This window comes from Amorphus sp. 3PC139-8, assembly GCF_040750475.1.
GTDB lineage: Bacteria > Pseudomonadota > Alphaproteobacteria > Rhizobiales > Amorphaceae > Amorphus.
In genome coordinates this window covers 1-56,317 of the sequence record NZ_JABJVY010000014.1, presented here as the reverse complement: position 1 = coordinate 56,317, position 56,317 = coordinate 1, and the positions used below count along the sequence as shown (strand labels likewise).

52 protein-coding genes, 1 tRNA gene and 2 riboswitches (1 of these 55 cut by a window edge) are annotated in these 56,317 nt (G+C 64.2%); of the genes, 27 read left to right on the top strand and 26 right to left on the bottom strand.

Translation table 11 applies throughout. From position 1 onward, the window contains the following. Together ileS and HNS03_RS14320 are read right to left on the bottom strand one after the other, a co-directional pair. On the bottom strand, positions 1-2,542 hold the 5' portion of the coding sequence (gene ileS, locus HNS03_RS14325) for an isoleucine--tRNA ligase (RefSeq protein WP_367196184.1). The gene continues 443 nt to the left of window position 1, outside the view; 2,542 of the gene's 2,985 nt are visible here — the first part of the coding sequence; the start codon lies at positions 2,540-2,542; its stop codon lies off the left edge, out of view. Between the two features lie 514 nt (positions 2,543-3,056). Further along, entirely contained in the window at positions 3,057-3,542 is a 486-nt protein-coding gene (locus tag HNS03_RS14320) for a peroxiredoxin (RefSeq protein ID WP_367196183.1), read from the bottom strand. A 224-nt stretch (positions 3,543-3,766) separates the two neighbouring features. Between HNS03_RS14320 and HNS03_RS14315 the strand changes: the two genes are divergently transcribed. The 5 genes from HNS03_RS14315 (at position 3,767) to HNS03_RS14295 (ending at position 11,120) form a co-directional block, all read left to right on the top strand. After that, positions 3,767-4,363, top strand: a complete 597-nt coding sequence (locus tag HNS03_RS14315) for a YqgE/AlgH family protein (RefSeq protein ID WP_367196182.1) — start codon at positions 3,767-3,769, stop codon at positions 4,361-4,363. A 465-nt stretch (positions 4,364-4,828) separates the two neighbouring features. Next, the gene (gene thrC, locus HNS03_RS14310) at positions 4,829-6,241 is read left to right on the top strand and encodes a threonine synthase (protein WP_367196181.1); all 1,413 of its coding nucleotides are present in this window, start codon (positions 4,829-4,831) and stop codon (positions 6,239-6,241) included. Then, positions 6,238-7,536 carry a M16 family metallopeptidase gene (locus HNS03_RS14305; protein WP_367196180.1) on the top strand — a complete coding sequence of 433 codons (1,299 nt, stop codon included), beginning with the start codon at positions 6,238-6,240 and terminating at the stop codon, positions 7,534-7,536. Before thrC ends, HNS03_RS14305 begins: the two co-directional genes overlap by 4 nt. Positions 7,537-7,539: 3 nt before the next feature. Further along, positions 7,540-8,166 (top strand): GNAT family N-acetyltransferase, encoded by a 627-nt coding sequence (locus HNS03_RS14300; protein ID WP_367196179.1) that lies wholly within the window; start codon positions 7,540-7,542, stop codon positions 8,164-8,166. 47 nt (positions 8,167-8,213) lie between these two features. Next, on the top strand, positions 8,214-11,120 hold the full coding sequence (locus HNS03_RS14295) for an EAL domain-containing protein (protein WP_367196178.1): 2,907 nt from the start codon (positions 8,214-8,216) through the stop codon (positions 11,118-11,120). A 113-nt stretch (positions 11,121-11,233) separates the two neighbouring features. On the opposite strand, the gene HNS03_RS14290 is transcribed toward HNS03_RS14295, so the two are convergent. From HNS03_RS14290 to ispH, 4 genes are all read right to left on the bottom strand, one after another. Continuing rightward, complete coding sequence (locus tag HNS03_RS14290; RefSeq protein ID WP_367196177.1) at positions 11,234-12,190, bottom strand: diacylglycerol kinase family protein; 957 nt, start codon at positions 12,188-12,190, stop codon at positions 11,234-11,236. Positions 12,191-12,308: 118 nt separating this feature from the next. Beyond that, complete coding sequence (gene rnhA / locus HNS03_RS14285; RefSeq protein WP_367196176.1) at positions 12,309-12,785, bottom strand: ribonuclease HI; 477 nt, start codon at positions 12,783-12,785, stop codon at positions 12,309-12,311. Further along, entirely contained in the window at positions 12,782-13,747 is a 966-nt protein-coding gene (locus HNS03_RS14280; protein WP_367196175.1) for a homoserine kinase, read from the bottom strand. The genes rnhA and HNS03_RS14280 overlap by 4 nt, the downstream gene beginning before the upstream one ends. A 10-nt stretch (positions 13,748-13,757) precedes the next feature. Continuing rightward, positions 13,758-14,720, bottom strand: a complete 963-nt coding sequence (gene ispH, locus HNS03_RS14275) for a 4-hydroxy-3-methylbut-2-enyl diphosphate reductase (RefSeq protein WP_367196174.1) — start codon at positions 14,718-14,720, stop codon at positions 13,758-13,760. Positions 14,721-14,863: 143 nt separating this feature from the next. Between ispH and HNS03_RS14270 the strand changes: the two genes are divergently transcribed. The 6 genes from HNS03_RS14270 to gcvPB all read left to right on the top strand — a co-directional run bounded on the left by HNS03_RS14270 (position 14,864) and on the right by gcvPB (position 21,029). Continuing rightward, entirely contained in the window at positions 14,864-15,379 is a 516-nt protein-coding gene (locus HNS03_RS14270; RefSeq protein ID WP_367196173.1) for a GNAT family N-acetyltransferase, read from the top strand. A 116-nt stretch (positions 15,380-15,495) separates the two neighbouring features. Then, positions 15,496-16,086, top strand: a complete 591-nt coding sequence (locus HNS03_RS14265) for a hypothetical protein (RefSeq protein ID WP_367196172.1) — start codon at positions 15,496-15,498, stop codon at positions 16,084-16,086. 121 nt (positions 16,087-16,207) lie between these two features. After that, positions 16,208-16,297, top strand: a riboswitch (glycine riboswitch). 168 nt (positions 16,298-16,465) lie between these two features. Continuing rightward, positions 16,466-17,605, top strand: a complete 1,140-nt coding sequence (gcvT, locus tag HNS03_RS14260; protein ID WP_367196171.1) for a glycine cleavage system aminomethyltransferase GcvT — start codon at positions 16,466-16,468, stop codon at positions 17,603-17,605. Positions 17,606-17,679: 74 nt separating this feature from the next. Further along, a complete protein-coding gene (gene gcvH, locus HNS03_RS14255) occupies positions 17,680-18,051 on the top strand; it encodes a glycine cleavage system protein GcvH (RefSeq protein WP_367196170.1) in 372 nt (123 codons plus the stop codon). Between the two features lie 47 nt (positions 18,052-18,098). Beyond that, complete coding sequence (gcvPA, locus tag HNS03_RS14250; RefSeq protein WP_367196169.1) at positions 18,099-19,439, top strand: aminomethyl-transferring glycine dehydrogenase subunit GcvPA; 1,341 nt, start codon at positions 18,099-18,101, stop codon at positions 19,437-19,439. Beyond that, positions 19,440-21,029 carry an aminomethyl-transferring glycine dehydrogenase subunit GcvPB gene (gene gcvPB / locus HNS03_RS14245; RefSeq protein WP_367196168.1) on the top strand — a complete coding sequence of 530 codons (1,590 nt, stop codon included), beginning with the start codon at positions 19,440-19,442 and terminating at the stop codon, positions 21,027-21,029. Positions 21,030-21,113: 84 nt separating this feature from the next. Here the strand turns inward: gcvPB and HNS03_RS14240 are convergent, their stop codons facing one another. The 5 genes from HNS03_RS14240 to HNS03_RS14220 form a co-directional block, all read right to left on the bottom strand. Beyond that, the gene (locus HNS03_RS14240; protein ID WP_367196167.1) at positions 21,114-22,733 is read right to left on the bottom strand and encodes a BCCT family transporter; all 1,620 of its coding nucleotides are present in this window, start codon (positions 22,731-22,733) and stop codon (positions 21,114-21,116) included. A 225-nt stretch (positions 22,734-22,958) separates the two neighbouring features. Then, on the bottom strand, positions 22,959-23,996 hold the full coding sequence (gene ruvB / locus HNS03_RS14235; RefSeq protein ID WP_367196166.1) for a Holliday junction branch migration DNA helicase RuvB: 1,038 nt from the start codon (positions 23,994-23,996) through the stop codon (positions 22,959-22,961). Between the two features lie 117 nt (positions 23,997-24,113). Beyond that, the gene (ruvA, locus tag HNS03_RS14230; RefSeq protein WP_367196165.1) at positions 24,114-24,725 is read right to left on the bottom strand and encodes a Holliday junction branch migration protein RuvA; all 612 of its coding nucleotides are present in this window, start codon (positions 24,723-24,725) and stop codon (positions 24,114-24,116) included. Then, positions 24,722-25,243 (bottom strand): crossover junction endodeoxyribonuclease RuvC, encoded by a 522-nt coding sequence (gene ruvC, locus HNS03_RS14225; RefSeq protein ID WP_367196164.1) that lies wholly within the window; start codon positions 25,241-25,243, stop codon positions 24,722-24,724. Before ruvC ends, ruvA begins: the two co-directional genes overlap by 4 nt. 72 nt (positions 25,244-25,315) lie before the next feature. Continuing rightward, on the bottom strand, positions 25,316-26,167 hold the full coding sequence (locus HNS03_RS14220) for an alpha/beta fold hydrolase (RefSeq protein WP_367196163.1): 852 nt from the start codon (positions 26,165-26,167) through the stop codon (positions 25,316-25,318). A gap of 334 nt (positions 26,168-26,501) precedes the next feature. Between HNS03_RS14220 and HNS03_RS14215 the strand changes: the two genes are divergently transcribed. Further along, the gene (locus HNS03_RS14215; protein ID WP_367196162.1) at positions 26,502-27,251 is read left to right on the top strand and encodes a YebC/PmpR family DNA-binding transcriptional regulator; all 750 of its coding nucleotides are present in this window, start codon (positions 26,502-26,504) and stop codon (positions 27,249-27,251) included. Between the two features lie 307 nt (positions 27,252-27,558). Here the strand turns inward: HNS03_RS14215 and HNS03_RS14210 are convergent, their stop codons facing one another. Further along, positions 27,559-28,041 (bottom strand): Lrp/AsnC family transcriptional regulator, encoded by a 483-nt coding sequence (locus tag HNS03_RS14210; protein ID WP_367196161.1) that lies wholly within the window; start codon positions 28,039-28,041, stop codon positions 27,559-27,561. A gap of 126 nt (positions 28,042-28,167) precedes the next feature. Continuing rightward, positions 28,168-28,413, bottom strand: coding sequence for a hypothetical protein (locus HNS03_RS14205; RefSeq protein WP_367196160.1), 246 nt, complete (start codon positions 28,411-28,413; stop codon positions 28,168-28,170). Between HNS03_RS14205 and HNS03_RS14200 the strand changes: the two genes are divergently transcribed. Continuing rightward, positions 28,412-28,834 carry a c-type cytochrome gene (locus HNS03_RS14200; RefSeq protein ID WP_367196159.1) on the top strand — a complete coding sequence of 141 codons (423 nt, stop codon included), beginning with the start codon at positions 28,412-28,414 and terminating at the stop codon, positions 28,832-28,834. The two genes, HNS03_RS14205 and HNS03_RS14200, sit on opposite strands and share 2 nt — an antisense overlap. A 44-nt stretch (positions 28,835-28,878) precedes the next feature. On the opposite strand, the gene HNS03_RS14195 is transcribed toward HNS03_RS14200, so the two are convergent. Both HNS03_RS14195 and HNS03_RS14190 read right to left on the bottom strand, forming a co-directional pair. Beyond that, the gene (locus HNS03_RS14195; RefSeq protein ID WP_367196158.1) at positions 28,879-29,316 is read right to left on the bottom strand and encodes a hypothetical protein; all 438 of its coding nucleotides are present in this window, start codon (positions 29,314-29,316) and stop codon (positions 28,879-28,881) included. A gap of 51 nt (positions 29,317-29,367) precedes the next feature. Then, positions 29,368-30,537, bottom strand: a complete 1,170-nt coding sequence (locus HNS03_RS14190; RefSeq protein ID WP_367196157.1) for an isovaleryl-CoA dehydrogenase — start codon at positions 30,535-30,537, stop codon at positions 29,368-29,370. Positions 30,538-30,718: 181 nt separating this feature from the next. Between HNS03_RS14190 and HNS03_RS14185 the strand changes: the two genes are divergently transcribed. Continuing rightward, on the top strand, positions 30,719-31,339 hold the full coding sequence (locus HNS03_RS14185; protein ID WP_367196156.1) for a class I SAM-dependent methyltransferase: 621 nt from the start codon (positions 30,719-30,721) through the stop codon (positions 31,337-31,339). A 14-nt stretch (positions 31,340-31,353) separates the two neighbouring features. Here HNS03_RS14185 and HNS03_RS14180 read toward each other — a convergent pair whose 3' ends face one another. The 5 genes from HNS03_RS14180 to gatB all read right to left on the bottom strand — a co-directional run bounded on the left by HNS03_RS14180 (position 31,354) and on the right by gatB (position 35,240). Next, entirely contained in the window at positions 31,354-31,728 is a 375-nt protein-coding gene (locus tag HNS03_RS14180; protein ID WP_367196155.1) for a PaaI family thioesterase, read from the bottom strand. Positions 31,729-31,948: 220 nt separating this feature from the next. Next, positions 31,949-32,671 (bottom strand): GNAT family N-acetyltransferase, encoded by a 723-nt coding sequence (locus tag HNS03_RS14175; RefSeq protein ID WP_367196154.1) that lies wholly within the window; start codon positions 32,669-32,671, stop codon positions 31,949-31,951. Continuing rightward, positions 32,668-33,147: a YaiI/YqxD family protein gene (locus HNS03_RS14170; RefSeq protein ID WP_367196249.1), complete on the bottom strand. Its 480-nt coding sequence runs from the start codon at positions 33,145-33,147 to the stop codon at positions 32,668-32,670. The genes HNS03_RS14175 and HNS03_RS14170 overlap by 4 nt, the downstream gene beginning before the upstream one ends. Positions 33,148-33,258: 111 nt before the next feature. Continuing rightward, a complete protein-coding gene (locus HNS03_RS14165; RefSeq protein WP_367196153.1) occupies positions 33,259-33,609 on the bottom strand; it encodes a hypothetical protein in 351 nt (116 codons plus the stop codon). Positions 33,610-33,758: 149 nt separating this feature from the next. Further along, on the bottom strand, positions 33,759-35,240 hold the full coding sequence (gene gatB, locus HNS03_RS14160; protein WP_367196152.1) for an Asp-tRNA(Asn)/Glu-tRNA(Gln) amidotransferase subunit GatB: 1,482 nt from the start codon (positions 35,238-35,240) through the stop codon (positions 33,759-33,761). 237 nt (positions 35,241-35,477) lie between these two features. Here gatB and HNS03_RS14155 point away from each other — a divergent pair, with 237 nt between their 5' ends. Further along, entirely contained in the window at positions 35,478-35,714 is a 237-nt protein-coding gene (locus HNS03_RS14155) for an Lrp/AsnC ligand binding domain-containing protein (protein WP_367196151.1), read from the top strand. A gap of 102 nt (positions 35,715-35,816) precedes the next feature. On the opposite strand, the gene thiE is transcribed toward HNS03_RS14155, so the two are convergent. The 4 genes from thiE to HNS03_RS14135 form a co-directional block, all read right to left on the bottom strand. Then, complete coding sequence (gene thiE / locus HNS03_RS14150) at positions 35,817-36,452, bottom strand: thiamine phosphate synthase (protein WP_367196150.1); 636 nt, start codon at positions 36,450-36,452, stop codon at positions 35,817-35,819. A 5-nt stretch (positions 36,453-36,457) separates the two neighbouring features. Beyond that, positions 36,458-37,258, bottom strand: coding sequence for a hydroxyethylthiazole kinase (thiM, locus tag HNS03_RS14145; RefSeq protein ID WP_367196149.1), 801 nt, complete (start codon positions 37,256-37,258; stop codon positions 36,458-36,460). A gap of 107 nt (positions 37,259-37,365) precedes the next feature. Then, positions 37,366-37,470, bottom strand: a riboswitch (TPP riboswitch). A gap of 79 nt (positions 37,471-37,549) precedes the next feature. Continuing rightward, positions 37,550-38,956 (bottom strand): magnesium transporter, encoded by a 1,407-nt coding sequence (mgtE, locus tag HNS03_RS14140; protein WP_367196148.1) that lies wholly within the window; start codon positions 38,954-38,956, stop codon positions 37,550-37,552. Between the two features lie 290 nt (positions 38,957-39,246). Beyond that, positions 39,247-39,474, bottom strand: coding sequence for a hypothetical protein (locus HNS03_RS14135; protein ID WP_367196147.1), 228 nt, complete (start codon positions 39,472-39,474; stop codon positions 39,247-39,249). Between the two features lie 191 nt (positions 39,475-39,665). Here HNS03_RS14135 and HNS03_RS14130 point away from each other — a divergent pair, with 191 nt between their 5' ends. After that, a complete protein-coding gene (locus HNS03_RS14130) occupies positions 39,666-40,421 on the top strand; it encodes a SapC family protein (protein ID WP_367196146.1) in 756 nt (251 codons plus the stop codon). 308 nt (positions 40,422-40,729) lie between these two features. Here the strand turns inward: HNS03_RS14130 and HNS03_RS14125 are convergent. Continuing rightward, positions 40,730-40,814 (bottom strand) — tRNA-Leu (locus HNS03_RS14125). A 137-nt stretch (positions 40,815-40,951) separates the two neighbouring features. Between HNS03_RS14125 and lipB the strand changes: the two genes are divergently transcribed. The 7 genes from lipB to glnT all read left to right on the top strand — a co-directional run bounded on the left by lipB (position 40,952) and on the right by glnT (position 50,842). After that, positions 40,952-41,695, top strand: coding sequence for a lipoyl(octanoyl) transferase LipB (gene lipB, locus HNS03_RS14120; RefSeq protein WP_367196145.1), 744 nt, complete (start codon positions 40,952-40,954; stop codon positions 41,693-41,695). Between the two features lie 108 nt (positions 41,696-41,803). Beyond that, on the top strand, positions 41,804-45,247 hold the full coding sequence (pyc, locus tag HNS03_RS14115) for a pyruvate carboxylase (protein ID WP_367196144.1): 3,444 nt from the start codon (positions 41,804-41,806) through the stop codon (positions 45,245-45,247). 154 nt (positions 45,248-45,401) lie between these two features. Beyond that, positions 45,402-46,196 (top strand): MipA/OmpV family protein, encoded by a 795-nt coding sequence (locus HNS03_RS14110; protein WP_367196143.1) that lies wholly within the window; start codon positions 45,402-45,404, stop codon positions 46,194-46,196. 210 nt (positions 46,197-46,406) lie between these two features. Continuing rightward, the gene (locus HNS03_RS14105; RefSeq protein WP_367196142.1) at positions 46,407-47,306 is read left to right on the top strand and encodes an amidophosphoribosyltransferase; all 900 of its coding nucleotides are present in this window, start codon (positions 46,407-46,409) and stop codon (positions 47,304-47,306) included. A gap of 5 nt (positions 47,307-47,311) precedes the next feature. After that, positions 47,312-47,992, top strand: a complete 681-nt coding sequence (locus HNS03_RS14100) for a protein glxC (RefSeq protein WP_367196141.1) — start codon at positions 47,312-47,314, stop codon at positions 47,990-47,992. Positions 47,993-48,075: 83 nt separating this feature from the next. After that, the gene (locus HNS03_RS14095) at positions 48,076-49,398 is read left to right on the top strand and encodes an FMN-binding glutamate synthase family protein (protein ID WP_367196140.1); all 1,323 of its coding nucleotides are present in this window, start codon (positions 48,076-48,078) and stop codon (positions 49,396-49,398) included. Positions 49,399-49,537: 139 nt separating this feature from the next. After that, positions 49,538-50,842 carry a type III glutamate--ammonia ligase gene (gene glnT, locus HNS03_RS14090; protein WP_367196139.1) on the top strand — a complete coding sequence of 435 codons (1,305 nt, stop codon included), beginning with the start codon at positions 49,538-49,540 and terminating at the stop codon, positions 50,840-50,842. Positions 50,843-50,854: 12 nt separating this feature from the next. On the opposite strand, the gene HNS03_RS14085 is transcribed toward glnT, so the two are convergent. Then, positions 50,855-51,304 (bottom strand): hypothetical protein, encoded by a 450-nt coding sequence (locus tag HNS03_RS14085; RefSeq protein WP_367196138.1) that lies wholly within the window; start codon positions 51,302-51,304, stop codon positions 50,855-50,857. 221 nt (positions 51,305-51,525) lie between these two features. Between HNS03_RS14085 and HNS03_RS14080 the strand changes: the two genes are divergently transcribed. From HNS03_RS14080 to HNS03_RS14065, 4 genes are read left to right on the top strand one after another with little or no spacing between them, the layout of a single operon-like run. Next, on the top strand, positions 51,526-52,731 hold the full coding sequence (locus HNS03_RS14080; protein WP_367196137.1) for an ABC transporter substrate-binding protein: 1,206 nt from the start codon (positions 51,526-51,528) through the stop codon (positions 52,729-52,731). Between the two features lie 46 nt (positions 52,732-52,777). Then, positions 52,778-54,667: an ABC transporter permease gene (locus tag HNS03_RS14075; RefSeq protein ID WP_367196136.1), complete on the top strand. Its 1,890-nt coding sequence runs from the start codon at positions 52,778-52,780 to the stop codon at positions 54,665-54,667. Further along, positions 54,664-55,422 (top strand): ABC transporter ATP-binding protein, encoded by a 759-nt coding sequence (locus tag HNS03_RS14070; RefSeq protein ID WP_367196135.1) that lies wholly within the window; start codon positions 54,664-54,666, stop codon positions 55,420-55,422. Before HNS03_RS14075 ends, HNS03_RS14070 begins: the two co-directional genes overlap by 4 nt. A 2-nt stretch (positions 55,423-55,424) precedes the next feature. Continuing rightward, positions 55,425-56,198, top strand: coding sequence for an ABC transporter ATP-binding protein (locus tag HNS03_RS14065; protein WP_367196248.1), 774 nt, complete (start codon positions 55,425-55,427; stop codon positions 56,196-56,198). The last annotated feature ends 119 nt before the right edge of the window (positions 56,199-56,317 follow it).

The following is a 56,317-nucleotide window of genomic DNA, read 5'->3' as shown; positions in this document are numbered from 1 at the left end:
TCGACCCGTCCGCGGCGTCGCCATGGCGCGAGAGATGGGCCTCTTCCATGGTGAAGGGCAGCATCGGCGCGAGCCAGCGTGTCAGCGCCTCGAAGATGACGTCGATTACTTGCAGGGCGGCCTTGCGGCGCGTCGAGGAGGCGGGATCGCAGTAGAGCGCGTCCTTGCGGATGTCGAAATAGAACGCCGACAGGTCGATGGTGGTGAAGTTGATCAGGGCGTGGGCGATCTTCTTGTAGTCGAAGTCGCGGTATCCCTGGCGCACCAATCGGTCGATCTCCACCAACCGGTGCAGCATCAGTCGCTCCAGCTCGGGCATGTCGGTAAGCGCCACCTTGGCGCCGTCGGCATGGGCGAGCGTGCCGAGCATCCAGCGCACGGTGTTGCGCACCTTGCGGTAGGTCTCCGCCGTGCCTTTCAGGATTTCCGCACCGATGCGCTGATCGTCGGCATAGTCGGTGGTCATCACCCAGAGCCGCAGGATGTCGGCGCCGGACTGGTTGATGACGTCCTGTGGCGCGATGACGTTGCCGAGCGACTTCGACATCTTGCGGCCGTCCTCGGCCATGGTGAAGCCGTGGGTGATGACGGTGTCGTAGGGCGCACGGCCGCGGGTCGCGCAGGACTCCAACAGCGAGGAGTGGAACCAGCCGCGGTGCTGGTCGGAGCCTTCCAGATAGACGTCCGCCGGCCACTTCAGGTCGGGCCGCTTTTCCAACACGAACGTATGGGTCGACCCGGAATCGAACCAGACGTCGAGGATGTCGGTGACCTGCTCCCAGCGCTCCGGATCGTCGACCAGATCGCCCAGGAAGCGCGCCTTGGCCTCGTCGGCGAACCAGGCATCGGCGCCTTCCGCCTCGAAGGCGTCGGCAATGCGGGTGACCAACGTCTCGGAGCTTGCGAAATCCGGACCCGGCGCAAGCCGCCCGTCCTCGTGGCGGAAGATACAGATCGGCACGCCCCAGGCGCGCTGGCGTGATAGCACCCAATCCGGCCTGTTCTGGATCATGCCGCGCAGCCGGTTCTTGCCGACGCTTGGCACGAAGCCGGTGTCCTCGATCGCCTTGAGCGCGCGGGTGCGCAGCGTGTCCTGCCCGCCGGGCGCCGTGCCGGCGGGCAAGCCATAACCGTTCAGCGGCTTGTCCATATGGACGAACCACTGGTGCGTGTTGCGGAAGATCACCGGCTTCTTGGAGCGCCAGGAGTGCGGATACTGATGCTTCAGCCGGCTGCGGGCGAACAGCATATTCTTCGCGATGAGGGCATCGATAACCGCTTTGTTGGCGTCGCCGGTCTTGCCTTCCGAGGTCAGCACGCGCTTGCCCTCGAAGCCCGGCGCTTCGCTGGTATAGGTGCCGTCGCCATCGACCGTGTAGGGGATTGCGGCATCGATGCCGCGCGCTTCAAGCTCGCGGCGGTGCGCCATCCAGACTTCGAAGTCGTCGGTGCCGTGGCCGGGCGCGGTGTGCACGAAGCCGGTACCGGCCTCGTCGGTCACATGGACGCCGGGAAGCAGCGGCACGTCAAACTGATAGCCGCCGAGGCCAGCTTCGCGCAGCGGATGCGCCACCACGAGGCCCTCGAGCGCGGCGTTGTCGACATCGGCCACGCGCTTATAGTCGCTGGCCCGGCCCGACTTCATCACCTCGTCGGCGAGCACGTCGGCCAGAACGTAGCGGTCACCCGGCTTTGTCCACGGCATGTTGCCGTCGGGCAGCGGCTCGACCGCGCTCACCTCGTAGATCCCGTAGGAAATCGTTTTGGAGTAGCTGATTGCCCGGTTGCCGGGAATCGTCCAGGGCGTCGTCGTCCAGATCAGGATCGAGGTGCCAGCGAGCGGGCCGTCGCCCAGCACCGGGAAGGCGACCGTGATCGTGTCCGACTGATGCTCGGCGTATTCCACTTCGGCTTCCGCCAGCGCGGTCTTTTCCACCACCGACCACATCACCGGCTTGGAGCCGCGATAAAGCTGGCCGGACGTGGCGAACTTCATCAGCTCGCGGGCGATCTGGGCCTCCGCCGCGAAGCTCATGGTCAGATACGGGTCGGCGAAATCGCCTTCCACGCCGAGCCGGCGGAACTCGCTGGTCTGGACCTGCACCCAGTTCTCGGCGAACTGGCGGCACTCCTGACGGAACTCCACGACCGGGACGGCGTCCTTGTCGAGCCCCTTGGCACGGTAGCTCTCCTCGATCTTCCATTCGATCGGCAGGCCGTGGCAGTCCCAGCCCGGCACATAGTTGGAATCGTAGCCGAGCATCTGGTGCGAGCGGGTGACGACGTCCTTCAGGATCTTGTTGAGCGCCGTGCCGATGTGGATGTTGCCGTTGGCGTAGGGCGGTCCGTCGTGAAGCACGAACTTCTTGCGTCCCGCAGCGGTCTCGCGCAGGCGCTTGTAGAGACCCATCGCTTCCCAGCGGGCCAGGAGCTCGGGCTCCTTCTTGGGCAGGCCCGCGCGCATCGGAAAGTCGGTCTTCGGCAGGAACAGAGTTTCGGAATAGTCGCGCGCCTCGGGCTGCGCGGAGGACGTATCGGTCATCGGATCGGTTTCCGCTCGGAAAATTCGCAGGTTCGACGGTTTAGGTCATGAACTCATAAAGCCGGACGCCAAAACGGCTGCGACCTGCCTCGTCGAGCCGCTCGGACGGGGGAAAAGCCCCGTTTATCGCGGCTCTCCTGGCATCTCTTTGCCGTTTCAGGCGCCGGAACATTCGCATTTATGAGTCCATGGCCTAGAGCGCTTCCGGGCGAAAATGGGAACCGGTTCGCCGACCGGAAACGCGCTAAAACGAATGCTTGGAGTCGCTCGGCAAGTCCGTGAAAAGCGGAACGACTCTCCTCGGCACGCGGGCGCGTAAGCTCAAAGACGCGGACGCAGGCCGAAATACCCGGTCCGCCGCGGATCGGATCTCACACGGCGGCCGGGCCGCTAATTCGCCGTTGTTCAATCAAGATGTCGAACGTGCTGCGCATGCGCGCCTTCTAGCAGTGCTTGCTTTTCGGCGAAAGGCTTCCGGCACGTGCGCCGCGCCGGAAGCCGTCGGCGACGCGCCTCAGAGCGCTTCGAGGATCGACGATGCGCCGGAGGTGACGGCCTGGCCCGGAGAATCCTCGATCTTGAGGGTGGTGACCGTACCGTCGTCCACAATCATGGCATAGCGCTGAGAGCGCACGCCCATGCCGAATCCGGAGGCGTCCATTTCCAGGCCGAGCGCCTTGGTGAACTCGGCGGAACCATCCGCCAGGAACAGGATCTTGTCCTTGGCTCCGGTCGCCTCGGCCCAGGCGTTCATCACGAAGACGTCGTTGACGGAAACCACGGCGACGGTGTCGACGCCCTTCTCTTTGAAGATGTCGATATTCTCCAAAAAGCCGGGCAGGTGGTTGCGGTGGCAGGTCGGCGTGAAGGCGCCGGGGACCGCGAACAGCACGACTTTTTTGCCCTTGAAGACCTCGTCGGAGGTGATCGGGGCAGGGCCGTCGGATCCCATGGTGGTAAAGGTTGCGTTCGGAAGCTTTTCGCCGGGTTGGATCGCCACTTGCTCGTCTCCATGGCTGGGGTCGAATGATCGTGATGTAGCGGCTCGGCAGGCATCGGTCGATGCCCAACCTTTATCGCGCGGTCATGGCTGCGCCGTCGCGATCTGGCCTGCGCCCGTTAACAATTGCCGTTGTCCGCACTACCTTGATGGTTCGGACGGGCTCCGGCGACCTTGTCGGACCCGTCCCAATGTAACCAGTATGATCCGGGACAGGCGAAGCGATGAGCGGCACGAACAACGACGGCTATCTGGAAGGGCAGATTCTGATCGCCATGCCGAGCATGGGGGACAGCCGGTTCGAGCGGTCCGTAATTTATCTCTGCGCCCACTCGGCGGAGGGCGCGATGGGAATCGTGCTTAATCAGCCGGCCGACGAGGTCACCTTCTCCGATCTTTTGGCGCAGCTCGATATTCTGCCGGAAGGCGAATTGATCCAGCTTCCAGACGAGAGCCAGCCGCTCACCGTCCACAAAGGCGGGCCGGTGGAGACCGGGCGCGGGTTCGTGTTGCACTCCGGCGACTACTTCATCAACGATTCCACGTTGGCGATAGATAGCGACATCTGCCTGACGGCGACGGTCGAGATCCTGAAAGCGATGGCCGAAGGCAGGGGTCCCAAGCATGCGCTTCTGGCGCTCGGCTACGCCGGCTGGGCGCCCGGACAGTTGGAAACGGAGATCCAGCGCAATGGCTGGCTGACCTGCCCGGCGGATCCGGGGATCGTTTTCGACCCGGACCTGGAACGCAAATATGATCTCGCGTTGCAGAAGATCGGCATCGATCCGCGGCTTCTCTCCGGCGAGGCTGGCAACGCGTGACGGGTGCCCGTCGCTCGCGCGATCCGGTTGTCTGGCAACGGCGAGGCGGCTAGAACGCGCGAGACGGGCTTGGGTGCGTCCAAGCTGCATGCCCACGAGACCTTCGAATCATCGATTTTCCCCCAGGCCGGAATGCACTAGGCTGTCGGATCGGTAAGACCGATCGGAGAGATCCATCGCTAGAGCCTTTTCCGCTCGGATGGTACCATCTATGCGACAAGAAATGGCACTGGATTCAATAGCTTGAGCAAGTCCTTTCCGTTCAAATTGATTCAATTCGAACGCGACATGGTCTAGGATTTTGGGGCTCTGTTGATCGGATCTCGACCGTGTATTCGATGCGGAATGTCGCGAGCGGACGTGCAAGTCTTGCTCCTACATGCCGTTCTAAAGCGTTAGAATCGATTGCGTTTTGGTGTCGTGCGTGACCGGAAACCAACGCGATCCAAAGGAGAGGACGCCCGCGTGAAATATGTCAGCACCCGCGGCGAAGCGCCGGTGCTCGGGTTTTCCGACGTCCTGATGGCGGGGCTCGCGGCCGATGGAGGCCTCTATGTTCCCGAGGCATGGCCGTCTCTTTCGCGCGACGAGATCGCCGGCCTGGCGTTCCGCCCCTACGCCGAAATCGCAGAACGCGTGATTGCGCCATTCGTCGGTGACGATATCGCTCGCGAGGCGCTTGCCGGCATGATCGCCGATGCGGCCGCGACCTTCCGGCATCCGGCGACGACGCCGGTCACCCAGATCGCGCCGAACCATTTCCTCTTGGAGCTGTTCCATGGGCCGACTCTGGCCTTCAAGGACGTGGCGATGCAGCTTCTCGCCCGGCTCGTGGATCAGCGGCTGGCGGAGACCGGACGGCGCGCGACCATCGTGGGTGCCACTTCCGGCGACACCGGGGCTGCCGCCGTCGAAGCCTTCAAGGGCCGGGAGAATGTCGACGTCGTCATTCTCTATCCACACGGCCGCGTTTCGCCGGTGCAGCGTCGGCAGATGACGACGGTGCCCGACGACAATGTCCACGTCATCGCGATCGACGGCACGTTCGACGACTGCCAGGCCATCGTGAAAGACATGTTTGCCCACACAAGCTTCCGCGAGGCGGTCGGGCTGACCGGGGTGAACTCGATTAACTGGGCTCGGATCGTCGCGCAGGTGGGCTACTATTTCGCCGCTGCGACCGCGCTCGGCGCGCCGGAACGGCCGGTGTCCTTCACCGTACCCACCGGCAATTTCGGCGATATCTTCGCCGGTTACGTGGCCAAGCGGATGGGTCTGCCGATCGATCGTCTGGTGATTGCCACAAATGTCAACGATATCCTGGCGCGTGCGATCGCGGGCGGCGACTACCGCACCGATTCCGTCACGCCGACGAGTTCCCCGTCGATGGATATCCAGGTGTCGTCCAATTTCGAGCGTCTGTTGTTCGAGGCCTACGACCGCGACGGCGCGGCGGTCGCCGGGTTGATGGGGCGCTTGAAACAAGCGGGCGGTTTCGAGATCGATGCCGCACCGCTTGCCGCCATTCGGACGGAATTTTCCGCCGGGTCGACGGACGAAGAGGCGACCCGCGCCACCATCCGCCGGATCCACCGCGCCACCGATCTGGTGATCGACCCGCATACGGCCGTTGGGGTGGCGGTCGCCGAGACCCATTCGCGCGACGGTGTGCCGATGGTGACGCTGTCGACGGCCCATCCGGCGAAATTCCCCGACGCCGTGGCTGCGGCGACCGGGGTCACGCCGCATCTGCCCGACGCGCTGGCCGACCTCGACGCGCGAGCGGAGCGGATGACACGCCTTGCGGCGGACACATCCGCGGTCGAGGCATTCGTTTTGGAGCGGGTACGGGCGGTTGGAAAGGAGACGGTTGAATGAGCGTCGAGATCACGACACTTGCCAATGGCCTGCCGGTGGTGACCGACCGGATGGGCCATGTCGAAAGCGTGTCGCTGGGGCTCTGGGTCGGCCGCGGGTCGCGCTCGGAGCGCGAAAGCGAGCACGGCATCTCCCATCTCCTGGAGCATATGGCCTTCAAGGGCACCAGTCGGCGCAGCGCGCGGCGAATCGCCGAAGAGATCGAGGCTGTCGGCGGTGAGCTCGATGCGGCGACCAGCGTGGAGACCACTGCCTATCATGCGCGGGTCCTGCGGGAGGATGTGCCGCTGATGGTGGATATCCTGGGTGACATCCTGCGCAACTCCAGCTTCGATAGTGAGGAGCTGGCGCGCGAAAAGCACGTCATCCTGCAGGAAATCGGGGCTGCGCGCGATACGCCGGACGACTATCTGTTCGATCTGTTTCCCCAGGCGGCCTGGCGCGGACAGCCGATCGGTCGTCCGATCCTAGGCACTCCGGAAACCGTGGAAGGGTTCGGCGCGGATGCCTTGCGCGGATATCTGGCCCGTCAGTACCGTGCGCCCGACATGGTGTTCTCCGCCGCCGGTGCGGTCGAGCATGACGAGATCGTCGCGCTCGCACGCGAACATTTCGGCGATCTGCCGTCCGATCCCGCGCCGGAGGTCGAGGCGGCCACCTATTCCGGTGGTGCGTTGATCGAAGCGCGCGAACTGGTGGAAACCCAGATCGTGCTGGGCTTTCCCGGCGTCGGCATGCGCGACACTGACTATTTCGCCGCTCAGGCGCTGGCGACCCTGTTGGGCGGCGGTATGTCCTCGCGGCTGTTCCAGGAAGTGCGCGAGCAGCGCGGCCTCTGCTACTCCATCTACGCTTTTCATTGGGGCTTCTCCGATACCGGTGTGTTCGGCATCCATGCCGCCACCGGTCCTGAGGATGTCGCGGAGTTGATGCCGGTTGTGGTCGACGAAGTCGCCCGGGTGATCGACGACGTGACAGACGAGGAACTTGGTCGGGCGCGGGCCCAGTTGCGCGCCGGCCTCTTGATGGCGCGGGAGCGCTCGTCTGCGCGCGCAAGCCAGATGGCGCGCCATCTCCTGACCCAGGGGCGCGTGATATCGCCGGACGAGCTGGTCGCGCTGATCGATGCCGTCGACGTGGACAGGGTGCGGGCCGTCGCTGAGCGCATGTTGGCCGGCAAGGCCCCGACGATCGCCGCCGTGGGTGACGTGGCGCATGTGCCGTCTTCGGAGTGGATCACCGAGCGGATGGCGGGTGCGGGATCGGCCACAGATCGGTTGCGGCGTGCGGGCTGAGCCATGGGCTTCTTCTCGCACGGCACGAGCGACGGCTGGGGACCGGTCCTGAAGGGCGAGCGGATCTATCTGCGTCCGCCCACAGGGTCCGACTACCCCGCATGGGCGCGGCTGCGTGCGGAGAGCCGGGCCTTTCTGACCCCCTGGGAGCCGACCTGGCCCGCGGACGATCTGACGAGGCTGGCTTTCCGAAGAAGGTTGCGGCGCTATCAGCGCGACATGCGGGAGGACGATGGTTACGCCTTCTTCCTGTTTCGCAACAGCGACCACGTGCTTCTGGGCGGGTTGACGCTCGCCCATGTCCGTCGCGGTGTGACGCAATCCTGCTCCGTCGGCTACTGGATGGGGGAGGCGCATGCGGGCTGTGGCTATATGACGGAAGCCGTGCGCCTGGCGGTGAGCTTCGTGTTCGCGACGCTGCATTTGCATCGGTTGGAGGCGGCCTGTCTGCCGACCAACACAGCGTCGATCCGTCTCCTCGAAAAAGTCGGGTTTCGGCGCGAAGGGTATGCGCGCAGCTACTTGTGCATTAATGGATTTTGGCAGGATCACCTGCTCTACGGGCTGGTTGCGGGTGATTTAAGGGGCGAAAAGAGCGTCACGGGTCCCAAACTCGTCGTGCAGGCTTAGGCCCTGCCGACGGTTGGCTCGACCGACGTCAACGAAACGGCCGGACGATGGCCGGAAAAACCGGAGAAGTGTGTGTGTTTCGGTTGGATCGCATTGTTGCGGGGCTCCTAGCGGTTTTCTTCGTCGCGACCGTCGCCTCGCCGGCTCTTGCGCTCGAAGCCGTGCCGGTCTCCCGCGATGCGTCCGTGATCAATCTCCTGCCCGATGTCGACATGTATCTCGATGTCGAAGATCGGCTTCAGGTGTCCACAGCGCCGGGTCCGGACGGGATCGTGCGCCGCATCGAGGTGCGGGCGATGTCGAAGGACCACCGCAACTGGGCGGTGTTCGCGCTCGCCAACCCCTCAGACGAGCAGATCGACCGGATTCTGGTCGCGCCCCATTTCCGCCTGGTCGGGTCCGGCGTGATCTGGCCGGATCTGGGCTCGGAGCGGATCGCCGCAATCACGCCGAGCCAGGGTTTCCCGCCGGAGCGGGAGGCGAGCCAGGAGGCTGACGTCTTCCGCATTACGCTCGATCCGGGCGCCGTGGTCACCTACATGGCTGAGCTGTCCTCGCCGCGCCTGCCGCAACTCCGGCTGTGGGAGCCGAACGCTTATAAGGATTCCGTCAACGCCTACACGCTTTACAAGGGCATCATTCTCGGCATTTCCGGCCTGTTGGCGCTGTTCTTGACGATCGCGTTCGTGGTTAAGGGGACGGTGCTGTTTCCCGCGACGGCGGCGCTCGCCTGGGTCGTGCTCGGCTACGTCATGGTCGATTTCGACTTTTGGGGCGAAATCCTGCGCGTGGCGCCCACTGAAGACAGGATCTACCGATCGGCGAGCGAGGTGCTGATCGCGTTGATGCTTGCCGTCTTCCTCTACGCCTACCTGAATCTCAATCGTTGGCATGTGCGCTACAGCCACACGATGCTGGGCATTCTGGTGCTGTTTTTGGGCGTGCTCGGGATCGCGATCGCCGATCCGCCGATCGCCGCCGGCATCGCGCGCATTGCGCTGGTCGTGCTCAGCGTTGCCGGGCTCGCCCTGGTCGGCCTGCTGGCATTCCGCGGCTACGATCGTGCGATCATGCTGATACCGACCTGGAGCCTGCTTCTGGTCTGGCTCTTCGGTGCCGCGCTGGCAGTTTCCGGCCGGGTCGATAACGACATCGTACAGCCGGCGCTCGATGGCGGCCTGGTGCTGATCGTGCTCCTGATTGGCTTCACGGTGATGCAGCACGCCTTTGCCGGCGGGTCGATCGCCGACGGAGTGATCGGCGATGTGGAACGCAGCGCTCTAGCGCTGGTCGGCTCCGGCGACATCGTCTGGGATTGGGACGTCGCCCGCGATCGCATCGTGGTCGGCAAGGAAGCGGAAGAGCGGCTCGGCGCCGAGGCCGGTGCCCTTCAAGGGCCGCCGCAGGACTGGTTCGCCCTGTTGCATCCCCAGGATCGCGATCGCTTTCGCGCCACCCTCGACACCATGGTGGAGCAACGCCGTGGACGAATTTCCGACCGTTTCCGGCTGCGCGGCATCGACGGCCATTTCCGCTGGTTCCATCTGCGGGCGCGTCCGGTCATCGGGGCGGACGGGGAGGTGATCCGCTGCGTCGGCACGCTTCTGGATGTTACCGAGGGCAAGACACGCGAAGAGCGGCTTCTGCACGATTCCGTCTATGACAATCTCACCGGTCTGCCGAACCGGATGCTGTTCCTCGATCGCCTGGAAATGGCGATGGGCTGGGCGGACGAGGACACGCGCTCGCGCCTGTTCGTGCTGGTCGTCAACGTCGATCGTTTTTCCGAGGTCAACGATCAATTCGGGCTTTCGGTCGGCGATTCCGCGCTTCTGACGATTGGGCGTCGGCTGGCACGCGTCCTAAAACCTCACGACACCATCGCGCGGCTGGGCGGGGACACGTTCGCGATCCTGCTTTATGCCGACAGCAGCGATCTTTCGACGTTCATGGACAATGCCCGCCGCCTGATCCGTACGGCGATCGAGTTCGGCGACCGGGAGATCTTCCTGTCCGCGTCGATCGGTGTGGCTGCACTGCGCAACGATACCGGGGCGAGCGACGAACTCGTGTCGGACGCCGAGCTTGCCATGCGGCGCGCCAAGCGCCTGGGCGGCGATCGCAGTGAGATCTACGATCCCTTGATGCGCAAGCTGTCCGTCACGGGGAAATCGATCGCGGTCGATCTCCGCCACGCCATCCAGCAGGATGGGATTCAGCTCGCCTATCGCCCCGTAGTCCGGTTGGTGGACAAGGGCATCGCCGGCTTCAGCGTGGAGGCGACCTGGCGGCATACGATCCAGGGGCCGCTGACCTGGTCGACCCTGTTGCCGCTCGCAGATCGGGAACAGCTCGCCACTCCGCTGATTCTGTCGCTCCTGGAGCGCGCGGCCCAGCAATTGAACGAATGGCAGTCGACCAATGCGGCGGCCGCGCCGGATTTCATCTTTGTGCCGATCCCGGTTATCGGGCCGTTCCGCTCCGAGCTCGTCAACGACGTCAAGGCGGTGATTGTGCGCAACCAGCTCAATCCGGGTCAGCTCAAGCTGGCGATTGGCGAGCATGTGGTCGCCCACAATCCCGAGTTTGCGGCCCAGCTCATGCACAGGCTTCGCGATGTCGGTGCTTCGATCGCCTTCGATCGGTTCGGGGCGGGTTCCACCTGGCTCGGCTATCTGGAGCGTATGCCGCTCGACACGCTGCGGATCGATCCGCGCTATGTGCGGGCACCGAGCACGGGAGGACGCCGTTCACTGCTCTTACGCTCGCTTGTCGGCCTCGGCCACGATCTCGGTTTCCAGGTGCTGGCTTCCGGTGTCGAATCGGAGACCGATGCGCTCGACCTGCTTCAGCTCGGCGTAGAGATGGCGGAGGGCGATCTGTTTGGCCGTACCTTGGCGCCGGCTGCCGCGACCCGTATCTTGCAGGATACCGCAGCCCAAGCTGCGGAATAGGAGCGTCTTGTTCAGGATTTCCGGCGGGATGGTCGTGAGCAAACTGCTGACCCGTCCGCTTTTCACTCAGCTCATTCCCGGCCGGAAAACCGGTTCCCATTTTTCCTTGGGATCTACCCCACCACGATCGGGATCGGTCGCGGCCCCGGTTCGATCGTGACGGGCGTGGTGGCGAACCGGTCGCCGTCGATCTGGCACGGAACGGCGGCCAGCGAGCTCAGCCGGACATGGTCCGCGCGCCGGATGATCAGGCTGCCGCTGGTGCCCAGGCGCCCCGTCACGAGCTCCAGACCGGCGCGGGCGATGGCGAGCGGGTCGTCGTGCTTCAGGCCGATGAAATGAAGCATCGGCTCGGTCGGAGACGCCTCCCGGCAGATCACGAACGGCCCGCCATAGCGCGAAACATTGGTGACGGCGGCAAGCCGGAAGGTCATCGCTTCGCCGTCGATCTCGGCGCGGAGGTCCGCCGTGCGGCGCGCGAACAGATGCTTGATCGCAATCATCGCATAGGCGGCCTTGCCGAACCGGCGTTTCAAACGGGTCGGTAACGCATGCACCACGCCGGCGTCGTAGCCGGCCGAAACGACCAGCACGAACGGATGGCCGTTGGCGAGCCCGTAGTGGAGCGGCGCGGTCCTACCGGCGTCGATCATCGCCGCGATCGATTTCGGGCGCCGCGGCAGCTTGAGTTCCAAGGCAAGCACGTTGGCCGTGCCGAAAGGGATGACTGCTAGCGCGGGGGAATCTGGGGCGAGTTGGAAACCGGCGAGCGCTTCGTTGATGGAGCCGTCGCCGCCGGCAATCACCACGGTGTCGATCTGATCGCCGAGCGTGGTGCAGGTCTCGCGAATGTCGCCGGCACGTCGGGTCAACTCCACGGTCACGCGATGGCCGGCTGCGCTCAGCCGCCGAGTGACGGCGTCGAGCACCACCCGCCGGTAAGCGCCTGCGGTCGGGTTGGCGAGAATCAGGATCCGCCGACTGCTGGCGGCAATGGAGCGGGCCGGCGCCGAACTCGGCCGGGCGGTCGAGCCGCCCAGGGTCGCGGTACTGGAGCGAAACAGCTTCAAGGCGTTTGTCTCCAAAATTTGCCCATTTCTGGGCTGCCGCCCACAAGCGTGCGAAAGCTCTCCCGTCGATACGGGATGTGCCGGACATTCACCAGCACGGGTGTTGCGACCGGCTGGCCTATTCTTCCGCTGCTGCGCGAACCGCGTCGACGCCCGCCCGTGCCAACTCGTCGGCACGCTCGTTGCGTTCGTCGCCGGCGTGGCCGCGCACCCAATGCCAGCTCACGTCGTGACGCCGGGTCAGCTCGTCAAGCGCCTGCCAGAGATCGGCGTTCTTCACGGGCTTGCGATCGGCGGTGCGCCAGCCGTTGCGACGCCAGTTGTGGATCCAGCCGGTGATGCCGCCGCGCACATATTGGGAGTCGGTGTAGATGTCGACGGCGCTCGGACGCTTGAGCGCCTTCAGCGCTTCGATCGCGGCCGTCAGCTCCATTCGGTTGTTGGTCGTTTCCCGCTCACCGCCGTTCAGTTCGCGTAGATGGCCGCGCCACTCCAGGACGGCGCCCCAGCCGCCCGGGCCGGGGTTGCCGCTGCAGGCGCCGTCGGTATGGATCACCACGCGCTCATCCGCCAGATCGTTTGAAGACGCCGTCATCGATCCAGTCCGTAGTCGCTGGCGGAGGCCACCTTGCGGTGGAAGCGCAGGCGGCGGAGATATTCCACCGGATCTTTCGGGGTAACGAGCGCGCCGGGCGGCACCCGAAGCCAGTCGTGCAGCCGGGTCAGCAGAAAGCGGATCGCCGCGCCTTCTGCCAGAAGCGGCAGAACTTCGAATTCCACAGGCGTGAAAGGGCGAACTTCGCAGTAGCCGGAGAGTAGGGCGCGCGCCTTGGTGACGTTGAAGGAGAGGTCCGGCTCGAAGCACCAGGCGTTGAGGCAGATCGCGACATCGTAGGCAAGCGCATCGGTGCAGGCGAAATAGAAGTCGATCAGGCCAGACAACTCCCGGCCGAGAAAAAACACGTTGTCGGGAAAAAGATCGGCATGGATCGTGCCGGTCGGCAGGTTCGACGGCCATAGCGCCTCGATCCGGTCGAGTGCGTCGGCAACCTCTTCGGCAAGTCCCGGCAGCACGTCTTCCGCCCGGTCGATGGATTGGGCGAACAGCGGCCGCCAGGCATCGACGCCGAGCGTGTTCGGCCGCTTCATCTCGAAGTCAGCGGCGGCCGCATGCATTCCGGCGAGCGCCCGTCCGACGGCAGCGCAATGGTAGGCCTCTGGCCGCCGGCGCCACATGCCTTCCAGGAACGTGATGATTGCGGCCGGCCGGCCGGCGAGCTCGGCAAGCAGAGACCCGTCGACTGTGGCCACCGGAGTCGGGCAGGGCACGCCGCGCACGGACAGGTGCTGCATCAGACCGAGGAAGAAGGGAAGATCGGCTCGCTCCACCCGTTTCTCGTAGAGAGTGAGGATGAACGGTCCGCGGTCGGTGCGGATCAGATAGTTGGTGTTCTCCACGCCCTCCGCGATGCCTTTGGAGGACAAGACGTTGCCGAGATCGAACTGGGCGACGAAGCGGGAGAGCTCGTCGTCGGAAACCTCCGTATAGACTGCCATCGCGGGTTGGTTACTCGGCAGCCACGGATCTGAGCTCTCGGGGCAGATTGAACGCGATGGTCTCATCTGCCGTGCGCACCGTCTCCACGGTCACTTGGAAATGCTCGGCAAATGCGGCGATGATCTCCTCCACCAGTGATTCCGGCGCGGAGGCACCGGCGGTGATGCCAAGCCGCTCGATCCCGGAGAACATCGACCAGTCGATATCGTGCGCACGCTGCAGGAGCACCGCCTTCGAACAGCCGGCGCGTTCTGCCACCTCGCGCAGGCGCTGGGAGTTGGAGGAGTTCGGCGCGCCGACCACGATCATGGCGTCGACATCCGGTGCCACGGCCTTCACCGCCTCCTGGCGATTGGTGGTCGCGTAACAGATGTCGTCCTTATGCGGGCCGACGATTGCGGGAAAGCGCGCGGTCAGGGCCTCGACGATGGCACGGGTGTCATCCACCGACAGCGTCGTCTGGCTGACCCAGGCGAGGGCGTTTTCGTCATTCGGGGTGAAGTGCGCCACGTCGTCCACCGTCTCTACCAACGAGATCGCGCCATCCGGGAGCTGGCCCATTGTGCCGACCACCTCCGGATGTCCCGCGTGGCCGATCAGCACGACCTCTCGACCGCGCTTGAAATGAAGCTGCGCCTCCTTGTGGACCTTGGAGACGAGCGGGCAGGTGGCGTCGAGATAGAACATGTTGCGCGAGGACGCCTCCGCCGGCACCGATTTCGCAACGCCGTGGGCAGAGAACACCACCGGTGCATCGGTCGCGGGGATTTCCGAAAGCTCCTCGACAAAGACGGCGCCTTTGGCCCTCAGCGAATCGACCACGAATTTATTGTGAACGATCTCGTGGCGCACATAGACCGGCGGCCCGAACCGCTCCAGCGCCAGCTCGACGATCTGGATCGCCCGGTCCACGCCGGCGCAGAATCCGCGCGGGGCGCAGAGCTTTATCGAAAGTCGCGGCAGATCGCTCACAGGTGCCAATCCCGATTGTCTCGCGTAACGGTCGTTTGGGTTTCGGGCCGCAAGGCCGATCCTTGCCCGGACCTACCACGTATTTATCACGTGGCGCGAGTTGAAGTGTCAGCGATTTGGACATCCTGTAAAAGGGGGCGGGCTTGAGGTACTATATGTCGGAAACCCGCAAATTCGATGTGTCGCCCCGCGCAGCCGGCCTGGCTTCGCCCAGCGTCGTCATTCGACCGTCCGTCCCGGCCGATCTGGCGCGCGTCCACAACATCGTCGATGCCGCCTATCGCCCCTATGTCGCGCGAATGGGTCAGCGGCCGGGCCCAATGGATGCCGACTATGGCGCATTGATCGAAAGTGGCGCCCTGTTCGTTGCGGAAGAAGGCGAAACGATCCTTGGGCTCGTGGTCGTGCTCGAAGACAGTAATGCGCTGCTGCTCGACAATGTGGCCGTTGCGCCGGATCGGCACGGTCGCGGGCTGGGCCGCCATCTCATCGGCTTTGTCGAGGACGAAGCGCTCAAGCGAGGCAGGCGGATCGTTCGGCTCTATACCCATGAGACCATGGTCGAGAACGTTGCTCTTTACACCCGGCTTGGATTTGTCGAGACGTCTCGTGCAACGCAACACGGTTTTCGCCGCATTTTCATGGAGAAAGCAGTGTAGCAGACTGTGGCGTCGGGCCGATGCCGGGAAGCCTGTCGACGGAGGCCATTCACGTTGCGTCCGGTGCGGTGCTATAGCCCTCGGCCATTACGATTTTCGATTGGGGAGACCTCGCAATGCGTCCTGTCCGCCGGTTGGTACGCGCGGCCGCACTTTCGGCTCCGGTCCTGGCGTTGAGCCTCGGAGCGTGCTCCTCCATCAGCTCCGTCACGGATGCCGTTACGCCGTCCGCCTCCAGCGGGTTCGGCCAATTCCTTCGCGGCACCACCGCCGAGCCCACAACCATCGATCTGGAACAGTACCGCAAGACGCCGTCCTGTCCGCGCATCGAGGTGCTGCCTGACACCGAGACGCTGCGGGTCACCAGCGGCGGCAACGCCTTCGAGGAAGGGGTGGTGCGCTACCAGGCTTCGCTGCAGAAGACGGCGCGGGAATGCCAGGATGAGGGTGATGGCAAGCGCGTGAAGATCGGACTTGCCGGCCGCGCCGTTTCCGGCCCCAAGGGGGCTGCCGGCACCATCAAGCTGCCGCTGCGCGTCGCGGTTCGCGAAGGCGACAATATCACCTATTCGAAGCTCCACGTGATCAGTGTGGATCTGACCGACGCCGAGCCCTCCAAGGACTGGGCCTATGTGGCGTCCGACATCGTCGTCGCCGATCCCGACAGCGCGACGATCCTTGTGGGTTTCGACGAAAAGGGCCGTTGATCTCGGCGAACCCGATTTGACATTGGGCGCGACCTCACCATAATCGCGCTCACGTGTCGGGCACGATGTCGCGCCCCGGCACCCGCGGTCTTGCAAAGCAATTTGCGCTGCCGCTTTGGTTTCAGACGTTGCGGGAGAGGCTGGCCATCGCGCCGGCGCCGAAGGAGCAACCGCCCCGGAAACTCTCAGGCAAAAGGACCGCAACGCCTCTAGCGACTCTCTGGAAAGCAGCCGGCCCGCGTGCGGATCGGCTCACCGAAGGGGTAACCGGCGCGTCCTGCCGGGAAATCTCTCAGGTTTTTGCGACAGAGGGGGCACACGATTGGCTCGCGAGAGGGCCTGTCGCGTGTGTTCCGTTTGTCGAAAACCGTGAGAGATTATGGGCGAAACCACCGAACAGACACTTCTCGAAACACCGCTCGCTGAGCGCCATCAGACGCTTGGCGCGCGCATGGTGCCGTTCGCCGGCTATCGGATGCCGGTCCAGTATGAGGGCATCATCGCCGAGCACACATGGACCCGAACCCGTGCCGGCGTGTTCGACGTCTCGCATATGGGGCAGGCGGTCATCACCGGCCCGTCGGGTGACCACGCCGCCGTCGCGGCGGCGCTCGAGACGCTGATTCCGGGCGAGATCCAGGCACTTGCGCCCGGTCGTATGCGCTACAGCCTGCTTCTGAACGACGCCGGCGGCGTCCGCGACGACCTCATGGTCACGCGTCCGTGGGATCCGTCCGACGACGGCTCGCTGATGCTGGTCGTCAACGCGGCCTGCAAACACGCCGATATCGCCCATTTGGCGGCGAACCTTCCCGACGGCGTTTCCATCCACATGTACGACGACCGTGCGCTGATTGCGGTGCAGGGGCCGGACGCGGAAGCGGTGATGGCCGCACATGCGCCGGAAGCCGCCGCTCTCGCCTTTATGAGCGCCTGTTCCGCTCGCTTCGATGGGATCGATTGCCAGATCAGTCGCTCCGGCTATACCGGTGAGGACGGTTTCGAGATCTCCGTGGCAAATGACCAGGCTGGAGCGGTCTGGGATGCGCTCGTGGATGACGAGCGGGTCAAGCCGATCGGGCTGGGTGCGCGCGATTCGCTCCGCCTGGAGGCCGGGCTCTGCCTCTATGGCCACGACCTCGACGAGACCACGAGCCCGGTCGAAGCCGGGCTGACCTGGACCATCGGCAAGCGGCGGCGCAGTGAGGGCGGTTTCCCGGGCGCCGAACGGATCCTGCGCGAGTTGGCGGAGGGCCCGTCGCGGCGACGCGTGGGCCTGCGTCCGCAAGGCCGGGCACCGGCGCGCGAGGGAACTCGCATCCTTGCCGAGGACGGCGCGGATATCGGTCAGGTGACCTCCGGCGGCTTTGGGCCGAGCATCCAGGCCCCTGTTGCCATGGGCTACGTCCGCGATGGCCACCACGCAGCGGGCTCGCCGGTGCAGTTGGAGGTTCGCGGCAAAACGCTTCCGGCCGCAATCGCCAAGCTTCCCTTCGTTGCAAATCGCTTCAAGCGATAACGCACGCCAAGACTTCAGCACCGGGAAACGGCCTCCCCACGTTTCCCTCCTTCCAGATGAGAGGTTTACGCACCATGGTAAAACGCTTCACCCAGGACCACGAATGGCTCGATATCGACGGCCACGTCGCGACCGTCGGCATCACCAACTACGCACAGATCCAGCTTGGCGATGTGGTGTTCGTGGAGCTGCCCGAGGTGGGCAAAACGCTGGCGAAAGGCGACGAGGCCGCCGTGGTGGAATCGGTCAAGGCGGCGTCGGAGGTCTATGCCCCGGTCTCCGGCGAAGTGATCGAGGTCAACACCGCGCTGCCTGACGCGCCGGACATGGTGAACAAAGAACCGGAAGAGGGCGGCTGGTTCGTCAAGATCCGGTTCGAAGACGAGGCGGAGGTCGCCAACCTCATGGATGAGACCGGCTACCAGACCTTTCTCGACACGCTTTGAGCCGCCGTTCGCGCCATTCCCTTTGACAACCCAAGGAGGGCAAGCCCATGCGCTATCTGCCCCTGACCGATGCCGATCGCGCCGATATGCTGGCGGCGATCGGTGTTGGCGCCATCGACGACCTGTTCGTCGATATTCCCGCCGACAAGCGGGTCGACGGCACTTTGGATCTTCCCAGCCACCGCTCCGAGCTTGCGGTTGAGGCCGCGCTCAAGCGGCTGGCGGCGAAGAATGTGCCGGCCGACACCGTGCCGTTCTTTGTCGGTGCCGGTGCCTACAAGCACCATGTACCGTCGACCGTCGATCACCTGATCCAGCGGTCCGAGTTCCTCACCTCCTATACGCCCTATCAGCCGGAGGTGAGCCAGGGGACGCTGCAGGTCCTGTTTGAGTTTCAGACCCAGGTGGCCGAGCTCACCGGCATGGAGGTCGCCAACGCCTCCATGTACGACGGGTCGACGGCTGCCGCCGAAGCGGTCCTGATGGCGAACCGGGTCACGAAGCGGCGCAAGGCGATCGTCGCTGGCGGCGTGCATCCGCATTATCGCGACGTCATCAAGACGGTGGTCGGCATGGCCGACGACGAGCTTGTCTGCATGGAGCCGGACCCCGCCGGCACCGAATATATTGCCGCCGAGATCGACGAGGATACGGCCTGCATCGTGGTGCAGTCGCCGAGCTTCTTCGGCCATCTGCTCGACCTGAAGCCGTTGGCGGAAGCTGCGCATGCCAAAGGCGCGCTGCTGGTCGCCGTGTTCACGGAAGTGGTGGCGCTGGCCGCAATCGAGCCACCCGGCGCCCAGGGCGCCGATATCGTGGTGGGCGAGGGCCAGTCGCTCGGCAATCCGCTGACCTTCGGCGGTCCTTATGTCGGCCTGTTCGCGACCCGGCAGAAATTCCTGCGCCAGATGCCGGGGCGCCTGTGCGGCGAGACCGTCGACGCCGACGGCAAACGCGGCTACGTGCTGACGCTTTCCACCCGCGAGCAGCATATCCGCCGCGACAAGGCGACCTCGAACATCTGCACCAACTCCGGGCTGTGCGCGCTGGCCTTTTCCATCCATGCGACGCTGCTGGGCGGGACGGGATTGATGCGGCTTGCCGCCGTCAATCACGCCCAGACGGTCAAGCTGGTGGAACGGCTCGAAAGCGTGCGCGGCGTGGAGGTGCTGACCGATACCTTCTTCAACGAGATCACGTTGCGGGTCGACCGCAATGCGGCGGCACTGGTCGACGATCTGGCCGAGCACGGCGTTCTCGCCGGCGTGCCGGTTTCTCGACTTCTGCCGGGCACGGAGTTTGACGATCTCCTCATCCTTGCCGTCACCGAATGCGTTTCCGATGACGACATCAAGGCGCTCTGCACCGCTCTTTCGGAGGCCCTGTAGATGATGAACGCCAACGGACGTCCCACTCGGGCCGAAGAGAGCTCCCGTTCGGCCAACGACGACGTGTCCACCTTCACCGGCAATGCCGCGCTCGATATCGAAGAGCCGCTGATCTTCGAGATCGGACGGACCGAAGCGACCGGTGTCGACCTGCCGGAGCCGGCCGCGGTTGCGCCTCGGCTCGGCAAGCATGCCCGCAGGGCGCCGTTGTCGCTGCCCGGCCTCACCGAGCCGGAGACCATGCGCCATTATGTGCGCCTGTCGCGGCAGAACTACGCGATCGATCTCGGCGTCTATCCGCTGGGCTCCTGCACGATGAAGCACAATCCGCGTCTCAACGAGAAGATGGCGCGGCTCCCCGGCTTCGCCGACGTCCATCCTCTCCAGCCGGCGCAAACCTCCGAGGGCGCCGTTGCGCTGATGGCGGAACTGTCTCACTGGCTCATGGAGCTGACCGGCATGGCCGCAGTCGCGCTGTCGCCCAAGGCCGGCGCCCACGGCGAGCTCTGCGGCATGATGGCGATCAAGGCAGCGTTGTCGGCGCGCGGCGAGACCCGCTCGAAGGTGCTGGTCCCGGAATCGGCCCACGGCACCAATCCGGCCACCGCGGCGCTTCTTGGCTACAAGGTCGAGGCGATTCCGGCCCGCGAGGACGGCACCGTGGATGTCGAGGCGGTCAAGGCGCGGCTCGATAGCGATGTGGCCGCGATCATGCTGACAAATCCCAACACGTGCGGTCTGTTCGAGCGCGACGTGGCGGAGATCGCCGAGGCCGTGCATGCGGTCGGCGCTTATTTCTATGGTGACGGCGCGAACTTCAACGCGATCATGGGCAAGGTGCGGCCCGGCGATCTCGGCATCGACGCCATGCATATCAACCTGCACAAGACCTTCTCCACGCCTCATGGCGGCGGCGGTCCGGGTGCAGGGCCGGTGGTGCTGTCGGAGCGGCTGGCCCCGTTCGCGCCGCTGCCGTATCTACGGCTGGAGGACGGCAAGCCGGTCCTGGTGGAACATGCCTCCGACACCGAGGACGGCGCAAAGCCGTTCGGTCGCATGTGCGCCTTCCACGGCCAGATGGGCATGTATGTCCGTGCACTCTCCTACATGATGTCGCACGGCGCCGACGGTTTGCGACAGGCGGCGGAAGATGCGGTGCTGTCGGCGAACTATCTGAAGGCACGGCTCGGCGACGTCATGACGGTTGCCTATCCGGAGCGGCCGGCCATGCACGAAGTGCTGTTCAAGGATGACTTCCTGGACGAAACCGGTGTCACCACGCTCGATTTCGCCAAGGCGATGATCGACGAGGGCTTCCATCCGATGACCATGTATTTTCCGCTGGTGGTCCATGGGGCAATGCTGGTGGAGCCGACGGAATCGGAAAGCCGGGCCAATCTCGACCTGTTCGTCGCAACCTTGCGAGACCTCGCGATGGCCGCGTCCCGCGGCGACACCGGGCGCTTCAAGGCGGCTCCCCGGCATGCGCCGCGCCGGCGGCTCGACGAGACGGGGGCCGCACGCCACCCGGTGTTGCGTTGGACCAAGCCGGAGCCCCGCCCGATCGAACCGGTCGAGGCGGCGGAGTAAAGCCGTCGAGTTCAAATTGCTGCAGAACGAAAGCCCGCGCTCCAACGAGCGCGGGCTTTTTTGCCTACATGCAGGGCGGATCGATCAGCTCGACCGGCCAACGGCGGGTGCCGGCTGATAGGCGCCGCCGGATTGCGCCGGCCGGGCCGCTTCGGCCGCTTTGCGGATGCCGGCGCGTTCGAAGCGGAGTTGGCGGATCAGGCCCCAGCACATCAGCGCGATCACGATCGAGAACGGCAGCCCCGAGGTGATCGAAGCCGTCTGCAGAGCGCTTAAGGGATCACCGCCCGTGACGGAGCCGGCGATCAGCAACACGGCCGCAACGATGCCTTCCAGGAGCGCCCAGAACAGGCGTTGCTGCCAGATCGGGTGCGGGTCGCCGCCATTGGTCAGCATGTCCACCACCAACGAACCCGAGTCCGACGAGGTGGCAAAGAAGATCGCAACCACGACGATGCCCAGGACGGCGAGGACGGTGACGAACGGAGCCGCAAGCTGTAACTGCTCCAGGAGCACGAACAGAGCATCGTTGGTGCCGGCGTTCATCAGCGCCTCGGAGCCTTTGCCGTTGCGGATGAAGTCCAGCGCCGATCCGCCGAACACGGTGAACCAGACGATCGAGGCGCCGGTCGGGGCGAGCAGGCAGCCGGCAATGAACTGCCGAATCGTGCGACCGCGCGAAATCCGGGCAATGAACATGCCGACGAACGGCGACCAGGCGATCCACCAGCCCCAATAGAACAGTGTCCAGGCCGACAGCCAGTCGGACGCCTCCTGGTTGAAGACGAACATGCGCAGGCTCGTCTCCGGCAGGTGCTGCAGATAATGGCCAGTGCTGCCGACCATGAACTGGAGAATGAAAAGGGTCGGACCGGCGAGGAATACGGCCGCGGCAAGGATGACGGCCAGCCAGAGATTGACCACCGAAAGCCGCCGCACGCCCTTGTCGAGTCCCGCCATGACGGAGGTCACGGCGACTGCGGTCACGGCTGCGATGATCAGAACCTGAACGGTGGCGTTGTCGGGCGTGCCGAAGACCGTCGCTAGCCCCGCCGATATCTGCGTCGCGCCGAGGCCGAGCGACGTTGCCAAGCCGAACAGCGTCCCGAACACCGCCAGGATGTCGACCAGGTTTCCCACCCAGCCGTAAATCTTGTCGCCAATCAGGGGATAGAACGCAGATGCCGGACGAAGAGGCAGGTCGTAGCGGAAGCAAAAATAGCCGAGCGAGAGGCCGATCACGATATAGACGGCCCAGGCGTGCAGCCCCCAATGGAAAAACGTGATGTTCATCGCTTCGCGGGCCGCTGCGGCGGTCTCCGGGTCGGCTGTCGGCGGTGCGGCATAGTGCGAGATCGGCTCGGCAACGCCGTAGTAGACCAAGCCAATGCCCATCCCGGCTGTGAACAGCATGGCGAACCAGCCGAACGTGCCCCATTCGGGCTCTTCCTCCGCCTTGCCGAGCTTGATCGAGCCGTACGGCGTGACCATCAGCACAAGCGCGAAAATCAAAAAGCCGGTGACCACGAGCATGTACCACCAACCGAAATAGGTTGAGATCCAGGCTTTAACGCCGCTTGCGACCGAGCCGAGATTTCCCGGCGCGACCACACCCCAGCCGACGAAGGCAAGAATCAGCACCGCCGATATAAGAAAAACGGGCGGGTTCGTGTGTTCTCGAAAATAGTCCCGTGTCGATGCCATCTTCTTCCTCTCCGGTTCAGAGTGTGGGAAGCGGGCTCGCTAGACTGATTGGCTCAAAAATTGGGGTTTGGGAGAGCTGGCCCAGCCCGTCACCACGTTTCTTACACATTGAGAACGAAGAAATGACCGGAAGGTTCGGATTTTTTCTCAGCGGTGCGGAACCGAAAGGGCGACCAGCCGGTTAGGGCGCTTTGGGCATGCGCCAGCGGTTTCGAGCGCAGGCAATCAGCTTTCGTCGGATCCGAACAGGCCGAACTGTTCCGAGGGCAGCTTGGCCGGCGGGGCGAGCCCGAGATGGCCGTAGGCGGCAGGAGTCATCATTCGGCCACGTGGTGTGCGCTGAACGAAGCCGTTCTGGATCAGGTAGGGCTCGACGATATCCTCGATCGCATCGCGCGGCTCCGACAGCGCCGCCGCGATCGTCTCGATCCCGACCGGGCCGCCTGAAAAACTTTCGGCAATGACGCGCATATAGCGTCGATCGAGGGCGTCGAGGCCGGCGGAATCCACATCCAGCCGGGTTAGCGACTTGTCGGCCAGATCACGATCGATGGTGTCCAAACCGGCTACGATCGCGAAATCGCGCACCCGGCGTAAGAGGCGCCCCGCGATGCGTGGTGTCCCGCGGGCACGGCGGGCGATTTCGACCGCGCCTTCCTGGGTGATCGCCATTCCCATCAACCCGGCGCCCCGGCTGACGATGCCGGTGAGTTCATCAACGGAATAAAACTCCAACCGCAGCGGAATGCCGAACCGATCGCGCAGCGGCGTCGTCAGAAGGCCGAGCCTTGTGGTGGCGCCCACCAACGTGAACTTCGCCAGATCGATCCGCACGGAGCGGGCGGCGGGACCTTCGCCGATGATCAGATCGAGCTGGAAGTCCTCCATCGCGGGATAGAGGATTTCCTCCACGGCAGGCGACAACCGGTGGATTTCGTCGATGAACAGAACGTCGCGCTCGCCCAGATTGGTGAGGAGGGCGGCGAGATCACCCGCCTTGGCAATCACCGGGCCCGATGTCGCCCGGAAATTGACGGACAGTTCGCGCGCGACGATCTGGGCAAGAGTGGTTTTGCCCAGGCCCGGCGGACCGACCAGGAGCACATGGTCGAGCGCTTCGTTGCGCGTAGCGGCCGCCTTGACGAAGACTTCGAGGTTGGCGCGTGCGGCCGCCTGGCCGACGAAATCCGACAGCCGTTGCGGGCGCAGCGGCGCTTCGACGTCGTCCTCTCGCTCTTCAGCCGATATCAGTCGCTCGCTCATCGCAGCCGTTCGTCTTCGCGCAGCTCCGAAGAGATTCAGGTGCGCTACCCTCAGAGTTAAATCAAATCAGAGCGTTAGTGGGCAAACCTCAACTGAGCTCTGATCTGTTGTCCGCCGCTAGCGGTCAGATAGGATCTTCAGCCCGGCGCGGATCAGGTCGGCGGTCGTTTCAAGGCCGTCGTCGCGGCCGCGGGCGACGGCCTTGCGGACTTCCGCTTCCGCATAGCCGAGATTGACCAGCGCCGAAACCGCATCGGAGACGACCGGATCTCCCGACGCGCGCGTGACGGGAATGGCGAATGTCTGGTCGCCGCCGCTCGCCAGCACGCTGCCAACCTTATCTTTCAACTCGGAAATCAACCGATCGGCGACGCGCTTGCCGACTCCGGGCGCCCGGGTGATGGTCTTTCCATCCTCCAGCGCAATCGCTTCGGTCAACTCTTCGCCGGACAGCACGCCAAGAATGGCAAGCGCCACCTTGGCACCAACCCCTTGCACCGTCTGCAAGATACGAAACCACTGGCGTTCGGTCTCGCTGGCGAAACCGTAGAGCCGGATCATGTCTTCGCGGACAACGGTCTCGATCGTCAATGTAACGGCATGGCCGGTCTGCGGCATACCCGCCAGCACGCGGGCGGGGCAGTAGACCTCGTAGCCGACACCGTGCACGTCGACGATCACGGCTTCCTCGCCAATCGCTTCGACCACGCCCTTCAGACGGCCGATCATTTGACCGCCTCGGCAAAGCGGGCCGCCATGGCGCGGGCTTCGCGGTGCTGGGCGTGGCAGAGCGCAATCGCGAGCGCATCGGCGGCATCGTCGCTGTCGAACTCCGCCTTCGGCAGAAGCACCTTCACCATCATCCGGATCTGTTTTTTATCGCCGTGACCGACCCCGATGATCGTCTTCTTGACCTGGTTGGGTGCGTATTCCGACACCGGAATCCCGGTTTGGGCCGGCGCGAGGAGCGCGACGCCGCGCGCCTGACCCAGCTTCAGGGTCGCGGCGGCATCGCGGTTTACGAAGGTCTGCTCCACGGCGGCCTCGTGCGGATCGAGATCGCGCACGACATCGGCTAGACCGCGATGAATCGACGTTAGCCGCACGGCAAGGCTCTGGCTGCCGTCCGAGGTTACGGATCCAGCACCCAAAAAGCGAACGGAATTGCCTTCACAGGCGATTGCGCCCCAGCCGGTACGCCGCAGGCCGGGGTCGATGCCGAGGATGCGAATCGGATGAGCGTTCATGGAACATGAGTAGAACGGAACGCCGCGTGTGCCTACACGCTCTTTGGAATTTTCGCGACCACATCCGACCTTTCAACCAGGATGGGTGCTGGTGAATGCCAGGATCTCGTCCACGAGCCGGTCCGCATGGCTTTCCATGACGAAGTGGCCGCCTCCCTCGATCACTTTGAGCGAGGAGCCGGGGATCGCGCCGTGAAGCTTGTGGGCCCAGGCGACGTCTTGCCACGCGTCGTTTTCGCCCCATAGGATCTGTACGGGCATCGTTGCCAGTTCCCCCAGCCGAGCGCCTGTGTCCATCGTATGCTTGGCATCATAATGGGCGATCTGATGCTGGTAGAGGCTTGCTTGACCGACGGGACCGGCGATCATTTCCAGGTAGGCGTCCACGGTTCCGTCCGTCAGCCGATCCGGATTCGTGATGGCCGTTTCCAACCAGCTTCTCGTGTGGGCACGATGGTCGGCGTCTGAGGCAGAAATCAGGGCGTCGAGGCCGGCGGCGATTTGCTGCCGGGTGCGCGGCGAGGGCCAGCTATCGAACGACACGGCGTCAATCAGTGTCAGCGAGATGATCCGCTCGGGGTGAAAGACGGCGAGCCGCTGCGCGATCGCGCCGCCGATATCGTGAGCGACGATATGGGCGCGATCGAGCCCCCATTGGTCGAAGAGGTCGAGAAGGATCGGAAGCTGCGCCGTAACCGAGGTGTCGACCTGGGGATCGGCCGGGCGTTCCGAGCGCCCGAAGCCGAGCAAGTCGTAAAGGTAGACGCGCCGATTGGCGGTCACCAGGCGGGGCGCCACATTGCGCCAGATATGGGAAAAGGCCGGCGTGCCGTGGAGGAGGACGATAGGCTCGCCACTTCCTTCGATCCCGTAGGCGATGCGATGGCCGGCGACCAGGGTGTTCTCAGGTGTCAGATTGGTCATATCCGTCTCCGATCTGAAGGCGACGCCAGACCGGATGCGCGGATGGTGTGCGCAGTGTCTCGGCGATGCCAGGGCGCGGCCAAGCTGAAACACTAGATCGATCGCGAAAAGCGATTTTTTATGGCGTAACGCATCTTAAATATCGATGATTTGACGGCTGCAGACTTTAAGCGCACGCTGGATAAAGTGGTTGGCTATGGCCAAATCGGTGTGGCGAGAAAAGGGGGCGGACAGAGATCCCGGCGGCCCCTGCGCGTTGCAGCATGCGCCGGATTTGCGTATTGCAGTTCGTTACATCATACGGACGCAGTCGAAGAATACGAACGGTTGGACGATGGCCGGACATTCCCAGTTTAAGAATATCATGTATCGCAAGGGCGCTCAGGATGCGAAGCGCTCCAAGGTTTTCTCCAAGCTCGCGCGCGAAATCACCGTGGCCGCCAAGACCGGTCAGCCCGATCCGGAGGCTAACCCGCGGCTTCGGCTGGCGATCCAGAACGCGCGCGCGGAAAACATGCCGAAGGACAACATCGAGCGTGCCATCAAGAAGGCCGCCGGTGGCGATAGCGAGAACTACGAGACGGTACGCTACGAGGGCTACGGTCCGGCCGGCGTTGCCGTGCTCGTCGAGGCGCTGACGGACAACCGCAACCGCACCGCTTCGAACGTGCGCGCCGCGTTTTCCAAACACGGTGGAGCGCTGGGCGAAACCGGCTCGGTCGCCTTCATGTTCGACCATATGGGCGAGATCATCTACTCCGCCGATGCCGGCGACGCCGAAGCCGTCATGGAAGCGGCGATCGAGGCCGGTGCCGAAGACGTCCAGTCGGATGAAAACGGCCACGTAATCCTGTGCACGTTCGAGGATCTCGGCGAGGTTTCCACCGCGCTGCAGTCGCAGCTTGGCGAAGCGACCTCGGTAAAGGCGGTTTGGCGGCCGCAGACCATGTCGCCGGTCGACGAAGACAAGGCGGAGACGCTGATGAAGCTGATTTCCGTTCTGGAGGACGATGACGACGTCCAGGCCGTGTTCTCCAACTTCGAAGTCTCCGACGAAGTGCTGCAGAAGCTGACGGCGGCCTAAGCAAAGCCAGGAAAAGTGGGAAGCGGTTTTCCGTTCGGCTTTGCGAGGCGAATAGAGCAAAGCCAGGAAAAGTGGGAAGCGGTTTTCCGTTCGACTTTGCGGGGCGAATAGAGCAAAGCCAAAAGTGCGAAGCGGTTGTCCGTCCGGTTGAACCGAACCGGACGCGGCTGCATAATCCCGAAGCTGTTTTATCAACGCTTCGGGAGACCGGTTCTGTCTGCTTTCCGCCTGGTTCTTTGCGATCGGCACGACCGGGACATCGCCTGCGGTCCGAACGGGTGCCCGGCAGAGGAATTGTCGGCTCGGCCTACTTGAGCAGATTGGTCAGCGGAAGCGGGCCGTTTGCCTTGCTCGTGCGGATGGCGAAATTGGATCGCACGTCCTGGATCGCCGTCTGGCTCAACAGCCGCTCCGTCAGCAGCCGCTCGTAGGCGGCAAGGTTTTCGACGACGATCTCCAGCAGGAAGTCGGCGTGCCCGGAGACCATGTGGCAGGCGGTGACCTCAGGAATTTCGGAAAGCGTCGTTTCCAGGATGGCCATTGCCTCGCGACCCTGGCGCCCGACCTTGATCTCCACGAACACCGTGAGCCCAAAGCCGGCCGACAGCCGGTCGAGAATCGCTCGGTAGGCGGTGATCAGACCGGCCTGTTCCAGCCGGCGCACCCGGCGCAGGCAGGGCGAGGCCGACAGGCCGACCTTTTCGGCCAAGGCCGCATTCGTGATGCGGGCATCATCTTGAAGAAGCGACAGGATCCGGAGATCGATCCGGTCGAGGGATTCGGTTAGCACATCTGGCCTCGGCAGCTGCGAACCCAAGAACGGCTTTGCTTGATGGGAACAAGTAGCTTGGAACTTTTAATGCAGATCGCCACTGTCGTTTGTGCGCGCGTGCGATGCAACCAACCAGAAGGCGATTTAGGAAGTCTGCAAGTAGTTAAGCTCGAAAAATGCAGCAATCAAAAGGCGAAGCCCGTGATTTCGATGAGTAGATACCGCCGTAGACGCCTGGTCTCGGCTGGTCAGGGCAAACCCCATCGACGCCGTCTTTTGAATCATGCCAATGTAGCTGCGTTCAGAATCAGGTAAGGCAGAGGCTTGGCTGACGAAACCGATCGTCGTCTTAGCGCTTGTCTTGCAAACAGCAGCGAGGAAGCCTGTCATGTTGGAGCGCACCCGGACCGGGCTTGCCGTCTGTTTCGTCGTGGCATTCGCGATGATGGCGGTCCCTTGGGCTTCCGCGCAAGCGCAATCGGAGACAGAGGGGCCTCAAGGAGGCGAGGGCGACATCGCCGCCGGCATGGAGGACGACGTGCCGGAGCCGGCTGCGGATGTCGAAAAAGGACAGCAGGTCGCCGAAGAGTTGTGTTCAGGCTGCCATGCCGTCGGCACCGAAGGGGCGAGCTCGCTTCCCGAGGCGCCTCCATTCCGCTTTCTCGGCCGGAACTATCCTGTGCGCTATCTCCAGGAGGCACTCGCGGAGGGGATCGTCACCGGCCATCCGGATATGCCGGAATTTGCCTGGGACCCGGTGACCATTAACAATTTCATCGCCTACCTGGAGACGATCCAGGTGCCTGAATAGCTCATCGGCGGGGATCCGACTCTCCATTTCGCCTGGAAAAGCCTCTAGCGGAGCTTGAGCGCATGGACTGCGCTATCCGGTAAGAAGTGGTGCAACGTGTTGAGCCATAGGACGAATTTTAGCTCGCCATCGCTATGACGCTCCACAATCCAGTCTTCTCCCACGATGCAGCGCAACGGCGGCCTGCCTTCTGGGGTGGAATAGTGTGCCTCCCAATAGAATGAACCGATCGCGCGGGCGCGTTCCGGCGCGTCGGAGAGCTGGGCGACCACGAAGTCGCCGAGCTCCAAGTGCTGGGCCGCAAACTGGCTATGATAGGCGTGGTGCTCCTCAAGCGAGATCGACGCGCCGGATTCCTGCATATAGATCCGTGCCGGGTGGTGCAGAAACAGGGCTTCGCGTTCGGCCACCGTACCGCCGTGGCGCAACGTGTCGCACCAGCGCTCGCCGAGCGCCGTCACCTCCTCAACGGAAATGGGCATGGGATCGGCTCCTCGTTTGCGGATGCTGGACACTGTTTGCGCGATCGGCGTTTAGCCCGATTTCTGGAACAGCTCCCGCCCGATCAGCATCCGCCGGATTTCGCTGGTGCCCGCACCGATCTCGTAGAGCTTGGCATCGCGCAGAAGTCGGCCGGTCGGATAGTCGTTGATGTAACCATTGCCGCCGAGGCATTGGATCGCGTCGAGCGCGACCTTGGTCGCCTGTTCGGCGGCGTAGAGGATCGCGCCGGCGGCGTCTTCCCGAGTGGTGCGGCCGGTATCGCAGGCTTTCGCGACGGCGTAGACGTAGGATCGGCAGGCGTTGAGCGCGACATACATGTCGGCGAGCTTGCTCTGCATGAGCTGAAATTCGCCGATCGGCTGGCCGAACTGCTTGCGCTCGTGAAGGTAGGGCACGACCACGTCGAGGGCCGCCTGCATGATGCCGAGCGGCCCTGCGGCAAGCACCACCCGTTCATAGTCGAGCCCGGACATTAGCACGTTCACGCCCTTGCCGACCTGGCCGAGCACGTTCTCCTCTGGCACCTCGCAATCCTCGAACACGAGCTCGGAGGTGTCGGAGCCGCGCATGCCGAGCTTGTCGAGCTTCTGGGCCGGGCGGAAGCCGGCCATGCCCTTTTCGATCAGGAATGCCGTGATGCCGCGTGGCCCAGCCTCCGGATCGGTCTTAGCGTAAACCACCAGCGTTTCAGCAACCGGACCGTTGGTGATCCACATCTTGGAGCCGTTGAGGACGTAGCGATCGCCACGCTTCTCCGCCCGGGTGCGCATGGAGACCACGTCGGACCCCGCACCGGGCTCCGACATGGCAAGCCCGCCAACGTGCTCTCCGGAGATCAGTTTCGGCAGATAGGTGCGCTTCTGCTCTTCGGTGCCGTTACGCCGGATCTGGTTGACACACAGATTGGAGTGCGCACCGTAGGAGAGACCGACCGAAGCCGAGCCGCGGCTGACCTCCTCCATGGCGATGCAGTGCTCCAGGTAGCCGAGCCCGGAGCCGCCATACTCTTCCTCAACGGTGATGCCGTGCAGGCCCAGCGCACCCATTTCCGGCCAGAGATGGCGCGGAAACTCGTTGGTCCGGTCGATCTCGGCGGCAATCGGCGCAATCTTGTCGTCGGAGAAGGTGCGCACGGTATCGCGCAGCATGTCGGCGGTTTCACCGAGGCCGAAATCGAAAACGGGAAGATCGTTGCGCATCGCTCGGGGTCCTCACATCGGGCCGTTGGTCGGGCTCTTCGCGCTCAAGTTGGCCCGGCTGGCGGGGGTAGGCAAGCGCTTCCGGACCCGCAACCGATGATCCGGCCGGGATGCCGCATTGAAGCGGCGCGCCTATATGCCGATCTCCTAAACAAAGAGCACATGCCATGAGACGGAAACGATGGGCATCTACCAGCGGCTGATCGGGCCGAAATTGATCCGGATGGCATGCGGCGCCGGCGTGCTCGCGCGCCAGCGCCAGAAAGTGGTTCCGAAGGCGCAGGGTGTGGTGGTCGAACTCGGCGTGGGCGGCGGCCACAATCTGCCTTTCTATGACCGGCAGAAGGTCACGCGTCTGATTGCCGTGAACCCGCCCGACGGTCACAGCGATCCGGACCAGCTTGCGCGGCGAGCGGACGGCCTTTCCTTGGAATTTCTCGGCGAATCGGCTGAAGCGCTCTCGCTGGAAACGGCAAGCGCCGACACGGTGGTCGTCACCTACACGCTCTGCTCGATCCCAGATGTGAACGCCGCTCTGTCGGAGGCTCGCCGCATCCTCAAGCCCGGCGGACGCATGCACTTCTGCGAACATGGGCGCTCGACCAACGCGTCGACGGCACGCCTGCAGGAGCGTCTGACGCCGCTTTGGCGGCCGCTTGCGTGCGGATGCCATCTTGATCGTGATCCGATCGCGCTACTGACCGGAACAGGTTTTGCGATCGAGCATCTGGACCAGGGCTCGCTCAAGGGCGTGCCCGATGTGGTCGGCTTTCACCACGTCGGAACGGCAGTGTCGCGGTAAGGCGTCAGTGCGACCTAATCCTTGAGATCGTCCAGGCGGACCATGGTGAACAGGCCGGTCAGGATGTGGATCGGCTTGCCCTCCTTCGTGCCATAGACGTCCGCTTGGCAGATGGTGAGCATCCGGCCGGGCTTGAGCACGCGTCCCTTGGCAACCAGGCGCTTGCCCTGGGCCGGGTTGAGCAGATTGACCTTGAATTCGCTCGTGAGCACGCCGCTGCCGGAAGGATAGAGCGACAGGGCCGCATAGCCGGCCGCCGTATCGGCGAGCGTGGTGGTGCCGCCTGCATGGAAATAGCCGTGCTGCTGGGTCAGGCCCGGCTGATAGGGTAGGGCAAGGTCGACGGCGCCTGGCGCGATCCGGTCGATCTCCACGCCGAGGGTGGTCATGAACCCCTGTCGCGCGAAACTGTCTCGGATCCTGCGCTCATAGTCCGGATCGCGAGGTTCGAACTGTCTTGTGGCTAACTCGTTCATCGCCTTTCCCGATTCCTCACCCACATGCGTTCATTCTTTTCGTTTCCGGTAATCGTTTCACCACCGATATTTGATGAACGCGGTAACGTTGACGGGCCGATTATAGAGGTGCCGGGCCGCCTTCGCCGGCATGTTAGCTATGCAGACCGATCAAGTCGGCGAGCGATTGCGTCTGCCGGCCCTGGCCGTCGAAATTCGCCGGGCCGAGCCAAGCTTCGAAGCCGGCGCGCACCGCTGGCCATTCGCTGTCGAGGATGGAGAACCATGCCGTGTCGCGATTTCGGCCTTTGACCACGGCGGCCTGACGGAAGGTTCCTTCATAAGTGAAGCCGTAACGCTCGGCCGCGCGCTTGGAGGCGTCGTTCAGAGCGTTGCATTTCCACTCGTAGCGCCGGTAGCCGAGCTCGTCGAAGGCGCGCCGCATCAGGAGGAATTGGGCCTCCGTTCCCGCGATCGTGCGCTGCAAGGCCGGCGGATAGGCGACGTGGCCGACCTCGATGGAGCCGTTCCTGGTGTCGATGCGCAAATAGCTTGCAAGCCCAAGTGCCTTGCCGGTCGCGGTGTCGACGATGGTGTAAAACAGTGGATCGGAGCCGGTAGCGGCTTCCGCAAGCCACGCGCGATAGAGGTCTTCCTCGACGAACGGTCCGTAGGGAAGGTAGGTCCACATCCGCCCTTCGGTGTCGGCCGAGACGGCGGCGAACAGGTCGCCCGCGTGGCGGTCCGGATCGAGCGGTTCGATGCGACAGATTCGCCCCTCGATCGGCGTGCGCGGCGGATGCGGCCGCTGCTCCCAGCCGGGCACTTCTGCGCCAATCGGCTGGCCGAGCGGGTTGGTCGTCCCATCGTCCGTCATGTCCGTTCACCTTCTCGTTTTGCGCGACGTACCATCTGGTCCAGTGCGTGGAGAAAGCGCGATCGGTCCGTTTTGGCAAAAGACTTGCCGCCGCCGGCCATGGCAAGCGGATTGGAGGCCCGCAGGTCGGCCATCAGGTCGCGCATGCCGAGCATGTTGCCGATATTGGCCGGGGTGAACGGCTCGCCGTTGTGTTTCAGCGCTTGGGAGCCGGCTTCCAGGCACCGTGCCGCGAGCGGAATGTCGCCGGTGACGCAGATGTCTCCGGGACCGATCCGATCGGCGATCCACTTGTCGGCTGCGTCAGGCCCTTCCGGCACCACCACCGTCTTCACCATCGGGTCGCGACTTGGCCGGATGCCACCGTTGGAGACGATGACCACTTGAAGCCCGTGGCGCTCGGCGACCTTCAGCGTTTCCTCCTTCACCGGGCAGGCGTCGGCGTCGATGTAGATGATGCTCATGCGGCCGGTTATGCGCGCCTTGCGAGACGAGGCCAAGTGCCGCGAGCGGTGCGCTCGCTCAGAGAGAACAAAAAAGCGCGCCGGCATGGCCGACGCGCCTGTTCGTTTCAATCGCTACGCCGATCAGCGGCGCGGCGTCACCACATAGAAGCCGGGTACGATCTGCTGCCTCTCGTAGCGCGGCCCGTTTCGATAGCCGTAGGCTGGCGCATGGGCCGGCGGGCCTCGGTGGTAGTGGGGTCGCCGCGGCGGCGGACCCGGATGGCGATACGCATCCCGCTCGTAGCGATGGTGGCCTCCGTGGTCCCTGCCGTGGCGCGGGTCGCGATCGTAACGCGGCGGCGGAGCCTGCCTGGCACGCTGCTGATCGAGCATGATGACCACCGAAGCCGGCGGGTTGTTCTGGGCCGAGGCGGCAATGGGCGCGGCGGCGATGGCTGCGCCAAGTATCAAGGCAAGGTTCATCCGGGACATCGAAGAGTCCTCCTATCCACGCGCCCCTTTGCCGGATCTCTGCAAGCAAAGTCGCAAGGAGCGATTGGATAGAAAAGACGGGACGCAGTCGAATGGTTCCCAATTCAACTGCGACTTCTTTATGGCGCCGGCTGGGCCCAACTCGGGCGCTATTCGACCCCGAGTTTCGCCTTGACGATTTCGTTGACCGCTTTCGGGTTGGCTTTGCCGCCGGTCGCCTTCATGACCTGGCCGACAAACCAGCCGGCCATGGACGGCTTCGCCTTCGCCTGCTCGACCTTGTCCGGATTCGCCGCGATCACCTCGTCGACAGCGGACTCGATCGCGCCGGTGTCGGTCACCTGCTTCAGGCCGCGCTCCTCGACCACCTTGGCGGGATCGCCACCTTCCGACCAAACGATCTCGAACACGTCCTTGGCGATCTTGCCGGAGATCGTCTCGTTGGCGATCAGGTCGATGATGCCGCCGAGCTGGGATGCCGAGATCGGGCTGTCTTCGATGTCGTGGCCTTCCTTGTTGAGGCGACCGAACAGCTCGTTGATCACCCAGTTCGCCGCCAGCTTGGCATCGCGGCCCTCGGCCACCTGCTCGAAATAGGCGGCCGACGCCTTGTCGGAGACCAGCACGCCGGCGTCATAGGCCGTCAGCCCGTAGTCGGCCACAAAGCGCGCCTTCTTGGCGTCCGGCAGCTCGGGCAGGTGGGCCGCCAGATCGTCGACATCGGCCTGGGCGACCACCAGCGGCAGCAGGTCCGGATCGGGGAAGTAGCGATAGTCGTGCGCTTCTTCCTTGGAGCGCATGGAGCGGGTTTCGCCGGTGCGGGCATCGAACAGACGGGTCTCCTGGTCGATGGTGCCGCCGTCCTCCAGGATGCCGACCTGACGCCGCGCCTCGTAGTCGATCGCCTGGCCGGCGAAGCGGATCGAGTTGACGTTCTTGATCTCGCAGCGCGTGCCGAATCCCTCGCCGGGCCGGCGCACGGAGACGTTGACGTCGGCGCGCAGGTTGCCCTTTTCCATGTCGGCATCGGAGGTGCCGAGATAGCGCAGGATGGTGCGCAGCTTGGAGATATAGGCCTTGGCCTCGTCGGCGGAGCGCATGTCCGGCCGCGAGACGATTTCCATCAGCGCCACGCCGGAGCGGTTCAGGTCGACGAAGCTTTTGGTCGGATGCTGGTCGTGCAGCGACTTGCCGGCATCCTGTTCCAGGTGCACGCGCTCGATGCCGACCTCGACCACGGACCCGTCCGGCATGTCGACATAGACGATGCCTTCGCCGACGATCGGGAACTGGTACTGGGAGATCTGATAGCCTTGGGGCAGGTCGGGATAGAAATAGTTCTTCCGGTCGAAGCGTGAGGAGAGGTTGATTTCCGCCTTCAGGCCGAGACCCGTGCGGATCGCCTGGCGCACGCATTCGGCGTTGATCACTGGCAGCATGCCGGGCATCGCCGCATCCACCAGCGAGACGTGGCTGTTGGGATCGCCGCCAAAGGCCGTGGAAGCGCCGGAGAAGAGCTTCGATTCGGACTGGACCTGGGCGTGGACTTCGAGCCCGATCACCAGCTCCCAATCGCCGGTCGCGCCCTTGATGACAGAGCCGCGCCGGGCTTCGCGCACCGCTTCGTTCATGTTCGTCTCAACCGTTCTTTCAGACGCCGCCTGGGCATGCCGTCTTGTGTCGGCGCGCGTCGGCGCCGGATCGTGAAGCTATCGTCTGGGCTATCGGCCGGTCATCGGTCAAGTCCGCCGTGCCGTAAGCCGTCTCGGCGGCCTTGCCCTTCAGGGCGTGATCGGCTTCACTTCGCCGCCTCCACAAGCCGCTGTACCAAGTCCATAGAAGCCCTCGACACGATCCGGAGCCGCGCCATGAAGCCTTTCTTCGTCCTCATCAAATGCGAGCTCGGCAAGGCCTACGAGGTCGCCAATGCGATCGCAGACGCCGAGATCGCCTCGGAGATCTATTCTATCGCCGGCGACTTCGATCTCCTCGTCAAATTCTATCTGGAGGACGGACAGGACGTCGGCAAGTTCATGAACGAGAAGCTTCATGCGATCCCGGGCATCCGCGATACCCGGACGATCATCACGTTCAAGGCGTTCTGAGCAACGCCAGGAAAAGTGGGAACCGGTTTGGCTTTTTGTGTCGCCCACGCCGGCGCGCGGTCGCGCGCTGGCTCCGCTCTCTGATGGACGACGGATCGTTTGCTACCGTCCGCTTTCGAATGCGGCACGCAGTCGGCCGGCGGCAGCGCGGGGATCGTCCGCCAGCGACAGCGCGCTGACAACAGCAATGCCTTCGACGCCGGTGGAGGCCACCTTCGCGGCATTATTCTCACCAATCCCGCCAATGGCACAGGCGCGCACAGGCGCGATTTTGACCGCTTGGCGCGTGCCTTCGATCCCCAGCGCATCGCCGGCATCCGCCTTGGTGGTCGTGACCGCATAGGGGCCGATCCCGACATAGTCGACGTCGACCGGGTTGATCGCCGCCATTTCGGCCTCCGTCACCGCGGAAAGCCCGATGATCGCGTCCGGTCCCAGGATCGCGCGAGCGGCAGACGGCGGAAGATCGCTTTGACCGATATGAACGCCTTCGGCGCCGCTCGCATGAGCGACGTCGACGCGATCGTTGAGGATCAGCGGCACACCGGTGCCGGCGAGAAGCGCTTTCAAGGCGCGCGCCTGTTCCAGAAGCTCGCCGCCGTCGAGGTCGGGATGGCGAAGCTGAACCATCGTGACGCCGCCGGCAACAGCTTCGCGAACGACGGCACAGGTGTGCTCGAAGGACTGGCGGTGGTCGGTCACGAAGTAGAGCGTCAGGTCGAAAGCGGGCTTCGCCATGGCGCTCACTCCACCGAAATCGACGCGTTCGCGGCAAGCATGGTGCGATCGAGCCTGTGCAGCGCGTCGAGCAGGACGGGAGGGAGCGTGCCGGGGCCGTCCACGTGATCGCTGGCATGCTTGCCGGCGGCAGCGAAGGTTGCCAGTGCTGCGGTCGTTGCCCGGAACGGATCGGGCTCCACGGCCAGAAAGCCGCCGATCAGGGCGGTTGCGGCACAGCCGAGCCCCGTTACCTTGGGCATCAGCGCATGGCCGCCGTCGATGCGGGCAAGCCGCTCGCCGTCGGTGACATAGTCGCTGACGCCGGTGATCGCGACGACATGGCCGGTCTGCGCGGCAAGCGCACGTGCGGCATCGAGCGCGGCCTCGGAGCCGTGCTGGCTATCGACGCCGCGGGGGCGGGCGTCGACGCTGCCCGAAAGCGCGATGATCTCGCTGCCGTTGCCCCGGATCGTCGTCGGCTTCAGGCTGACGAGGTCTGCGGCGAGCTGAGTGCGGTAGCGGGTGGCGCCGATGCCGACAGGGTCGAGCGCCCAGGGGATATTTCGCCGGTTCGCCTCACCGGCGGCGAGCTTCATCGCTGCGGCCCAGTCCGCCGATAGGGTGCCGATGTTGACCACCAGCGCGGAGGCCAGGCGGACGAACTCTTCCACCTCGTCGGTCGAATGGACCATGGCGGGTGAGGCGCCCACCGAAAGCAGGGCGTTCGCGGTCGTGTTCATCACCACGAAGTTGGTGATGTTGTGGACCAGCGGCTGGCGCTCGCGGATGCGCCCGACAATGTCCGCGACGTCGTCGATGTTCATGAGAGATCGCCTCCGAAATCAACCGTCCGGGAACTGCGACGGACCCTTCGGATCGACGCGTTGCCCGGCCAGAAAGTGAGGCGAAGGAATTCATCCGAATCGGGAGAAGTCCCGACAGGTGAAGATCCCTTCGCTGGCATGACCCAGATCAGGTTCGACGGGTGCTTCTCAGCCCTCGACACGATGTGCCGAAGGCGCCCCGCTTCACGGACGGCGACAGTGGACCGGGCGCGGCTTGCGCGTCAAGGGGACGGAGTGGATGCGCTGGGCCCCGAGGATGATTCGGGGTGGCTAATAGATGCCGAACCACCAGGCGGCGAGGCCGAGGAAGGCGAGGAAGCCGATGACGTCGGTCAGCGTCGTCAGGAACACCGATGACGCCACCGCCGGGTCGGCGCCAAGCTTGTCCAGCACGATCGGAGTCACCACGCCGAAGAAGCCGGCGCACAGCACGTTGAAGACTAGTGCAGTGGCGATAACCCCGCCGAGCTCCGGGTTCTGAAACCACAATCCGGCAATGAGCCCGACCACGACGGCGACGATCGTGCCGTTTGCGAGCGCGACCAGGATCTCGCGCCCGATGACGCGTGCGGTGTTGCGCGTGGAGATGGATTTGGCAGCGAGCGCGCGCACGGTCACTGTCATCGCCTGAATGCCGGCGTTGCCCCCGATCGAGGCGACGATCGGCATTAGAATCGCCAGCGCCACCATTTGCTGGATCGTGCCGTCGAACAGGCCGATCACCGATGCGGCCAGAAAGGCCGTCGCCATATTGATGAGCAGCCAGGGGATTCGGGTGCGGGCGGTGTAGTAGACCGTGTCCGACAGCTCAGCGTCACCGGCACCGGTGAGGTAGCGAATGTCTTCTTCCGCCTCTTCCTCGATGATGTCGACGATATCGTCGATGGTGAGCACGCCGACCAGGCGGTCGCTTTCGTCAACGACCGCCGCGGAGACGAGGTTGTAGCGCTGGAACACGCGCGCGACTTCCTCCTGGTCCTCCGTTGCCAGCACCGTGTGCGGGGTCTCGTTCATGATTTCGGAGATTCGGGTCGGTCGCGGCGTCCTGAGAAGCCGGTCGAGCGAGACGGTTCCCAGCAGCCGGAAGGCGGGATCGACCACGAAGATCTGGTAGAACGAATCCGGCAGATCGTCCTCTTCGCGCAACGCGTCGATGACCTGGCCGACGGACCAGAATGGCGGCAGCGCGACGAAGTCGGACTGCATGCGCCGGCCGGCCGTCTCCTCCGGGTAGTCGAGGGAGCGGGCCAGCCGATGGCGCTTGGCGAAAGGCAGGCGGGCTAGGATCGCCTGCTTTTCGTCCTCTTCCAGGTCTTCCAGAATGTAGACGGCGTCGTCGGAATCGAGCGCGGCGAGGCCATTCGCCACCGTGTGCGGCGGCAAGTTTTCCAGGATCTGGAGACGGATCGCCTCGTCGAGCTCGGTCAGCGCCGTGTAGTCGAACTCGTCGCCCAGAATCTCGATGTAGCCGAGCCGGAGTTCGGGTGTCAGCGCTGTCAGAAGCTCGCCGACGTCGACCTCGTGCAGCCCTTCCGTGAGCTCTTCCAGCGCGGCACGATCCTCCGAGACGATCGCCGCCTGAACCGCCTCGAGATAGGCCGCGTTCAGATGGCCCTCATCGTCGCGGAAGAGGGGCGCGATCTCGGTCCGGATATCGGCTTCGCTGGCATCTGCCATCAAGCGACCCTTCTGGAACAGCCCACACGGAAACGGCGGGAGTGGCCAAGGACATCGGGAGCGGACGGATTTTCAAGGTTCTAGTTCGTTTCGGCCACGGGTCGAGAGGTGGCAGCGCGAGACGACTGGGGAGACAGTTAGACGATATGATCTGTCGGCGAAATCACCCGCCGGAGAAAAATGGCGTTCGACGAGATCGCCCCGGCTTTTGGCCGGGGCTGTGGATCGAGGCTCCAGGGACGAGAACGTGGCGCGAATTGTTCACGGAACGCGCCCGTCGCCGCGTTTCGTCAGGAGTTATCCCGCTTCGGCTGCTGATTCTCCGGCGTGTCCTGACGCTGCTCCGTCTGAACATATTTGCTGTCGAGACCGCGGCTTTCCGGATGGCGGGACTTGTCTCGATTCGACAAAATCTCGTTTTCGTCGACCATGTCCTTCGGCAGTTCGGTCTCCGCGCCGGAGCCGTCCTGCTTGCCTTTGGCGCCCGGCCCGATGTGTTTTTTCGACGCGTTGGCCATTGGATCTCTCCTTTGGTTTGCGCGACGGTTCGTTCTGGCGGTTGTGTCAGCGATCGAACCGTCTGCCCCGTAAGGGTGTCGAGCGGGAAACGCATGATGGCGCGCTCGAGTTCGCCCCTTTCTGTTGAAGTTGGTGGACCTTAACCCGTCACGGCGCTACGTCCTCGGGTTAGCTGAGGTGGGAGAGATCCATGGCGAACGATTTGCCGTTGTTTTACCGGACGCCGCAGGTGCTGCGGTTTGAGGAACACAAGGACCTGGTTCTGACGCAGGCGCCGGACTTCACGTTTGCGGCTGAAGCCAACGCAATTCCGCTGACAGTTGGCGAGTTCATGCCGGCGGTTCGCAATTTCCCGATCGTGTTCGTGTCGACGGGCGAGACCGTTTCCACGGTTGCCATCACCGGTCTGAAACAGGGGCAGAACTTGTTCGTGAAGCCGGACGGCACGTGGGCTGAAGACGCCTATATCCCGGCCTATCTCCGTCGTTATCCCTTCATCTTCGTCGAAGAGCAGGGGGTTGATCGGCGGATCCTTGCAGTCGACACCGCAAGCGAACGGGTGAAGAAGGCGTCGGAAGCGGAAAACGGCGCCCCATTGTTCACCGATGACGGCAAGGCCGGCGAGGGCGCGCAACCGGCGCTCCAGCTTTGCGAGGCTCTGCGCCTGCAATTTGAGAAGGACGTGGCGTTCTTGAAGGCGCTGGTGGACCAGGATCTCCTAGTGGAACGTCACGCCGACATGGAATTCCCCGACAAGAGCCGCTACCGGCTGAGCGGGATGCGGCTCGTCGATCCCGAGCGCTATCGGGCTCTGCCCGCCGAGACGTTGGCGGAATGGCACAAGTCCGGATGGACGGACGCGATCGCCCTGCATATCGCATCGCAGGGCAACTGGAGCTTGCTGTTGGAGCGCAATCAGAAGCTCACCGGTCTGCAAGCGGCCTGAGCGTTTCCGGGTCACGTGGAAATCGATAGGCCGTCCGGAAACGCGAAAAAACAACAACTTTGACCCATTCCGTGATTCCGGGAAAAGCGGAACGGGTCTGAGCGCAGCCATTGCAGGAAAGCGCGGACAATCTCGCGAGGGTCGGCAAATCTGTTGCCGGCCCTTTTCGCGTTTTGCCGCGACTGGTTACGAAAACGCGCAACCGGCGGTCTCGCCGCAGCCCGGCAGGCCACGCCGGGCTGTCGGGCCCGGAACACATTATGATTTGGGGAACTATCGTCATCATCGGTCCGAGGCCGATGAAGCTATGGTGCGGTCGAGAAGACTCGAACTTCCACGGGTTGCCCCACAGCGACCTCAACGCTGCGCGTCTACCAATTCCGCCACGACCGCACTTTAGCTTGTCGGCGCGGACAGGGCCGGCACCGACGAGCGAGGTGGCATGTAACAAATCGGCGAGGGGGTTTCAAGCAAGCTGGAGGGTCGCCATGATGTATTCTGGAACTTCTTGTGGGTAAGCGAGTGGAATGATGCGCAGTGTGGATGGCGCGGCGGAGGCCTATCTCGCCGGGCTGAAGGCGGAGACCGGAGCGGCACCGGTCGAATGGGTGATTGAGGACGGCCTTGTCGGATACGAGGAGGCGGTCAGCGAAATGGAGCAGCGCGCCGCTGCCATCGCCGATGGCCGGGCTCCGGAGCGGATCTGGTTGGTGGAACATCCGCCGCTCTACACGGCCGGAACGAGTGCGCGCCGGGAAGACTTGGTCGACCCGGATCGCTTTCCGGTCCATTCGGCCGGGCGAGGTGGCCAGTTTACCTATCACGGTCCGGGGCAGCGAGTGGCTTACGTCATGCTCGATCTCGGGCGGCGGACGAAGGACGTGCGCGGTTTCGTCTACGGCCTGGAGCAGTGGCTCATCGATACGCTGTGGGAGTTTCACGTTCGCGGTGAGCGCCGCGCGGACCGGGTTGGCGTCTGGGTGCGACGGCCGGACCGAGGCACGGATGCGGAGGACAAGATTGCCGCGATCGGCATTCGCGTTCGCCGGTGGGTGACGTTTCACGGCGTGGCGCTCAACGTCGATCCGGATCTCGACCACTATGATGGCATCATCGCCTGCGGCGTGCGCGACCACGGTGTGACGAGCCTCGTCGATCTCGGCCATCCGGCGGCGATGGCTGACGTGGACATCGCCCTGAGGGCGCGATTTGAGCCTCTGTTCGGTCCGACGACACGGGTCTATTCCAACCGCTCCGCGTCTGACGCCGCTTGACGGGTTTCGGAGCGAGTAGGATAAACCTATGAATTAGAATACTTTCTTCCTGTTGTTGCGCCGCGAAGGCGATGCCATGATGCGGTGCGACAAGGGGAGGACGAATGAATGGCGATCTCTAAGATCTTGGTTGCGAACCGGTCCGAAATCGCGATCCGCGTGTTTCGGGCGGCGAACGAGCTGGGTCTGGCGACGGTCGCCGTGTTCGCGGAGGAAGACAAGCTCGCGCTGCACCGCTTCAAGGCCGACGAGGCCTATCAAGTCGGGCGCGGGAAAGGGCCGATCGAGGCCTATCTGGACATCGACGACATCATCCGGGTCGCCCGCGAATCGGGCGCCGACGCGATCCATCCAGGCTACGGCTTTCTCTCCGAGAACCCGGATTTCGCCGATGCGTGTGTGGCGGCCGGCCTGATCTTCATCGGGCCGACGGCGGACACTATGCGCGCGCTGGGCGACAAGGTATCCGCTCGCGAAATCGCGATTTCCTCCGGCGTGCCGGTGATGCCGGCCACAGATCCGCTGCCCGACGACCCCGACGAGATCCTGCGGCTTGCCGAGGAGATCGGCCTGCCGGTCATGGTCAAGGCATCCTGGGGCGGCGGAGGACGCGGTATGCGGGTGGTCACCGATGCCGCGAAGCTTGTCGCCGAGGTGACCACCGCAAAACGCGAGGCGAAGGCGGCGTTCGGACGTGACGACGTCTATCTGGAGAAGCTCGTCGAGCGGGCGCGCCATGTGGAGGTCCAGCTCCTCGGCGATTCCCACGACACTCTGGTGCATCTTTTCGAGCGCGACTGCACGGTGCAACGGCGCCATCAGAAAGTGGTGGAGCGCGCCCCCGCGCCCTATGTCGACGAGGGCACACGCGCACTTCTGACCGACTATGCGCTCTCGATCGGGCGGGCGGTGCGCTATCGCGGCGCCGGCACCGTCGAGTTCCTGATGGATGCCGACACCGGCGCGGTCTACTTCATCGAAGTCAATCCGCGCATCCAGGTCGAGCACACGGTGACGGAAGAGGTCACCGGCATCGATATTGTGAAAGCGCAGATTCATATCGCCGATGGCGCGCGGATCGGCGAGCCGGGGTCCGGGGTGCCGCCCCAGGATGAGATCGTGCTGCACGGCCATGCAATCCAGTGCCGGATCACGACGGAAGATCCGGAGGCGAATTTCGTGCCCGACTACGGCCGTATCACCGCCTATCGGGGTGCGACCGGCTTCGGCATCCGACTCGATGGTGGCACCGCCTATTCCGGCGCGGTGATCACCCGCTTCTATGATCCGCTTCTGGAAAAGGTCACCGCCTGGGCCCCCTCGGCGGAAGAGGCGACCCACCGAATGGACCGGGCGCTGCGCGAATTTCGCATCCGCGGCGTCGCCACCAACCTGACGTTCCTGGAAGCCGTGATCTCGCATCCGACCTTCCTGTCGGCGAGCTATACCACGCGCTTTATCGACGAGACCCGCAGCCTGTTCGAGCAGGTGGGACGGCGCGACCGGGCGACCAAGCTTCTGACCTATCTCGCCGACGTTACCGTCAACGGGCATCCGGAAGTCCGCGCTCGGCCGCGGCCGAACCCGGAAGCGGCCCTTCCCGTGCTCCCCGATTTCGGACAGGCGCCTGCGGACGGCACCAAGCAGCGGCTCGATCGCGACGGAGCCGACGCGTTCGCGCACTGGATGCGGGCGGAGGAGCGCGTGCTCGTTACCGACACCACGCTTCGCGATGCCCATCAGTCGCTGTTGGCGACCCGCATGCGCACCATCGACCTTGCGGAAGGCGCGAAGGCCTATGCGCGCGGGCTGCCGGAGCTCCTGTCGCTGGAATGTTGGGGTGGGGCGACGTTCGATGTTGCGATGCGGTTTCTGACTGAGGATCCCTGGGTTCGGCTCGCGCGCATCCGTGAGGCGGCGCCGAATCTGCTCCTGCAAATGCTGCTGCGCGGCGCCAACGGGGTTGGCTACACCAGCTATCCCGACAACGTGGTGCGCTATTTCATCGGCCAGGCCGCAGACGCCGGCATCGATCTCTTCCGGATCTTCGACAGTCTCAACTGGGTGGAAAATATGCGGGTCGCGATTGATGCGGTCTGCGAAAGCGGCAAGCTCGCCGAGGGGGCGATTTGTTACACGGGGGACCTTACCGATCCGTCCCGCCCGACCTACGATCTGGCCTACTATCTGAAGCTTGCCGAAGAGCTGGATCGCGCGGGCTGCCACATCATCGCGATCAAGGACATGGCCGGGCTCTTGAAGCCGGCGGCGGCGCGCGTGCTGGTCAAGGCGCTTCGCGACGTGACCGACAAGCCGATCCATCTCCACACCCACGACACCTCCGGCGCATCGGCGGCGACAGTGCTGGCGTCGGTGGAAGCAGGCGTGGATGCCGTCGATGCGGCGACCGATGCGCTCTCCGGTCTGACCTCCCAGCCATGTCTCGGGTCGATCGTGGCTGCCCTTGCTGGCGGGCCGCGCGAAACCGGCCTCAGCGGCGACGCGATCCGTCGGCTCTCCTTCTATTGGGAAGCCGTGCGCAACCAATATGCCGCGTTCGAGCCGGACCTGAAGGCGCCGGCCTCCGAGGTCTATCTCCACGAAATGCCCGGCGGCCAGTTCACCAATCTGAAGGAGCAGGCCCGTGCGCTTGGCCTGGAACATCGCTGGCACGACGTGGCCAAGACCTACGCTGCCGTGAACGAGATGTTTGGCGATATCGTCAAGGTCACGCCATCGTCGAAGGTGGTGGGAGACATGGCGCTCGCCATGGTGGCTTCGGACCTGACACCGGCGGAGGTGCTCGATCCCGAGCGCGACGTCTCGTTCCCCGATTCGGTGATTCAGTTCTTTCGCGGTGAGCTCGGTCAGCCGCCGAATGGATTTCCGAAAGCCCTTCAGTCAAAGGTGCTGAAAGGCGAGGCGCCGATCACGGAGCGACCTGGCGCGCTGCTTCCGGCGGCCGATCTGGAAGCGCTGCGCCGGGAGGCGAGCGAGAAGGCCGGCCAGCCGATCGATGATACCGATCTCGCTAGCTATCTGATGTACCCGAAGGTTTTTACCGAGTTCGCCAAGACGGAAAACACCTACGGACCGACCGACGTCCTGCCGACGCCGAATTATTTTTACGGCCTTGCCGACGGCGAGGAGGCGTTGATCGATCTGGAACCGGGCAAGACGCTGGTGGTCAGGTGTCTTGCCATTGGCGAGACGGACGACGAAGGCCAGGTGCGCGTGTTTTTCGAGCTGAACGGCCAGCCGCGCACGATCCGGGTGCCGGACCGGGCTCATGGGGCAGGGGCGGCCGGAGCCAAACGCAAGGCTGAGGAAGGCAACGCGACCCATGTTGCTGCGCCTATGCCGGGTGTGGTCGCGACGGTTGCGGTGAAAACCGGCCAAACGATCGCTGCCGGCGATGTGCTCCTGACGATCGAAGCCATGAAGATGGAAACCACGCTGCATGCGGAACGCGCCGGCACCATTTCGGAAATCCTGATCACGCCGGGATCTGCGATCGATGCCAAGGATCTGCTGATCGTGTTTGCCGATTAGGCGCGATCACGACCGCGTTAGCGATGCATAAATGCATCGCCTCGAGAATTGGAGGCGAAAACAGCGGCTTCGGGACTCGCGCCCTCGTGATTTGAGGGGCATAAGAAAATCTGACTTTTAAAGGTACCGAGCTCAGTGCGGAGAGTTGAGCGTGATGCGTAAATCCACCGTCCTTCTTGCCCTCGGCGCGTTCGCGGCGACTGCCGGGTCGGCCATGGCCATGGACGACACGCTGACGGCGGAGCAGGCCGGTCGCAACGACATCGTGTTCGATCTCGGTGTCGGCGCGCAGGTGCAGCCGAAATTCGCCAGTTCCGACGACTATATCGTGCTGCCTTATCCGCTGTTCGCGGTGAGCTACCTGAAGCTCCCGGTGTTCGGCGAACTGGTATCGGCGCCGAAGCGGGCTTTTTCGCTCTATCCCTCGATCAACTTCGTGGGCTCGCGGTCGTCCGACGATGCCTCCTACCTTAAGGGCATGGACGACGTCGACTTCGCCTTCGAATTGGGCCCAGGCATCGCTTACCGCTACAACATGTTCCGCGCCTTCGCGGAGGTGCGATACGGCTTCACCGGCCACAACGGCATCGTCGGTAGCGCCGGCCTCGACCTGGTGCTCGACCCGATGGAGCGTATCCAGGTCTCGTTTGGCCCGCGGGTCGGGTTCGCCAACGACGAATATGTCGAGACCTATTTCGGCGTGAGCGCGGCCGAAGCCAACACCTCCGCCTTCAACCAGTACGATCCGTCCGGTGGCTTCACCGATGTCGGGCTCGGCGGCCGGATCAGCTACGACTGGACCGAGAAGGTCAAGCTGCACCTGCAGGCCGACTACACCCGCTATATCGGCGACGTAGCCGATTCGCCGGTGGTGGAAGCCGGCAGCGAAGACCAGTTCTCGGTCGGAGTCGGCATCACCTACCGCTTCGGCGCGGATCTCTTCGACTGATCGGGCGACAAACGGCTCACTTTTCATCTTTGAACTGCGACATGGCACCCCGGGATTTCCCGGGGTGTTTTCGTTTGGAGTGGGCATCCCGAGAGTCGGGCAGCGACAGATGTGCTTCCTCGATAATTTCCTTATAAGAAAACTTGTATCCTTATAGGCAATGTGCTTCTGTGTGGCGCGCGTCATCAACCGGCAGCGAGCGAGCGTCCCATGTGCGGCATTGTCGGCCTTTATCTGAAAAATCCTGAGCTGCGAGGCGAGCTCGGTGCCCTGTTCTCGCCGATGCTGATCGAGATGTCGGGCCGGGGTCCCGACTCCGCCGGCATCGCGGTCTATCGCGGCGAGGAAGAGGGGGCGGCGAAGGTTGTCGCCTATCATCCCGATCTGGATTTCGGCTGGCAGGCGCTTGCCGGTGAACTGGCAGATGCGCTCGGCGCCCCGGTGTCGGCGACCCAGGTGGCGAACCACGCAATCCTAGCCGGTGGGGCGTCCCCGATGGTGCTGAGGGATGCGGTATTTGCCCAGTCCGCCGGCGTGCGCGTGATGAGCGCTGGCCGCTCGCTGGAGATCTACAAGGACATCGGCCTGCCGAAGGATGTGCTTCAGCGTTTCCTGGTGCAGGGCATGGCGGGCAGCCACGCCGTCGGCCACACGCGGATGGCGACGGAGAGTGCGGTTTCGACAGAGGGGGCGCATCCCTTCAACACCGGTGACGATCTCTGCCTGGTGCACAACGGCTCGCTCTCCAACCACAATGGCCTGCGGGAGTGGCTTGCTACCCATAAGGGCATCCCGTTCCAGACCGACAACGACTCCGAAGTCGCCGCCGCCTATCTGACCTGGCGGTTGTCGGAAGGCGCGAACCTCGCGGAGGCGTTGGAAGCCGCGCTTGTCGATCTCGACGGTTTCTACACCTTCGCGATTGGGACAAAGGACGGCTTTGCCGTGCTGCGCGACCCGATCGCCTGCAAGCCGGCCGTTATGGCCGAGACCGACGATTGGGTGGCGATGGCCTCGGAGTTCCGAGCGCTCGCCGGTCTGCCGGGTATCGAGACCGCCACGGTATGGGAACCGCGGCCCGCCACCGTCTACGCTTGGGGACGAGCCTGACAGCCATGGATGCGATCGATCTCGCCACGACCACCACAAGGGACTTGAACGCCCGCCTGCAGGCGGAGGCTCCGCGTTCGAATGCGGCCTACGAGGTGCTGCATCCGGGCGGGCGCCATGCGCTTGCCTGCGGCCTGACGGCGCCGATCGCCGTCACCCTGCGCGGTCATGTCGGCTACTACTGCGCCGGCATGAACCAGAACGCGACCGTCACGGTCGAGGGCAATGCCGGGGTCGGGGTTGCGGAGAACATGATGTCCGGCCTGGTCCGGGTGAAGGGCGACGCCAGCCAATCTGCCGGGGCCACCGGCCATGGCGGGCTGCTGGTGATTGAAGGCTCGGCCTCGGCACGCTGCGGCATCTCCATGAAGGGGATCGACATCGTGGTGAAGGGTTCGGTCGGCCACAACTCCGCCTTCATGGCCCAGGCCGGCCGGCTGGTGGTCTGCGGCGATGCGGAGGATGGGCTCGGCGACAGCCTTTACGAGGCCGTCATCTACGTCGCCGGCAAGACCGGCAAGCTCGGCGCTGACTGCGAGGAGCAGGAGATGACCGAGGACGACCGCAAGACGGTTGCGGAACTGCTTGCCCGCGCGGGCCTCACCGGTGATCCGGCGAGCTTCCGCAGGTTCGGCTCCGCTCGCCAGCTCTACAATTTCAAGATCGACAACGTCGGCAGCTACTGACGGCCGACCGTTTGCATGATCGCAGATGCCAAGATCGAACGGCTGGCTCTCCCGGAGTGGGCGCCGGCCTGGAAGGATCGATGATGACCAAGCCTGCGCCTCATCTCAGGGAATCCCATCTCTTCGACCGCGCCGCGATCCACGAGATCCAGCGCGCGGCGAACGAGGGCATCTATCGTATCCGCGGCTTCGGCGCGAAGCGGGCGGTGCCGCATTTCGACGATCTGGTGTTCTTGGGCGCCAGCATGTCGCGCTATCCGCTGGAAGGCTATCGGGAGCGCTGCGACACCGACGTGGTGCTTGGCTCGCGCTTCGCCAAGAAGCCGCTGCACCTGCAAATTCCGATCACCATCGCCGGCATGAGCTTCGGCTCCCTGTCGGCGCGGGCCAAGGAGGCCCTGGGGCGCGGGGCGAACGAGGTCGGTACCTCCACCACCACCGGCGACGGCGGCATGACCGACGAGGAGCGCGGGCATTCGAACCAGCTCGTCTATCAGCTTTTGCCGTCGCGCTACGGCATGAACCCGGACCATCTCAGAAAAGCAGATGCGATCGAGGTGGTGGTGGGGCAGGGCGCCAAGCCCGGTGGCGGCGGTATGCTGCTCGGCCAGAAGATCACCAAGCGCGTTGCCGAAATGCGCACGCTGCCCGAAGATATCGACCAGCGTTCCGCTTGCCGCCATCCCGATTGGACCGGGCCGGACGACCTGGAGATCAAGATCGAGGAGCTGCGCGAGCTGACCGGCTGGGAAAAGCCGATCTACGTAAAGGTCGGTGCGACGCGGACCTACTACGACACGCTGCTGGCCGTGAAGTCCGGCGCGGATGTCGTCGTGGTGGATGGCATGCAGGGCGGCACTGCGGCGACGCAGGAGTGCTTCATCGAGCACGTGGGAATCCCGACCCTGCCGGCGGTGCGGCTTGCGGCGGATGCGCTGAAGGAGCTCGGCGTTCACCGGCGCGGTGTGCAGCTCATCGTGTCGGGGGGCATCCGCACCGGCGCTGATGTGGCCAAGGCGATCGCGCTCGGTGCCGATGCCGTCTCCATCGGCACGGCGGCGCTGATCGCGCTCGGCGACAACCGGCCGGACCTGGAAGACGAGTACGAGAAGATCGGCACCGCCGCGGGCTTCTACGAGGACTGGCAGGCCGGCAACGATCCCGCCGGCATCACAACCCAGAACCCCGAGCTGGAGAAACGGCTGGACCCGGTCAAGGCCGGTCATCGACTGGCGAACTATCTCCGCGTGCTCACGCTGGAGGCACAGACGCTCGCCCGGGCCTGCGGCAAAAGCCACATCCATCATCTGGAGCCGGAAGACCTGCAGGCGCTCACGATTGAAGCCGCCGCCATGGCTCGGGTGCCGCTTGCCGGTACGGGTTGGATCCCCGGACAAGGGTTCTGAGCGCTACAAGGCGAAGCGGAAGCCGCTTTGCCGTCCGAAGTTGCGGCAAAGGGCCGGAGAAGCCCTGCGTCAACCAGACCAACCAATCCCTTCCTCCACTCCCGCGAAGACCGAACCCAATCCAGAGGACCTTGAGACCATGACCGACCTCGCCGCGTTCGCCCGCGAGAAGGGCGTCAAATATTTCCTCATAAACTTCACCGACCTGCGCGGCGTGCAACGGTCAAAGCTGGTTCCTGCGACGGCGATCGGGGCCGTGCAGAAGAACGGGGCCGGATTTGCCGGTTTTGCGACTTACCTGGACATGTCGCCGGCCGATCCGGACATGTTCGCCGTTCCCGATGCGACGACGGTGATCCAGCTCCCCTGGAACCCGGAGGTCGCCTGGGTCGCGAGCGATCTCGTCATGGATGGCAAACCCGTGGAGCAGGCGCCCCGGCGGGTCTTGGCGACGCTTCTCGACGAGGCGGCGCGCCGCGGCTATCGCATGATGGCCGGCGTGGAGGCCGAATATCACCTGATCGATCCGTCAGGCGACGCGATTTCCGATCCCCGCGATGTGGACGCCAAGCCCTGCTATGACCAGTCGGCGGTGATGCGGCGTTACGACGTCGTGTCGGAGATCTGTGATGCGATGATTTCGCTCGGCTGGGCGCCGTACCAGAACGACCACGAGGACGCCAACGGCCAGTTCGAAATGAACTGGGACTATGCCGATGCCATGGTCACTGCCGATCGGCACGCCTTCTTCAAGTTCATGGTGAAGTCGATTGCGGAAAAGCACGGCCTGCGTGCGACCTTCATGCCGAAGCCGTTTGCGGATCTCACCGGCAATGGCTGCCATGCCCATGTCTCGGTCTGGGACCGGGAGGGGGCGACCAACCTATTCCTGGATGAGGGCCATGATCTCGGCCTCTCCGCGCTGGCGCTTTCCTTCCTTGGGGGCGTTCTGGCCCACGCGGAAGGCATCTGTGCGCTCTCCAATCCGACGGTCAACAGCTACAAGCGCATCAACGCGCCGGTGACCGCTTCCGGGGCCACCTGGTCGCCGAATTCCATCACCTGGACTGGCAACAATCGAACCCACATGGTGCGTGTGCCCGATCCGGGCCGGTTCGAGTTCCGCTTGCCGGATGGCTCCGCCAATCCGTATTTGATGCTGGCGGCGTTCCTGGCTGCTGGCCTAAACGGGATCGATGGCTCCGCCGATCCGGGGGCACCGTTGCTCGACGTCAATATGTACACCGACGGACACACGGTGGAGGCGCGCAAACTGCCGCTCTATCTGATCGACGCGATCCGTGCGTTCGATGCCGACGGGGCCTTGAAGGAGCGGCTCGGCGGGGACTTTTCCTCCTCCTACGTGAAGATGAAGATGGCGGAGTGGACGGATTATTCGCGCCACTTGACCGATTGGGAACGCCACCAGACGTTGGATTGTTAAAACTCTTTTCCCTCACGCCGAGTTCGCTTCGCTCACCGGCTCCGGGTGGGCGGCCAAGTGTGGCCGGCGCGCGGTCGCGCGCTGGTGGAGAGCAAAGCCAGGAAAAGTGCGCAGCGGTTTTCCGTCCGGCTTTGCGGAGGAAAAGCCAAAGCCAGGAAAAGTGCGCAGCGGTTTTCCGTCCGGCTTTGCGGAGGAAAAGCCAAAGCCAGGAAAAGTGCGCAGCGGTTTTCCGTCCGGCTTTGCGGAGGAAAAGCCAAAGCCAGGAAAAGTGCGCAGCGGTTTTCCGTCCGGCTTTGCGGAGGAAAAGCCAAAGCCAGGAAAAGTGCGCAGCGGTTTTCCGTCCGGCTTTGCGGAGGAAAAGCCAAAGCCAGGAAAAGTGCGCAGCGGTTTTCCGTCCGGCTTTGCGGAGGAAAAGCCAAAGCCAGGAAAAGTGCGCAGCGGTTTTCCGTCCCTTCCTCCCATGCGTCAAAGCTCAGCATGCTCTCCCGTCTTGGCGAAGCCCTGCCGGGTGTGCATTGCTGGGTCCCGGTGGGGGCCTTGCAAGCGGTTCGCGACTTGGGGATGCTCAATCTGAGCATATGTCCGGACCAAGAGAGCATGTGAGAGTGGTTTCCGGCGCATGACATGGGGTCCGACGAACAATCGGCAGCGGCCGACTTGTCGGCGGATAGGGAGAGAACATCATGACGGCACGCATTCGCATCGCAGCCTTTGCGGCGGCGGCGCTAACGCTCGCGGCCACGGGGGCGAGCGCGGCAGACGACACGATCAAGATCGGAGAGCTTAACAGCTACAAGGCGATACCGGCGTTTCTTGAACCTTATTCGAAGGGCATGGAGCTCGCTGTCGAGGAGGTCAATGCCGCTGGTGGCGTGTTGGGCAAGCCGCTGGAAGTGATCGCCCGCGACGATGGAGCCACGCCAGGCGATGCCGTGCGGGCCGCCGATGAGCTGGTTGCGCGCGAGGGTGTCGATGTCCTCGCCGGTACCTTCCTTTCCAATATCGGTCTTGCCGTGTCGGAATATGCCAAGCGGCGCAAAGTGTTCTTCCTGGCTTCCGAGCCTCTGAGCGATAAGCTCACCTGGGAGAACGGCAACCGCTATACCTTCCGTCTTCGGCCTTCGACCTACATGCAGGTTGCCATGCTGATGGACGCGGTGGAACAGTCCGGCGCCAAACGCTGGGCGCTGGTCTACCCGAACTACGAATATGGCACCTCGGCCGCAGAGACCTTCAAGGAGCTCCTGAAGGAACGTGTGCCGGACGCGGAGATCGTTAGCGAACAGGCGCCGCCCTTGCGCAAGATCGATGCCGGCGCCGTGGTCCAGGCAATCGCCGACAGCAATCCGGACGGCATCTTCAACGTCCTGTTCGCCGGAGATCTCGCGCAGTTCGTGCGCGAAGGCCAGACGCGCGGTCTTTTCGACGAGACGGCGGTCGTGAGCTTGCTCACTGGCGAGCCGGAATATCTCGATCCGCTTGGCGCAGACACGCCGACCGGCTGGGCCGTGACCGGCTATCCCTGGTATGGGATAGAAACGTCCGCTCACGACGCGTTCCTGGTGGCGTATCGCGATAAGTTCGACACCTATCCGCGGCTTGGCTCCGTGGTGGGTTATTCCACCATCAAGGCGCTGGCGGCAGGCATCGAGAAGGCTGGAAGCACGGACACCGAAGCGCTGATCAAGGCCTTCGAGGGACTGCAAGTGGAAACGCCGTTCGGCGAGATTTCCTTCCGCCCGGTCGACCACCAGTCGACGCTCGGAGCCTATGTCGGGAGCCTGGATTTGGTCGACGGCAAGGGCCGGATGGTCGATTTCCGCTATGTTGCCGGCGACGAGGTGCTGCCGGACGATGAAACGGTGCGCAAACTCAGGCCGGCCGACTGAAGCCGGCTCGGCACCGGGCCGAATTTCCGGCGGCGCCTGAACGCCGATGACGCTCGACGGCCTCCTGTTCCAAGCTCTCAATGGGCTGGCGCAAGCGTCCACCTTGTTCATGGTGGCCGCCGGGCTGTCGCTCGTCTTCGGCGTGACGCGAATCGTCAATCTCGCCCACGGCTCGTTCATGATGCTGGGGCTCTACGCGGCCTGGTCGTTTGCGACCGCCATCGGTGGCGTACTTGGGTTCTGGGGCGGCCTCGTCGCGTCCGCGCTCGCGATTGCGCTGCTGGGCGCGGTAATCGAAATTCTGGTGCTGCGCCGGCTTTATCGGGCACCGGAGCTGTTCCAGCTTCTTTCCACCTTTGCCGTGCTTCTGGTCCTCAATGATGCCGCCTTGGCGATCTGGGGTCCGGAAGATCTGTTGGGACCGCGCGCGCCAGGTTTGACCGGCGCGGTGACGATCCTGGGTCGGCGCTTTCCGAGCTACGATCTGTTTCTGATCGCCGTCGGTCCCGTCGTGCTGCTCGGACTCCATCTTCTCGTGACCAAAAGCCGTTTCGGCCGCCTCATTAGGGCGGCGACGGAAGACCGGGAAATGGTGGCGGCCCTGGGCGTGAATCAGGCGTTGCTCTTCACGGCCGTGTTCGCGCTTGCCGCGGGTCTCGCCGGGTTCGCAGGCGCGGTCCAGCTACCGCGCCAGCCGGCGACGTTGACCCTCGACCTCGATGTCATCGCTGATGCTTTCGTGGTCACGGTCGTTGGGGGAATGGGCTCGCTACCGGGCGCGTTTCTCGCCGCGATCCTGATTGCGGAGATCAAGGCACTTTGCATCGGCATTGGCCGGATCGAGCTGTTCGGGATGGCGGTGAACGTCTCCAAGTTCACTTTGGTCGCCGAATTCGTCGTCATGGCGGTGGTGCTGGTGATCCGGCCTTACGGGCTTCTCGGAGCGCCTCCGGCCCCGGTGCGGGCACCGGGCGAACCCGAGGCGCCGCTACGTCCGGCCTCCCTGCCGCTGCGTGCGGCCGCGCTGGTTGTCGTCGCGGCCCTGGCGATGCTGCCGGTCGCCGCCGCCGATGCGCCTTATGCCCTGGTGCTCGGCACCGATATTCTGATCGCCGTCCTGTTCGCGGCCAGCCTGCATTTTATCATGGGGCCGGCGGGGCTTCATTCGTTCGGCCATGCCGCCTATTTCGGCCTTGGCGCCTATGCCAGCGCGATCGCCGTTACCAAGCTCGGCCTTGGCATGGGTCCGGCCATGTTTCTCGCGCCGGTGGCCGGCGGGCTCGGTGCGGTGCTGTTCGGCTGGTTCTGCGTGCGTTTGTCTGGCGTCTATCTGGCGATGTTGACGCTCGCTTTCGCCCAGATCGTCTGGTCGATCCTCTACCAATGGGAGGATGTGACAGGCGGCTCCAACGGTCTGTTCGGGGTGTGGCCGGCAGCTCCCTTCGATAGTCGCGCCGGCACCTATCTTCTGGCCCTGGCGGTCACAGTTGGCGGGCTTCTTTGTCTGAGGGCCGTGGTGTTTTCGCCTTTCGGCTATGCCATGCGCGCCGGGCGCGACTCGCCGCTGCGGGCCGAGGCGATCGGCATCGATGTGGTCCGGATCCACTGGTTCGCCTTCATCCTGGCGGGCGCGGCGGCGGGGCTCGCAGGCGCGCTGTTTGCCTTCGCCAAGGGCTCGGTCTCGCCGGAGATCGCCTCGATCGCAAAGTCGGTCGATGGCCTCGCCATGGTGCTCCTGGGCGGGATTCAGTCGCTGGCCGGCCCGATCGTCGGTGCGACCGCCTTTACCTGGCTCGCCGACACGGTGTCGCGTTTGACCGATTATTGGCGGGCGGCCCTTGGCGGAATCCTGCTGGTGATCGTGCTGTTCCTGCCCGGTGGGATCATGGGCGGGATGGCCGCGCTTTCCCGGTTCAAACCGCGGAGGGCGCGATGAGCGTGCTTGCGGTCGAGCATCTCACCAAACGCTTCGGTGGCGTCATCGCGCTCGAGGACGTGAGCTTTTCGGTCGAAGCCGGCGAAGTCGTGGCCCTGATTGGGCCGAACGGGGCCGGCAAGTCGACTTGCTTCAACATCGTCAACGGCCAGCTTGCCGCCGATGCGGGCGAGGTCCGGTTGTTCGGCGCGCGCGTCGGGGGATTGCCGCCACGCGCGCTTTTTCGCCAAGGCGTGGGGCGGACCTTCCAGATCGCCGCGACCTTCCCGACCATGACCGTCGTCGAAAATGTTCAGATGGCGCTCGTCTCGGCGGCGCGCGCCATTCGCTGGCCCGCCTTCGCCAGCCTGCCGCGTCAAAAGCGCGATGAAGCGCAGGCGCTGCTCGCCCGCGTCGGCCTTGCCGATGCCGCCGATCGGCCCGCCCGTGCGCTCGCCTATGGCGACGTTAAGCGCTTGGAACTTGCCGTGGCGCTTGCCGGCCGGCCGCGCCTGCTTCTGATGGACGAACCCGCCGCCGGCATGGCGCCGAACGAACGCGCCGCCTTGGTGACGCTGACCCGCGACGTGGTCGCCGAGGGCGACGTTGCGGTGCTTTTCACCGAGCATTCGATGGACGTCGTGTTCGCCTTTGCCGACCGTATTCTCGTGCTTGCCGCCGGACGGTTGATCGCCAGCGGCACGCCGGAGGAAATCCGCGCCGACCCGCATGTCCAGGCCGTCTATTTGGGCGGTCCGGAGGAGGCGGAGACATGAGCATGATCGACGGGGAGCCGGATGCGGGCGGCACACCGGTGTCCCCGTCTGCGCGTTCCGCTCTTGAGGTGAAGGCGCTTTCCGCCTGGTACGGCGCGGCGCAGATCCTGTTTGACGTGTCGCTCACGGTTGGCAGGGGCGAGGTCGTTGCCCTGATGGGTCGCAACGGCGCCGGCAAGTCGACCACGCTCAAGTCGATCATGGGCCTGGTCGACCGCAGACGCGGCGACATCCGCTTTCTGGGCCAGGCAATCGACACTTTGCCGCCCCATCGCATCGCACGGCTTGGGCTGGGCTATGTCCCGGAGGAGAGGCGCATCTTCACCGGCCTCACGCTGGAGGAGAACCTCGACATCGGCCGCCACCCCCCGCGCACTTGGCCGGATGGCAGCTCCGCGCCGGTCTGGACGCCGGAGACATTGTTTCGGTTGTTTCCGAACCTGGCTCGAATGCCCGGTCGACGCGGCGGCGCCATGTCGGGCGGCGAACAGCAGATGCTCTCGGTCGCGCGCACGCTCATGGGCAATCCACTGCTTCTCCTGCTCGACGAACCGTCGGAGGGCGTCGCGCCGCTGATCGTGAAGGAGATGGCGGAAACGGTCGGGGCGCTCAAGGCGGAGGGCCTATCGGTGCTGCTGTCGGAACAGAATTTGGAGTTCGCCCGAACCGTCGCCGACCGCGTGATCTTGTTGGAGCAGGGTCGCGTCGCCTACAGCGGCACGATGGCCGCTTTCGCCGACGACGCCGAGGCCCAGGCCCGCTATCTCGGTGTGTGAAGGTTTACGGCGCTAGAGCGTGTCATTTTGTGACGGAAGCGTATCCTGCGTTTTGGAAGTAGTTGGCGCATTCGTCGGATGGGATGGTCTGGACGAGATGCCCGACGTGACGCCATGTG

Excerpts from the sequence above, each read along its gene's own strand:
- HNS03_RS14105 (WP_367196142.1), top strand. The coding sequence starts at position 46,407 with ATGTGCGGCATTGTCGGCCTTTATCTGAAAAATCCTGAGCTGCGAGGC.
- HNS03_RS14295 (WP_367196178.1), top strand. The coding sequence starts at position 8,214 with ATGGCCGGAAAAACCGGAGAAGTGTGTGTGTTTCGGTTGGATCGCATT.
- HNS03_RS14205 (WP_367196160.1), bottom strand. The coding sequence starts at position 28,413 with ATGACAGGCTTCCTCGCTGCTGTTTGCAAGACAAGCGCTAAGACGACG.
- gatB (WP_367196152.1), bottom strand. The coding sequence starts at position 35,240 with ATGAACGAAGCGGTGCGCGAAGCCCGGCGCGGCTCTGTCATCAAGGGC.
- gcvPB (WP_367196168.1), top strand. The coding sequence starts at position 19,440 with ATGATGAACGCCAACGGACGTCCCACTCGGGCCGAAGAGAGCTCCCGT.
- HNS03_RS14100 (WP_367196141.1), top strand. The coding sequence starts at position 47,312 with ATGGATGCGATCGATCTCGCCACGACCACCACAAGGGACTTGAACGCC.
- HNS03_RS14180 (WP_367196155.1), bottom strand. The coding sequence starts at position 31,728 with ATGACCACCCTCGGCGTGGAGATCGACCGGATCGCGCCAGGCGCCGTC.
- HNS03_RS14315 (WP_367196182.1), top strand. The coding sequence starts at position 3,767 with ATGAGCGGCACGAACAACGACGGCTATCTGGAAGGGCAGATTCTGATC.
- HNS03_RS14165 (WP_367196153.1), bottom strand. The coding sequence starts at position 33,609 with ATGTCCCGGATGAACCTTGCCTTGATACTTGGCGCAGCCATCGCCGCC.
- mgtE (WP_367196148.1), bottom strand. The coding sequence starts at position 38,956 with ATGGCAGATGCCAGCGAAGCCGATATCCGGACCGAGATCGCGCCCCTC.
- HNS03_RS14130 (WP_367196146.1), top strand. The coding sequence starts at position 39,666 with ATGGCGAACGATTTGCCGTTGTTTTACCGGACGCCGCAGGTGCTGCGG.
- glnT (WP_367196139.1), top strand. The coding sequence starts at position 49,538 with ATGACCGACCTCGCCGCGTTCGCCCGCGAGAAGGGCGTCAAATATTTC.
- thiM (WP_367196149.1), bottom strand. The coding sequence starts at position 37,258 with ATGAACATCGACGACGTCGCGGACATTGTCGGGCGCATCCGCGAGCGC.
- gcvH (WP_367196170.1), top strand. The coding sequence starts at position 17,680 with ATGGTAAAACGCTTCACCCAGGACCACGAATGGCTCGATATCGACGGC.
- HNS03_RS14110 (WP_367196143.1), top strand. The coding sequence starts at position 45,402 with ATGCGTAAATCCACCGTCCTTCTTGCCCTCGGCGCGTTCGCGGCGACT.
- HNS03_RS14075 (WP_367196136.1), top strand. The coding sequence starts at position 52,778 with ATGACGCTCGACGGCCTCCTGTTCCAAGCTCTCAATGGGCTGGCGCAA.
- HNS03_RS14135 (WP_367196147.1), bottom strand. The coding sequence starts at position 39,474 with ATGGCCAACGCGTCGAAAAAACACATCGGGCCGGGCGCCAAAGGCAAG.
- ruvA (WP_367196165.1), bottom strand. The coding sequence starts at position 24,725 with ATGATCGGCCGTCTGAAGGGCGTGGTCGAAGCGATTGGCGAGGAAGCC.
- gcvT (WP_367196171.1), top strand. The coding sequence starts at position 16,466 with ATGGGCGAAACCACCGAACAGACACTTCTCGAAACACCGCTCGCTGAG.
- HNS03_RS14305 (WP_367196180.1), top strand. The coding sequence starts at position 6,238 with ATGAGCGTCGAGATCACGACACTTGCCAATGGCCTGCCGGTGGTGACC.
- HNS03_RS14280 (WP_367196175.1), bottom strand. The coding sequence starts at position 13,747 with ATGGCAGTCTATACGGAGGTTTCCGACGACGAGCTCTCCCGCTTCGTC.
- lipB (WP_367196145.1), top strand. The coding sequence starts at position 40,952 with ATGCGCAGTGTGGATGGCGCGGCGGAGGCCTATCTCGCCGGGCTGAAG.
- HNS03_RS14200 (WP_367196159.1), top strand. The coding sequence starts at position 28,412 with ATGTTGGAGCGCACCCGGACCGGGCTTGCCGTCTGTTTCGTCGTGGCA.
- HNS03_RS14175 (WP_367196154.1), bottom strand. The coding sequence starts at position 32,671 with ATGACGGACGATGGGACGACCAACCCGCTCGGCCAGCCGATTGGCGCA.
- gcvPA (WP_367196169.1), top strand. The coding sequence starts at position 18,099 with ATGCGCTATCTGCCCCTGACCGATGCCGATCGCGCCGATATGCTGGCG.
- HNS03_RS14085 (WP_367196138.1), bottom strand. The coding sequence starts at position 51,304 with ATGGGAGGAAGGGACGGAAAACCGCTGCGCACTTTTCCTGGCTTTGGC.
- HNS03_RS14220 (WP_367196163.1), bottom strand. The coding sequence starts at position 26,167 with ATGACCAATCTGACACCTGAGAACACCCTGGTCGCCGGCCATCGCATC.
- rnhA (WP_367196176.1), bottom strand. The coding sequence starts at position 12,785 with ATGACGGCGTCTTCAAACGATCTGGCGGATGAGCGCGTGGTGATCCAT.
- HNS03_RS14185 (WP_367196156.1), top strand. The coding sequence starts at position 30,719 with ATGGGCATCTACCAGCGGCTGATCGGGCCGAAATTGATCCGGATGGCA.
- HNS03_RS14215 (WP_367196162.1), top strand. The coding sequence starts at position 26,502 with ATGGCCGGACATTCCCAGTTTAAGAATATCATGTATCGCAAGGGCGCT.
- HNS03_RS14300 (WP_367196179.1), top strand. The coding sequence starts at position 7,540 with ATGGGCTTCTTCTCGCACGGCACGAGCGACGGCTGGGGACCGGTCCTG.
- HNS03_RS14065 (WP_367196248.1), top strand. The coding sequence starts at position 55,425 with ATGATCGACGGGGAGCCGGATGCGGGCGGCACACCGGTGTCCCCGTCT.
- ruvB (WP_367196166.1), bottom strand. The coding sequence starts at position 23,996 with ATGAGCGAGCGACTGATATCGGCTGAAGAGCGAGAGGACGACGTCGAA.
- HNS03_RS14080 (WP_367196137.1), top strand. The coding sequence starts at position 51,526 with ATGACGGCACGCATTCGCATCGCAGCCTTTGCGGCGGCGGCGCTAACG.
- HNS03_RS14195 (WP_367196158.1), bottom strand. The coding sequence starts at position 29,316 with ATGCCCATTTCCGTTGAGGAGGTGACGGCGCTCGGCGAGCGCTGGTGC.
- HNS03_RS14070 (WP_367196135.1), top strand. The coding sequence starts at position 54,664 with ATGAGCGTGCTTGCGGTCGAGCATCTCACCAAACGCTTCGGTGGCGTC.
- thiE (WP_367196150.1), bottom strand. The coding sequence starts at position 36,452 with ATGGCGAAGCCCGCTTTCGACCTGACGCTCTACTTCGTGACCGACCAC.
- HNS03_RS14155 (WP_367196151.1), top strand. The coding sequence starts at position 35,478 with ATGAAGCCTTTCTTCGTCCTCATCAAATGCGAGCTCGGCAAGGCCTAC.
- pyc (WP_367196144.1), top strand. The coding sequence starts at position 41,804 with ATGGCGATCTCTAAGATCTTGGTTGCGAACCGGTCCGAAATCGCGATC.
- ruvC (WP_367196164.1), bottom strand. The coding sequence starts at position 25,243 with ATGAACGCTCATCCGATTCGCATCCTCGGCATCGACCCCGGCCTGCGG.
- HNS03_RS14095 (WP_367196140.1), top strand. The coding sequence starts at position 48,076 with ATGACCAAGCCTGCGCCTCATCTCAGGGAATCCCATCTCTTCGACCGC.
- HNS03_RS14265 (WP_367196172.1), top strand. The coding sequence starts at position 15,496 with ATGCGTCCTGTCCGCCGGTTGGTACGCGCGGCCGCACTTTCGGCTCCG.
- HNS03_RS14190 (WP_367196157.1), bottom strand. The coding sequence starts at position 30,537 with ATGCGCAACGATCTTCCCGTTTTCGATTTCGGCCTCGGTGAAACCGCC.
- HNS03_RS14240 (WP_367196167.1), bottom strand. The coding sequence starts at position 22,733 with ATGGCATCGACACGGGACTATTTTCGAGAACACACGAACCCGCCCGTT.